Source organism: Pseudotabrizicola sp. 4114 (genome assembly GCF_031457365.1).
GTDB lineage: Bacteria > Pseudomonadota > Alphaproteobacteria > Rhodobacterales > Rhodobacteraceae > Pseudotabrizicola.
This window is the reverse complement of sequence record NZ_JAVDWP010000008.1, coordinates 1-56,338: the sequence shown is the minus strand read 5'-3', so window position 1 is coordinate 56,338 and position 56,338 is coordinate 1. Positions and strand designations below refer to the sequence as shown.

Annotated in this window: 50 protein-coding genes; 32 read left to right on the top strand and 18 right to left on the bottom strand. The window is 64.4% G+C overall.

Annotation, left to right across the window (positions count from 1 at the left end; genetic code table 11):
* The first annotated feature begins 290 nt into the window (after positions 1 to 290).
* Positions 291 to 551 (top strand): hypothetical protein, encoded by a 261-nt coding sequence (locus J2X53_RS16760; protein ID WP_349038640.1) that lies wholly within the window; start codon positions 291 to 293, stop codon positions 549 to 551.
* Between the two features lie 72 nt (positions 552 to 623).
* Here the strand turns inward: J2X53_RS16760 and J2X53_RS16755 are convergent, their stop codons facing one another.
* Positions 624 to 836: a DUF1127 domain-containing protein gene (locus J2X53_RS16755; protein ID WP_349038639.1), complete on the bottom strand. Its 213-nt coding sequence runs from the start codon at positions 834 to 836 to the stop codon at positions 624 to 626.
* A 101-nt stretch (positions 837 to 937) separates the two neighbouring features.
* On the opposite strand from J2X53_RS16755, the gene J2X53_RS16750 reads away from it, so the two are divergent.
* The 8 genes from J2X53_RS16750 to J2X53_RS16715 all read left to right on the top strand — a co-directional run bounded on the left by J2X53_RS16750 (position 938) and on the right by J2X53_RS16715 (position 9,104).
* Complete coding sequence (locus tag J2X53_RS16750; protein WP_349038638.1) at positions 938 to 2,341, top strand: PLP-dependent aminotransferase family protein; 1,404 nt, start codon at positions 938 to 940, stop codon at positions 2,339 to 2,341.
* A 218-nt stretch (positions 2,342 to 2,559) separates the two neighbouring features.
* Positions 2,560 to 2,814 (top strand): hypothetical protein, encoded by a 255-nt coding sequence (locus tag J2X53_RS16745; protein WP_349038637.1) that lies wholly within the window; start codon positions 2,560 to 2,562, stop codon positions 2,812 to 2,814.
* 162 nt (positions 2,815 to 2,976) lie between these two features.
* A complete protein-coding gene (locus tag J2X53_RS16740; RefSeq protein ID WP_349038636.1) occupies positions 2,977 to 3,858 on the top strand; it encodes an ABC transporter permease in 882 nt (293 codons plus the stop codon).
* A 10-nt stretch (positions 3,859 to 3,868) separates the two neighbouring features.
* Positions 3,869 to 4,675 carry an ABC transporter permease gene (locus tag J2X53_RS16735; protein WP_349038733.1) on the top strand — a complete coding sequence of 269 codons (807 nt, stop codon included), beginning with the start codon at positions 3,869 to 3,871 and terminating at the stop codon, positions 4,673 to 4,675.
* Between the two features lie 14 nt (positions 4,676 to 4,689).
* Positions 4,690 to 5,763: an ABC transporter ATP-binding protein gene (locus J2X53_RS16730; protein ID WP_349038732.1), complete on the top strand. Its 1,074-nt coding sequence runs from the start codon at positions 4,690 to 4,692 to the stop codon at positions 5,761 to 5,763.
* Positions 5,764 to 5,792: 29 nt separating this feature from the next.
* Entirely contained in the window at positions 5,793 to 6,344 is a 552-nt protein-coding gene (locus J2X53_RS16725; RefSeq protein WP_349038635.1) for a uracil-DNA glycosylase family protein, read from the top strand.
* A 1-nt stretch (position 6,345) separates the two neighbouring features.
* The gene (locus J2X53_RS16720) at positions 6,346 to 7,134 is read left to right on the top strand and encodes an SseB family protein (RefSeq protein ID WP_349038634.1); all 789 of its coding nucleotides are present in this window, start codon (positions 6,346 to 6,348) and stop codon (positions 7,132 to 7,134) included.
* 167 nt (positions 7,135 to 7,301) lie between these two features.
* Entirely contained in the window at positions 7,302 to 9,104 is a 1,803-nt protein-coding gene (locus tag J2X53_RS16715) for an ATP-binding cassette domain-containing protein (RefSeq protein WP_349038633.1), read from the top strand.
* Between the two features lie 16 nt (positions 9,105 to 9,120).
* Here J2X53_RS16715 and J2X53_RS16710 read toward each other — a convergent pair whose 3' ends face one another.
* Positions 9,121 to 9,972 (bottom strand): TPM domain-containing protein, encoded by an 852-nt coding sequence (locus tag J2X53_RS16710; RefSeq protein WP_349038632.1) that lies wholly within the window; start codon positions 9,970 to 9,972, stop codon positions 9,121 to 9,123.
* 261 nt (positions 9,973 to 10,233) lie between these two features.
* Here J2X53_RS16710 and cysS point away from each other — a divergent pair, with 261 nt between their 5' ends.
* From cysS to J2X53_RS16690, 4 genes are all read left to right on the top strand, one after another.
* On the top strand, positions 10,234 to 11,748 hold the full coding sequence (cysS, locus tag J2X53_RS16705) for a cysteine--tRNA ligase (protein WP_349038631.1): 1,515 nt from the start codon (positions 10,234 to 10,236) through the stop codon (positions 11,746 to 11,748).
* A gap of 111 nt (positions 11,749 to 11,859) precedes the next feature.
* A complete protein-coding gene (gene cimA / locus J2X53_RS16700) occupies positions 11,860 to 13,494 on the top strand; it encodes a citramalate synthase (RefSeq protein WP_349038630.1) in 1,635 nt (544 codons plus the stop codon).
* The gene (locus J2X53_RS16695; RefSeq protein WP_349038629.1) at positions 13,491 to 14,195 is read left to right on the top strand and encodes a class I SAM-dependent methyltransferase; all 705 of its coding nucleotides are present in this window, start codon (positions 13,491 to 13,493) and stop codon (positions 14,193 to 14,195) included. Before cimA ends, J2X53_RS16695 begins: the two co-directional genes overlap by 4 nt.
* A complete protein-coding gene (locus J2X53_RS16690) occupies positions 14,192 to 14,956 on the top strand; it encodes a squalene/phytoene synthase family protein (RefSeq protein ID WP_349038628.1) in 765 nt (254 codons plus the stop codon). Before J2X53_RS16695 ends, J2X53_RS16690 begins: the two co-directional genes overlap by 4 nt.
* A gap of 70 nt (positions 14,957 to 15,026) precedes the next feature.
* Here the strand turns inward: J2X53_RS16690 and J2X53_RS16685 are convergent, their stop codons facing one another.
* The gene (locus J2X53_RS16685) at positions 15,027 to 16,232 is read right to left on the bottom strand and encodes an MFS transporter (protein WP_349038731.1); all 1,206 of its coding nucleotides are present in this window, start codon (positions 16,230 to 16,232) and stop codon (positions 15,027 to 15,029) included.
* A gap of 100 nt (positions 16,233 to 16,332) precedes the next feature.
* Here J2X53_RS16685 and J2X53_RS16680 point away from each other — a divergent pair, with 100 nt between their 5' ends.
* Positions 16,333 to 16,962 (top strand): DNA-3-methyladenine glycosylase 2 family protein, encoded by a 630-nt coding sequence (locus J2X53_RS16680; RefSeq protein ID WP_349038627.1) that lies wholly within the window; start codon positions 16,333 to 16,335, stop codon positions 16,960 to 16,962.
* On the top strand, positions 16,962 to 17,621 hold the full coding sequence (locus J2X53_RS16675; protein ID WP_349038626.1) for an alpha/beta fold hydrolase: 660 nt from the start codon (positions 16,962 to 16,964) through the stop codon (positions 17,619 to 17,621). The genes J2X53_RS16680 and J2X53_RS16675 overlap by 1 nt, the downstream gene beginning before the upstream one ends.
* Positions 17,622 to 17,739: 118 nt before the next feature.
* On the opposite strand, the gene J2X53_RS16670 is transcribed toward J2X53_RS16675, so the two are convergent.
* The 3 genes from J2X53_RS16670 to J2X53_RS16660 are packed head-to-tail and all read right to left on the bottom strand — an operon-like array spanning position 17,740 to position 21,121.
* A complete protein-coding gene (locus tag J2X53_RS16670; protein WP_349038625.1) occupies positions 17,740 to 18,714 on the bottom strand; it encodes an ROK family protein in 975 nt (324 codons plus the stop codon).
* An 18-nt stretch (positions 18,715 to 18,732) separates the two neighbouring features.
* Positions 18,733 to 20,061 carry a GH1 family beta-glucosidase gene (locus tag J2X53_RS16665; RefSeq protein ID WP_349038624.1) on the bottom strand — a complete coding sequence of 443 codons (1,329 nt, stop codon included), beginning with the start codon at positions 20,059 to 20,061 and terminating at the stop codon, positions 18,733 to 18,735.
* A gap of 31 nt (positions 20,062 to 20,092) precedes the next feature.
* Entirely contained in the window at positions 20,093 to 21,121 is a 1,029-nt protein-coding gene (locus J2X53_RS16660; protein ID WP_349038730.1) for a substrate-binding domain-containing protein, read from the bottom strand.
* A gap of 297 nt (positions 21,122 to 21,418) precedes the next feature.
* On the opposite strand from J2X53_RS16660, the gene J2X53_RS16655 reads away from it, so the two are divergent.
* From J2X53_RS16655 to ugpC, 5 genes are all read left to right on the top strand, one after another.
* On the top strand, positions 21,419 to 22,771 hold the full coding sequence (locus J2X53_RS16655) for an ABC transporter substrate-binding protein (protein WP_349038623.1): 1,353 nt from the start codon (positions 21,419 to 21,421) through the stop codon (positions 22,769 to 22,771).
* Positions 22,772 to 22,898: 127 nt separating this feature from the next.
* The gene (locus J2X53_RS16650; protein WP_349038622.1) at positions 22,899 to 24,137 is read left to right on the top strand and encodes a sugar ABC transporter permease; all 1,239 of its coding nucleotides are present in this window, start codon (positions 22,899 to 22,901) and stop codon (positions 24,135 to 24,137) included.
* Between the two features lie 42 nt (positions 24,138 to 24,179).
* A complete protein-coding gene (locus J2X53_RS16645; protein ID WP_349038621.1) occupies positions 24,180 to 25,322 on the top strand; it encodes a carbohydrate ABC transporter permease in 1,143 nt (380 codons plus the stop codon).
* A 7-nt stretch (positions 25,323 to 25,329) separates the two neighbouring features.
* On the top strand, positions 25,330 to 26,964 hold the full coding sequence (locus J2X53_RS16640; RefSeq protein ID WP_349038620.1) for an alpha-amylase family glycosyl hydrolase: 1,635 nt from the start codon (positions 25,330 to 25,332) through the stop codon (positions 26,962 to 26,964).
* A gap of 16 nt (positions 26,965 to 26,980) precedes the next feature.
* Entirely contained in the window at positions 26,981 to 28,066 is a 1,086-nt protein-coding gene (gene ugpC, locus J2X53_RS16635; RefSeq protein WP_349038619.1) for a sn-glycerol-3-phosphate ABC transporter ATP-binding protein UgpC, read from the top strand.
* A gap of 71 nt (positions 28,067 to 28,137) precedes the next feature.
* Here the strand turns inward: ugpC and J2X53_RS16630 are convergent, their stop codons facing one another.
* Positions 28,138 to 28,260 carry a hypothetical protein gene (locus J2X53_RS16630; protein WP_349038618.1) on the bottom strand — a complete coding sequence of 41 codons (123 nt, stop codon included), beginning with the start codon at positions 28,258 to 28,260 and terminating at the stop codon, positions 28,138 to 28,140.
* A gap of 45 nt (positions 28,261 to 28,305) precedes the next feature.
* Here J2X53_RS16630 and J2X53_RS16625 point away from each other — a divergent pair, with 45 nt between their 5' ends.
* On the top strand, positions 28,306 to 29,157 hold the full coding sequence (locus J2X53_RS16625; protein WP_349038617.1) for a GNAT family N-acetyltransferase: 852 nt from the start codon (positions 28,306 to 28,308) through the stop codon (positions 29,155 to 29,157).
* 71 nt (positions 29,158 to 29,228) lie between these two features.
* The gene (locus J2X53_RS16620) at positions 29,229 to 30,218 is read left to right on the top strand and encodes a tellurium resistance protein (protein ID WP_349038616.1); all 990 of its coding nucleotides are present in this window, start codon (positions 29,229 to 29,231) and stop codon (positions 30,216 to 30,218) included.
* Here J2X53_RS16620 and J2X53_RS16615 read toward each other — a convergent pair.
* The gene (locus J2X53_RS16615; protein ID WP_349038615.1) at positions 30,215 to 32,677 is read right to left on the bottom strand and encodes a penicillin acylase family protein; all 2,463 of its coding nucleotides are present in this window, start codon (positions 32,675 to 32,677) and stop codon (positions 30,215 to 30,217) included. The genes J2X53_RS16620 and J2X53_RS16615 overlap by 4 nt on opposite strands.
* Positions 32,678 to 32,759: 82 nt before the next feature.
* On the opposite strand from J2X53_RS16615, the gene J2X53_RS16610 reads away from it, so the two are divergent.
* Positions 32,760 to 33,623: an NAD(P)-dependent oxidoreductase gene (locus tag J2X53_RS16610; RefSeq protein WP_349038614.1), complete on the top strand. Its 864-nt coding sequence runs from the start codon at positions 32,760 to 32,762 to the stop codon at positions 33,621 to 33,623.
* Positions 33,624 to 33,747: 124 nt separating this feature from the next.
* Here J2X53_RS16610 and J2X53_RS16605 read toward each other — a convergent pair whose 3' ends face one another.
* Together J2X53_RS16605 and hemB are read right to left on the bottom strand one after the other, a co-directional pair.
* Positions 33,748 to 34,311 carry a YSC84-related protein gene (locus tag J2X53_RS16605; protein ID WP_349038613.1) on the bottom strand — a complete coding sequence of 188 codons (564 nt, stop codon included), beginning with the start codon at positions 34,309 to 34,311 and terminating at the stop codon, positions 33,748 to 33,750.
* A gap of 143 nt (positions 34,312 to 34,454) precedes the next feature.
* Positions 34,455 to 35,462, bottom strand: a complete 1,008-nt coding sequence (gene hemB / locus J2X53_RS16600) for a porphobilinogen synthase (protein ID WP_349038612.1) — start codon at positions 35,460 to 35,462, stop codon at positions 34,455 to 34,457.
* 109 nt (positions 35,463 to 35,571) lie between these two features.
* On the opposite strand from hemB, the gene J2X53_RS16595 reads away from it, so the two are divergent.
* Positions 35,572 to 36,081 (top strand): component of SufBCD complex, encoded by a 510-nt coding sequence (locus tag J2X53_RS16595; RefSeq protein ID WP_349038611.1) that lies wholly within the window; start codon positions 35,572 to 35,574, stop codon positions 36,079 to 36,081.
* A 54-nt stretch (positions 36,082 to 36,135) separates the two neighbouring features.
* Positions 36,136 to 39,591: a transcription-repair coupling factor gene (mfd, locus tag J2X53_RS16590; RefSeq protein WP_349038610.1), complete on the top strand. Its 3,456-nt coding sequence runs from the start codon at positions 36,136 to 36,138 to the stop codon at positions 39,589 to 39,591.
* Between the two features lie 78 nt (positions 39,592 to 39,669).
* On the opposite strand, the gene J2X53_RS16585 is transcribed toward mfd, so the two are convergent.
* The 5 genes from J2X53_RS16585 to J2X53_RS16565 all read right to left on the bottom strand — a co-directional run bounded on the left by J2X53_RS16585 (position 39,670) and on the right by J2X53_RS16565 (position 45,281).
* Positions 39,670 to 40,884 carry a multidrug effflux MFS transporter gene (locus tag J2X53_RS16585; RefSeq protein WP_349038609.1) on the bottom strand — a complete coding sequence of 405 codons (1,215 nt, stop codon included), beginning with the start codon at positions 40,882 to 40,884 and terminating at the stop codon, positions 39,670 to 39,672.
* 55 nt (positions 40,885 to 40,939) lie between these two features.
* Positions 40,940 to 41,587, bottom strand: coding sequence for a DsbA family oxidoreductase (locus J2X53_RS16580; protein WP_349038608.1), 648 nt, complete (start codon positions 41,585 to 41,587; stop codon positions 40,940 to 40,942).
* Positions 41,584 to 43,101, bottom strand: a complete 1,518-nt coding sequence (locus J2X53_RS16575; RefSeq protein WP_349038607.1) for a class I adenylate-forming enzyme family protein — start codon at positions 43,099 to 43,101, stop codon at positions 41,584 to 41,586. The genes J2X53_RS16580 and J2X53_RS16575 overlap by 4 nt, the downstream gene beginning before the upstream one ends.
* A 206-nt stretch (positions 43,102 to 43,307) precedes the next feature.
* A complete protein-coding gene (locus J2X53_RS16570) occupies positions 43,308 to 43,433 on the bottom strand; it encodes an entericidin (protein ID WP_349038606.1) in 126 nt (41 codons plus the stop codon).
* Positions 43,434 to 43,454: 21 nt separating this feature from the next.
* The gene (locus J2X53_RS16565) at positions 43,455 to 45,281 is read right to left on the bottom strand and encodes an extracellular solute-binding protein (RefSeq protein ID WP_349038605.1); all 1,827 of its coding nucleotides are present in this window, start codon (positions 45,279 to 45,281) and stop codon (positions 43,455 to 43,457) included.
* A 267-nt stretch (positions 45,282 to 45,548) separates the two neighbouring features.
* On the opposite strand from J2X53_RS16565, the gene J2X53_RS16560 reads away from it, so the two are divergent.
* From J2X53_RS16560 to J2X53_RS16545, 4 genes are all read left to right on the top strand, one after another.
* The gene (locus J2X53_RS16560; protein ID WP_349038604.1) at positions 45,549 to 46,322 is read left to right on the top strand and encodes a 3-hydroxybutyrate dehydrogenase; all 774 of its coding nucleotides are present in this window, start codon (positions 45,549 to 45,551) and stop codon (positions 46,320 to 46,322) included.
* Positions 46,323 to 46,356: 34 nt separating this feature from the next.
* Positions 46,357 to 47,244: a PfkB family carbohydrate kinase gene (locus J2X53_RS16555; protein ID WP_349038603.1), complete on the top strand. Its 888-nt coding sequence runs from the start codon at positions 46,357 to 46,359 to the stop codon at positions 47,242 to 47,244.
* Complete coding sequence (locus tag J2X53_RS16550; protein ID WP_349038602.1) at positions 47,241 to 48,167, top strand: pseudouridine-5'-phosphate glycosidase; 927 nt, start codon at positions 47,241 to 47,243, stop codon at positions 48,165 to 48,167. The genes J2X53_RS16555 and J2X53_RS16550 overlap by 4 nt, the downstream gene beginning before the upstream one ends.
* Positions 48,168 to 48,255: 88 nt before the next feature.
* A complete protein-coding gene (locus tag J2X53_RS16545) occupies positions 48,256 to 48,975 on the top strand; it encodes a DUF502 domain-containing protein (RefSeq protein WP_349038601.1) in 720 nt (239 codons plus the stop codon).
* Here the strand turns inward: J2X53_RS16545 and J2X53_RS16540 are convergent.
* Positions 48,964 to 49,992 (bottom strand): patatin-like phospholipase family protein, encoded by a 1,029-nt coding sequence (locus tag J2X53_RS16540; protein WP_349038600.1) that lies wholly within the window; start codon positions 49,990 to 49,992, stop codon positions 48,964 to 48,966. The two genes, J2X53_RS16545 and J2X53_RS16540, sit on opposite strands and share 12 nt — an antisense overlap.
* 200 nt (positions 49,993 to 50,192) lie before the next feature.
* On the opposite strand from J2X53_RS16540, the gene rpsB reads away from it, so the two are divergent.
* Together rpsB and tsf are read left to right on the top strand one after the other, a co-directional pair.
* Positions 50,193 to 50,969: a 30S ribosomal protein S2 gene (gene rpsB / locus J2X53_RS16535; RefSeq protein WP_349038599.1), complete on the top strand. Its 777-nt coding sequence runs from the start codon at positions 50,193 to 50,195 to the stop codon at positions 50,967 to 50,969.
* 77 nt (positions 50,970 to 51,046) lie between these two features.
* Positions 51,047 to 51,955 (top strand): translation elongation factor Ts, encoded by a 909-nt coding sequence (tsf, locus tag J2X53_RS16530; protein ID WP_349038598.1) that lies wholly within the window; start codon positions 51,047 to 51,049, stop codon positions 51,953 to 51,955.
* A 359-nt stretch (positions 51,956 to 52,314) separates the two neighbouring features.
* On the opposite strand, the gene J2X53_RS16525 is transcribed toward tsf, so the two are convergent.
* Positions 52,315 to 53,097, bottom strand: a complete 783-nt coding sequence (locus J2X53_RS16525; RefSeq protein ID WP_349038597.1) for an autoinducer binding domain-containing protein — start codon at positions 53,095 to 53,097, stop codon at positions 52,315 to 52,317.
* Between the two features lie 110 nt (positions 53,098 to 53,207).
* Here J2X53_RS16525 and J2X53_RS16520 point away from each other — a divergent pair, with 110 nt between their 5' ends.
* A complete protein-coding gene (locus tag J2X53_RS16520) occupies positions 53,208 to 54,365 on the top strand; it encodes an FAD-binding oxidoreductase (RefSeq protein WP_349038596.1) in 1,158 nt (385 codons plus the stop codon).
* Here J2X53_RS16520 and sulP read toward each other — a convergent pair.
* Positions 54,362 to 56,113, bottom strand: a complete 1,752-nt coding sequence (gene sulP, locus J2X53_RS16515) for a sulfate permease (RefSeq protein ID WP_349038595.1) — start codon at positions 56,111 to 56,113, stop codon at positions 54,362 to 54,364. The two genes, J2X53_RS16520 and sulP, sit on opposite strands and share 4 nt — an antisense overlap.
* Between the last annotated feature and the right edge of the window lie 225 nt (positions 56,114 to 56,338).

The following is a 56,338-nucleotide window of genomic DNA, read 5'->3' as shown; positions in this document are numbered from 1 at the left end:
GTATGGTGTTGTTTATCAATGCCTTGGGCTGCTTCCTTTAACCTTTTGGTCATTGTTTCAGCCTGACGGGCCATGGAATTCTCTTGGTTTTCCGGCGCTGTTCAGGCTTAATTCCGGCGCAGCCTGTTGGTCCCGGGCCCGGATATGAGAGTCGTCCTGATCACTCTGTTCGCGCTTTTGTCAGCCTGTACCGCCACGCCACCATCGACTTCTGATGGCGAAGCGCAAACCCATACCTGCACTACCGCGCCAAACGGCCTGGTCGAGTGCTTTGAGGAAGCTTGAAAGCGATGACTCAGCAGAGACGGCGATCAGCCTTCATCATCGGGTTGCGCGCCTTTAGTGCAGGGCTTGTCGCCGGAACCGTCCTGCCACTTGGCATCACCTTCGGCGCTTTATGGATGGCGCAACGCTCCGGCGGCTGTGGCGCGGGCAGTTCGGGGGGATGCGAGATGGGGGCGGGGGCGCTGGGGCTGGCCGCCATCCTGCCGTGTTTTGTGATTGCGGTTGTCGTGTCGCTGTGTGTGGACCTGACGCGCGGCAGCGGTTGAGCCGGCGCATAAAAAAACGGGCCGGAATAATCCGGCCCAGTCAGGGGAAACTTCGGGAGCAAATGGCGGGGTTTAGCCCTGCCAGAACGGGCGGTTCGCCTCGGCCTGCGCCGTCATCTGGTCGATGCCGATGTCGCGGAGCAAATGGGCGTCAAGCCGCCGCAGATCCTTTCGGGTGCGCTGACGGGTTTCCCACGCAAGAACGCGGACCGCAGCGGCCAACACCAGCCGCGACAGCGGAGGGAGGGAGGCAGGGCGGAAGACCAGCGTTTCAGCGGGAGACATGACAGGTTCCTTTTCAAGGTCAAAATTTGTATTGATACAATGGCACAATTGGCCATATGATAAAGGTACAAAGATTGAGTCTCTAATTCCAGAGGAACATTGTGGCTGATACAATATGGCTTCCCAAGCTGTCCGATGCGGATGGCCCCAAGTATCTGGCCCTGACCCGGGCATTGCGCGAGTCAATCCGGTCGGGAGAGCTTGAAACCGGCGCACAATTGCCGACCGTGCGGGAGCTGGCATGGCAGCTGAAGGTGACTCCGGGCACAGTGGCGCGGGCCTATAGTCTGGCCACGCAAGAGGGGATGCTGGCGGCGACGGTGGGCCGGGGCACCTTTGTTGCCGCGAGCGCGCCGCGTCTGGGACCGACCCAAGCCCTGTTTGTCGACCGTGATCCGGCGCGTCTGCAGGGAAAAGTCGATCTGCGCGCGCCGATCCTGCCCGATGTCGGGCAGAATGCGGCAATTGGGGCTGCGCTGCGCGCCATTGGCGATGATCCCGATACCAATTGGGTGGATTACCCCAGCCAGCAGGCCGAACTGCCGCTGCGCGAGGCGATCTGCGACTGGATCTCGGAGCGGGTGCTGGGAACCATGACCGCGGATGACATTGTTCTGACACATGGCGGGCAGAACGCCATCAACCTGATTTTCATGTGCTGTCTGCGCGGCGATCGCCCGGTGGTGTTGACCGAAGAGCTGGCCTATCCCGGTTTCCGCCATGCGGCGCGTCTGAGCCGGGCCGAAGTGGTGGCGGTGGAAATGGACGCCGAAGGTATCTTGCCCGAGGCACTGGAACAGGCCTGTCGGCGTTACGGGGCACAGGTGTTGTGCCTGACGGGTGAGGCGCAGAACCCGACCACCGGCTGCATGGGGTTGGCGCGACGGCAAGCGATTGTCGACATTGCCCGGCGCTATGATCTGCAGATCATCGACGATGACTGCTATTCGGTGGCATCGGGCAGCGTGCCTGCGCTGCGCGCCCTTGCGCCCGAGCGGGTGTGGCATGTCGGCAGCCTGTCCAAGAGCATTTCGGCGGGCCTGCGCTTTGGCTATATCGTGGCCCCGACCGGAATGGGGCCGACCGGACGGCTGACGGCGCAGCATTCGTTCTTTGCCCTGTCGCGGCCGGTCGAGGCGGTTGTGCTGCATCTGCTGCAGTCGGGTGAGGCGCGCCGCTTGCGCGGTCTGGTGCAGGCAGAGCTGGAGGAACGGCTGCAGTTTACGGTGAATGCGCTGGGGGCGTTCGATCTGGGCTGGCAACCGGGGTTGCAGTTCATTTTCCTGCGGCTGCCGTCAGGCTGGCGGGCGAGCAGCTTTTGTTCCCATGCCGAGGCGGCGGGGGTGATTGTGCGGTCTGCCGACGAATATGCGCTGATCCATGGCCGCGCGCCCAATGCGGTGCGGGTGGCACTGGCGGGCAATGTGCCGATGGCACGGTTCGAGGAGGGAATCATGCGGCTGGCGCGCCTGCTGGCGCAGCCACCGGCCGAGCTGATGGTCTGACCGGTGAATTGTGGCGCGATTGTGGCGGGCCTGTGGCGCAGGCGTGGCCGGATTGCGGTGGTGTTGCACGGATGACTCCCTTGGCCGGGAATCTGCGCCCCGGTCTGCATCGCGCGCGCGGGGCGCTTGACGGGTGCCGGGGCGTGCCACATCTTTGAGCGATAACGAGCAGACGCATGCAACGACATGCACAGATAAATGACAGGATGATCCTTATTATGGGACAGCAAACCACTTTCCATGCCCCGCATGGCGGGGCTGATTTTCTGGGCTATCGCAAACGTGCCGGGGCCACCGAGATTGTCTATGATGATGGCGTGGCCCGGCGCATGGTATGGCGCGTCTCCGGCACAGCCACCGAGGCCCGGTTGTCAGATGCGCTGCGCGCAGCAGTCGGGTCGGTGCGGGTGGTGCCGTCGCTGTATGACGAGCTGAAAAAGCGCGCGATTGCGATTGAACGTATCGCCGGCTAGGCACTTTGCCTTGATGTTGTGCAAAGCCGGGCCGGTGGTCCGGCTTTTTGCGTGGGCGGCATATGGGTACTTGCCAGCCTTATACGCTTGTGACTAAGTTTTGATCAAAGTCGCGGCACAGCGACAATCCGCCCGGCAGCAACCGGCACAACAGGGGGTGACATGGCGAAATCGAATTCCGTCCTTGGCCGGTCCGAGGCCCGGTCTGGCCTGCTGATGATCAGCCCCACGGCGGTGTATGCGGTGCTTCTGCTGGCGGCGCCGCTGGGGACGGTGGTGCTGTATTCGCTGCTGACCGGCGGGCGCGGGGTGATCACCTGGGATTTCACGCTGGCCAATTATATCGAGGTCTGGACCGGCCCGGTCTACCGCGCCATCATGCTGCGGTCCCTGATCGTGGCGCTGTCGGTGACCGTGGTGACGGTGGTGATCGCCTATCCGATTGCCTATTTCGTCAGCTTTCATGTGCATCCGTCGAAAAAGTCGCTGTGGCTGTTTCTGATCACCATTCCGTTCTGGACCAGCTATCTGATCCGGGTGTTTCTGTGGAAGGTGATCCTTGGCTATAACGGGGTGATCAATTCGGGGCTGATGGGGATCGGCATCACCGATGAGCCGCTGACCTGGATCAACTATAACGTCGGCGCGCTGGTGGTGACGCTGGCGCATGCCTATGCGCCGTTTGCCATTCTGCCGATTTTCGTGGCGCTGGAGAAAATCGACCGCAGCCTGCTGGAGGCGGGGCAGGATCTTGGCGAGTCGCGCCTTCGCACCTTCTGGCGGGTGACGTTGCCGCTGTCGATGGGCGGGGTGATTGCGGCGACGCTGATCGTGTTCATCCCCACCATCGGCGATTATGTGACGCCCGATCTGATCGGCGGAGGCAAATTGCCGATGATTGCCAATATGATGGAAGTGCAGATGCTCAAGATCAACAACAAGCCGCTGGGGTCAGCGATTGCGGTGTCGGCGATGGTGATCGTGGCGATTATCTCGGTGGCGTTCGTGATGGTGAACCGCCGCTTCCTTGGCCCGGCGAAATAGAGGGATGACCATGAAAGCTCCCGGCCTGCGCGCCTATGCCATCGGCTATCTGATTTTCCTGTACGCGCCGATTGCGCTCTTGCCGCTGTTTGCGTTCAACGACAGCCGCATCATTGCCTTTCCGTTGGGCGGGTTCACCACCAACTGGTTTTCCGAGATGTGGGCTGATGCGCAGTTGTGGCAGGCCCTGCGCAATTCGCTGGTCATTTCCAGCTCGACCGCGATCATTGCCACCATTCTCGGCGTGTTCGGGGCACGGGCCAGCACCCGCTACAGTTTTCCGGGCAAGGGGGGCTTGGTCGGGCTGATCATGCTGCCGCTGGTGCTGCCGGAAATGATCGTAGCGATGTCGCTGCTGGTCGTGCTGCTGGCGATTGCGGTGCCGTTGTCGCTGTACACCGTTATTCTTGGCCATGTGCTGATCACCACGCCGTTTGCGGTGGCGATCCTGTCTTCGGCGTTTCAGAGCCTTGATCAGTCGCTGGAAGAGGCGGCCTATGATCTGGGTGAGGGGCCGGTGTCAACCTTCCGGCTGATCATCCTGCCGCTGGTGGCGCCCGGCATCGTCTCATCCCTGCTGATCTGTTTCACCATCAGCCTGGATGAATTCATCATCGCCTATTTTCTGGCAGGCCGCGATACGGTGCTGTCGGCCTATATCTACGGCCAGTTCCGCTTTCCGGCCAAGGTTCCCGCCATGCTGGCGCTTGGCACCATTCTGGTGCTGGTGTCGGTTGTCCTTCTTTCCATCGCAGAATTTTTCCGCCGTCGCGGCATCGCGAAGACCGGCGGCAAGGATACCGGAGGCTTTTTGTGAGCGACACATCCACCATGATCGAATTCCGCGATGTCCATAAATATTATGGCGACTACCATGCGCTGCGCGGGATCAGCGGCTCGATCCGCGCGGGAGAGTTTTTCTCGCTGCTGGGGCCGTCGGGCTGTGGCAAGACCACGCTGTTGCGCACGATAGCCGGGTTTGAGGGGATCGACTCCGGTGCGGTTCTGATTGACGCCAAGGATATGGCCAAAGTGCCCGCGAACGAGCGACCCACCAATATGGTGTTCCAGTCCTACGCGATTTTCCCGCATATGAGTGTGGGCGAAAACGTGGGCTTTGGCTTGCGGCGCGACCCGCGGTCAAAGGCCGAGAAGGCGAAAGCCGTCGAGGAAGCGTTGGAGATGGTCGGGCTGAAAGGCTATGGCGCGCGGGCGGCCCATGCGCTGTCGGGCGGGCAGCGGCAACGCGTGGCTCTGGCGCGGGCGCTGATCCTGAAGCCGAAAGTTCTGTTGCTGGACGAGCCTTTGTCGGCGCTTGATAAGAAAATGCGCGAACATATGCAGGTGGAGCTGATCAAGCTGCAACGGCAGGTCGGCATCACCTTTGTGCTGGTGACGCATGATCAGGAAGAAGCGCTGGTGATGTCGGACCGCATTGCGGTGATGTTCGAGGGCGAGATCGCGCAGCTGGCCGACCCCGAGACGTTGTACCGGCGGCCCAATTCCAAGAAAGTGGCGGATTTCATCGGCACGATGAACTTTATCCCGGCCGAAGTGATCGGTGAGCAGAGCGGCCGGATCGAGGTGGAGGCCAAGGGCCTTGGCCGCGCGCTGCTGGAGGCCGACCAATGCCCGAGCGGGCGCGGTGATGCGCCGATGGTCGGCCTGCGGCCGGAAACGCTGACATTGATGTATCCGGGCCAGACCACGACCGAACGCACGGTGGACGGGATCATCGACGAGGTGATCTATTTCGGCGACATGACCTATTACGATGTCTACCTGGGCGGTACGGATGTCGAGGTGCGCCTGTCGATGCGCAACACGCCGGGGCGGCCCATTCTGGATGTGGGCACCAAGGTTGATGTGGCCTGGAGTCCGAGTGCTTTGGTGCTGTTCCGCTGAGCCTTGGCGACGAGATTGCGGGCTGTCGTTTGTGCGCAGACCGCTTTGCCGCGACCGCAACGGCGCATGCCCCGCGCCCGGTGGTATGGTTCCGGCCCAATGCGCGGCTCTTGATCGCGGGGCAGGCGCCGGGCGCGCGGGTGCATGCCTCGGGCCAGCCGTTTACCGACCCCTCGGGCGACCGGTTGCGCGATTGGTGCGGGCTGTCTTCGGAAGATTTTTACGATCTGGACCGGGTTGCGATTGTACCGATGGGGTTCTGCTTTCCGGGCTATGATGCGCGGGGATCGGACCTGCCTCCGCCTGCCATCTGTGCCGCAACATGGCGGGCGCGGGTGATGGCAGAGCTGCCAAAGGTGCGGCTGACGCTGCTGGTCGGCGGGGCGGCGATGCGCTGGCATCTGGGCACGCGTGACGTGACCGGCACGGTGGCGGATTGGCGCAGATATGCCGCGTGTGGCATCTTTCCCTTGCCCCACCCGTCCTGGCGCAATACCGGGTGGCTGAAACGCAACCCCTGGTTTGCGGCTGAGCTGCTGCCGGAATTGCAGCGCGCGGTGGCCGGGGTGATGGAGAATTGAGATGTCCGAGATCATAAGCCTGCTGGATGCCGCCCATGCCGCCGTGCATGCCGACCCCGAGAACGAGGCGCTGCGGCTGCGGTTCTTTGAGCGGCTGGCGGATGGCGAGATGTTTCTGCTGCTCGCGCGCGAGGCGCAGGGCGATACGCTGGACCCCAAGGTGTTCGATCTGGAAGACGGGCGTTTTGTGCTGGTGTTCGACCGTGAGGAGCGGCTGGCCGGGTTTACCGGCGGCATAGCACCCTATGCCGCGCTGCCGGGGCGGGTGATCGCCGGGCTGCTGAAAGGGCAGGGCATTGGCCTTGGGGTCAATCTGGGTGTCGGGCGGTCGGAAATGCTGTTGCCGCCAGAGGCGATGGACTGGCTGGCCGAGACCCTCGATGAGGGGCCGGAAGCGGTGGAGGCCCTGCCCGAGCAGTTTCATGCGCCTTCGGTGCCCGAGGCGCTGGTCACCGGGCTGGATGCCAAGCTGGCACGGGCGGCCGGTCTGGCCTCGGGCGCGCTGCTGGCCGGGGTGACCTATCGCGGCGGCCGGCGCGGGCATATGCTGGCGTTTCTCGATGTGGCGCCGGGGGCGGAACCGGCGCTGGCGCGGGCAGCGTCGGAGGCGCTGGTGTTCTCGGGGATTGAGGCCGGGGAGCTGGACGTGGCCTTTCTGCACAGCGCCGATCCGGCGGCGGTGGCGATGGCCCGGGTGGCGCTGCGCTTTGATCTGCCGGAGGTGGAAGAGCAAAAGGTGCCGGGGTCAGCGCCCGGTATGGACCCGAAGCGCCCGCCCCGGCTGGTATAGGCGCGGCATGGTGCGGGCAGCGCCCGACACCCACCCGCGAGCGGGGGCCAGCCCCCGCACCCCCGGAGTATTTTCGCCAAGATGAATGGCAAAGCAAGGCAGAGCCTATGCGGCGGCGGGCAAGTGGTGGCTTGACGCCGCGCAGCCGCGCGCATACCTGACGGCGCATGGCACGCGCACCCCTTCTCCAGATTTCCGATATCTCGCTGACCTTTGGCGGGAACCCTGTATTTGACACCCTGTCGCTGGTGATCCAGCCCGGTGACCGAGTGGCCCTTGTGGGCCGCAATGGCTCGGGCAAGTCCACCCTGATGAAGGTGATGGCCGGGCTGGTCGAGGTGGACCGTGGCACCCGTGTGGTGTCGCCGGGCGTCAGCGTGGGCTATATGGAGCAGGACCCGGATCTGTCGGGGTTCGAGACGCTGGGCGATTTTGCGGCCAGCCAGCTGGACGAGGGCGAGGAATACCGGGTGGCGATGGTGGCCGAAGGGTTGAAGTTCAACCCCGAGACGCCGGTGGCGACCGCGAGCGGTGGTGAGCGGCGGCGCGCGGCGCTGGCCAAGCTCTTGGCCGAAGCGCCGGAGCTGATGCTGCTGGACGAGCCGACCAACCATCTGGACATTCAGGCGATCGAATGGCTGGAAGCGGAGCTGACCAGCACGCGCACCGCCTTTGTGCTGATCTCGCACGACCGCACGTTTTTGCGCGCGCTGACCAAGGCCACGTTGTGGATCGACCGGGGCGAGGTGCGCAGGCGCGAGAGCGGGTTTGACGGGTTCGAGGAATGGCGCGAAACCGTCTGGGCCGAGGAAGACGAGGCGCGCCACAAGCTGGACCGCAAGATCAAGGCCGAGGCCAAATGGGCGGTCGAGGGCATCTCGGCGCGGCGCAAGCGCAATCAGGGCCGGGTGCGGGCGCTCGCCGCCTTGCGCGAAGAGCGCGGCAGCCAGATCCGCCGTCAGGGCACGGCGGCGCTGGAGATGGAAGCCGGGACCACCAGCGGCAAGCGGGTGATCGAGGCCAAGGGTATCGGCAAGTGGTTTGGCGACAAGACCATCCTGGAGGGGTTTGACCTGCGGGTGTTGCGCGGTGACCGGGTGGCGTTTGTCGGGCCGAACGGCGTGGGCAAGACCACGCTTTTGAAGATGCTGACCGGGGAAGTGGCGCCGGATGAAGGCTCGGTCATTCTGGGCACCAATCTGGAGATTGCGGTGTTTGACCAGACCCGCGCCCAGCTGGACCCGAATGCGACGCTGTGGGAAAACCTGACCGGCGATCCGCTGATGGCGGTGTCGGGGGCGTCGGATCAGGTGATGGTGCGCGGCAACCCAAAGCATGTGGTCGCTTACCTGAAGGATTTCCTGTTTGACGAGCGGCAGGTGCGGGCCCCGGTGCGCAGTCTGTCGGGGGGGGAGAAGGCGCGGCTCTTGTTGGCCAAGCTGATGGCGCGGCCGTCGAACCTGTTGATTTTGGACGAACCAACCAACGATCTGGATGTGGAAACCCTTGATCTGTTGCAGGATGTGCTGGGCGAGTATGACGGCACCGTGCTGTTGGTCAGCCACGACCGGGATTTCATCGACCGGATTGCCACCGCCACCGTGGCGATGGAGGGCAATGGCCGGGCCACCGCCTATCCCGGCGGCTGGTCGGATTACGCCGCCCAGCGCCCCGAGGCGATGGCGGCAGCCGCGAAAGCGGCAAGCAAGGCGGCTCCGGCGCGCGACCCTGTCAAACCGTCAAAGAACACCGGGCTGTCGTTTACCGAGCGCAAGCGGCTGGATGAGCTGCCCGCCATCATCGCGCGGCTGGAGGCCGAGATCGTGAAGCTGGAGGAGTTTCTGGCGGTGCCGGATCTTTACAGCAAAGACCCGGTGAAGTTCAAAAAGGGCACCGAGGCGCTGACCGAGCGGCAGATTGCCTTGCAAACCGCCGAGACCGAATGGCTGGCGCTGGAAGAGCGCGCCTGACGTTAACAGGCCTGAGTTACCAGCGGCCCGTGGCCCCGCCGCCGGAAGATGAGCCACCGCCGAAGCCGCCGGAGGAGCCTTTGCCGCTCGATCGTTGCGCGATGCTGTAAGGCTCTGACCTGTCCCAGCCGCACGCGCTGCACCGGGTGTGCATCATGCCATGGCCCGCGTGGGCGGTGGTGGCGCGGCTGAGGATGTCGCGGCGGCGGCTCAGACTGCGGCTGCCGCAGGTCGGGCATCTGCGCATCCGCACCAGCGCGTCGCCCAGCACGGTGCGGGCGGCGATGCCGACGATCATCGTGGCGAAAAGGCCGAAGATCGCGAAAGGCAAGATGTCCAGCCAGCTGGGGCCCGGATCGGGTGGTGGCGAATTCCCAGCCGCAAAAGGGGCGGCGATCAGATCAAAGGTGGCGGCGACCCCGGCCTCGATCCCGCCGGCATAATCATCGGTGCGGAAGGCGGGCAGGAAGGCGCGGTCGATCACGCGCTGTGCGGCATTGTCCCAGATCACCTCATACCCCGCGCCAAGGGCGATGCGCATTTCGCGGTCGTCGCGGGCAATCAGGATCAGGATGCCATCATCGCGGGTGGCGTCGCCGATGCCCCATTGATTGAACAGCCGCTTGGCGTAATCCTCGATCCGCTGACCGTCTCCTCCGTGATCGGCGATACGGTCCATGGTGACGAGCACGACATGGACACCGGTGTCTTCGCGACCCTTGATCAGGGCGTCTGTGACGCGGGCGGCGGTCTCGGGCGGCAGGAGGTTTGCGTAATCGCTGATGGTGTCGCTGAGCGGCTCGGGCAGGGGTTGTGCCGCGAGCGACAGTGGGGCGAGGAAGAGGAAGACGGCGAGGAGAAAGCGCATGCGGTATCCTGTGGCAGGGTCGGCGGAGTATGGCAGGCTTGCGCCGGGGTGTCTTGGGGGTTGTCTTGGAGCGGCGCGCGCAAAAAGGACTTGGCGCGCTCTGCGCGGGGCGCTACACGGGGTCCATGACACTGATGGGCATCATCTGCTGCTGCATTACCGGCTGACCTTTGGTCGCGCGGTGCTTGTCAACATTCCCGAACCGGAAGAACGTTGCCAGACCCCGCGCCGGGATGGTGTTGCGCATAGGGGATCTGCGACATGGCGACGATCAGGCTGACCAACTCCAAAACCCACCGCAAGGAGGATTTTGTGCCTCTGGATGCGGGCCATGTGCGGATGTATGTCTGCGGGCCGACGGTCTATGACCGGGCACACTTGGGCAATGCGCGGCCTGTGCTGGTGTTTGACGTGCTGTACCGGCTGCTGCGGCATGTCTACGGCGCGGATCATGTGACCTATGTGCGCAACTTCACCGATGTTGATGACAAGATCAACGCCGAGGCGTTGCGGCGGCAACAGGCCGGGGCCACCGGCACGCTGGAAGCGTTGATCCGCGAGCGGACCGAAGAAACGATCGCCTGGTATCACGCCGATATGGATGCGCTGGGGGCGCTGCGCCCGACGCATGAGCCGCGCGCGACCGAGTATATCGGCGAGATGATCACGATGATCGCGGGGCTGGTGGCCAAGGGCCATGCGTATGCCGCCAATGGCCATGTGCTGTTCCGGGTGCGGTCTTATGCGGCCTATGGCGCGCTGTCGGGGCGATCGGTCGATGACATGATCGCGGGCGCACGGGTTGAGGTGGCGCCGTTCAAGGAAGACCCGATGGATTTCGTGCTGTGGAAGCCATCCGACGCGGGCGTGCCGGGCTGGGACAGCCCCTGGGGCTTTGGGCGGCCGGGCTGGCATATCGAATGCTCGGCGATGGCGGACAAGCTGCTGTGGCAGGATGTGAGATCGGGGTTGTCGGCGGAGGCGCTGGCGCAGCCGCATACGTTTGACATCCATGGCGGCGGGCTGGACCTGCAGTTTCCGCACCATGAGAACGAGATCGCGCAAAGCTGCTGCGCCCATGATTGCGCGGAGCGAGGCGACGGCTTTGCCCGCTACTGGCTGCACAACGAGATGCTGCAGGTCGAGGGCAAGAAGATGTCCAAATCGCTTGGCAACTTCTTTACGGTGCGGGATCTGCTGGAACAGGGTTATCCGGGGGAAGTGATCCGGTTCGTGATGCTGAGCACGCATTACAGGAAGCCAATGGACTGGACGGCGGAGAAGGCGCGGGAGGCGGAGGCGACACTGAGGAAGTGGCGTAATCTGGTCAATTCTGCCCGCATTGGCGGAACACCCGTTGTGCGCGTGGTTGAAAGCCTGTCTGACGATCTGAACACTGCGGGCGCATTGGCCGAATTGCATTCCCTTGCAAAGTCTATCGGGAGCCGCCAGCGCGCAGAAGTTGATCAAACCGAGATTGATGATTTTGCCGCTTCTGCGCAGCTTTTGGGTCTGTTGGAAGACACTGCAGTCATGGGATCTTGGGTTTTTAACGGCGCGGTCGAAAGCACTGCTGCCCCGATGCTTTTGGATGATTTTGCTCGGAAGCTTTCTGTCTGCCGCGTGGAGGCCATGGCATCGAAGGATTTCGCAGGTCTTGATGCGCTCAAATCTGCGCTGATTGCTGCGGGCGTCGAGGTGCGGATGTCCAAGGACTCGGTGGAACTTGTGCCGGGCCCAGAGTTTGACCTCATAAAACTGGAGGCGCTGAAGTGAACGAATTTTCTGCGAAAATTCGGCAGGGGCGGATGCGGCGGTGCTGTCTGGTCGGCGGTGGCTCTGGCGGCCCTGCAGATGAGTATTTGGGCCAAGATGAAAGGCACAAGCATGCGTGAGCGGTTGTATCTCTATGACACCACCCTTCGCGACGGGCAGCAGACGCAAGGGGTGCAGTTCTCGGTCGCCGAGAAGCGGCAGATTGCGCAGGCGCTGGATGCGTTGGGGGTGGATTATATCGAGGGCGGCTGGCCCGGGGCCAATCCGACCGATTCCGAGTTTTTCGCTCATGCGCCTGCGACGCGGGCGGTGATGACTGCCTTTGGCATGACCAAGCGGGTCGGGCGCTCGGCTGAGAATGATGATGTGCTGGCCTTGGTGCTGGATGCGGGGACCAAGGCGGTGTGCCTTGTGGGCAAGACCCATGAGTTTCATGTGACCACGGCGCTTGGCTGCACGTTGGCCGAGAACCGGGCGGCCATTGGCGAATCTGTCGCGCATGTCGTGGCACGCGGGCGTGAGGCGCTGTTTGACGCCGAGCATTTCTTTGACGGCTACCGTGCGAACCCCGTCTATGCGCTGGACTGTCTGCGCGCGGCATATGAGGCGGGCGCGCGTTGGCTGGTGCTCTGTGACACCAACGGCGGCACCCTGCCGGCCGAGGTGGGCCGGGTGGTGGCGGAGGTGATTGCGTCCGGCATTCCGGGCGACCGGCTGGGCATTCACTGCCATGACGATTGCGGCACGGCGGTGGCCTGTTCGCTGGCGGCGATTGATGCGGGCGTGCGGCAGGTGCAGGGCACGCTCAACGGCTTGGGCGAGCGCTGTGGCAATGCCAATCTGGTCAGCCTGATCCCGACGCTGCTGCTGAAAGAGCCCTATGTCAGCCGCTATGAGACCGGGGTAAGCCGCGAGGCAGTGGCGGGGATCCTGAAGACCAGCCGGGTGCTGGATGACATTCTGAACCGGGTGCCGCTGCGGGCCGCACCTTATGTGGGGGCGAGCGCCTTTGCCCATAAGGCAGGGCTGCATGCGTCGGCCATTCTGAAAGACCCCGCCACCTATGAACACGTGCCACCGGAAACGGTCGGCAATGAGCGGGTGATCCCGATGAGCAATCAGGCCGGGCAGTCGAACCTGCGGGCGCGGCTGGCGCAGGCGGGGCTGGTGGTGGACCCCAGGGATGCGCGGCTGGGGCGGATTCTGGAGGTGGTGAAAGAGCGTGAGGATCAGGGCTATGCCTATGACGGCGCGCAGGCCAGCTTTGAGCTGTTGGCGCGGCGCGCGCTGGGGCAATGCCCGGAGTTCTTTGAGGTCAAGCGCTACCGGGTGACGGTAGAGCGCAGGAAGAACAAGTATGACCGGATGGTGAGCCTGTCCGAGGCGGTGGTCGTGGTCAAGATCGGCGACCGCAAGATGCTGTCGGTCAGCGAGTCGATGGATGAGACCGGAACCGATCGCGGGCCGGTCAATGCGCTGGCCAAAGCCCTCGCGAAAGATCTGGGGCCGTATCAGGCCTGTATCGACAGCATGAAGCTGGTCGATTTCAAGGTGCGGATCACCCAGGGCGGCACCGAGGCGGTGACGCGGGTGATCATCGACTCCGAGGATCTGGAGGGGCGGCGCTGGTCCACCGTGGGGGTCAGCGCAAACCTTGTCGACGCGTCCTTCGAGGCGCTGCTGGATGCGATCCAGTGGAAGCTGATCCGCGATCTGGGCCAGCCGGTGCGGGAGGCCGCCGAATGAAGGACGCGTTTTTCACGGTGCATTCCGGCCTGCCGCGCGAGGCTCCGGGCGATGCCGACTCGCTGGCCTGGGCGCTTGATGTCGCGCAAACTCCGGTGCGGGCGCGGATTCTGGATGCAGGCTGCGGACCGGGGGCGGATCTCGCGCTGTTGCGCGCCAAGCGCCCGGCGGCGCGGCTGGAGGGCCTTGATCTGCATGCGCCGTTCATCGACCGGATCCGGGCCGAGCAGCCGGAGGTAAAGGCGGAGGTCGGCGATATGCTGGTGCTGGACGGGGCCTATGATCTGATCTGGTCGGCCGGCGCGGCTTACGGCCCCGGTGTCACGGCAGCTTTGGCCGCGTGGCGGCCGCATCTGGCCCCCGGCGGCGTGGTCGCGTTTTCCGATTGCCTGTGGCGCACCGGCCGCCCGGCCCCGGCGGCCCGCGCGTTCTGGGACCGCGATTATCCCGGCATGATGGATCTGCCCGGCCATATCGCCCGGATCGAAGGCGCAGGCTACCGCATTCTGGGCGCGCGCTGGCTGGGGGCTGCGGCGTGGGAGGCCTATTACGGGCCACTGTCGGACCGGGTCGCCGCCCTGCGCCCCGGTGCCGATGCCGAGCTGACCGAGGTGCTGGATGCGACCCAGGCCGAGATCGAGCTGTGGCGCGCCCATGGCGGCGATTACGGCTATTACCTCAGCCTGGTGCGCCCGGAATGAGCCTGGATGCCTGTGCCGCGCTGGTGCAGCGCGGTGATCCTGACCGGTTCCTCGCGGTGATGGCAGCGCCGCTGGCCGCGCGGGCGCGGCTGTTGCCGCTCTATGCACTCAATCTGGAGGTGGCGCGCGCGCCTTGGGTCAGCAAAGAGCCGATGATTGCCGAGATGCGGCTGCAATGGTGGCGCGATGTGGTGGCGGAACCCCACCCTCGCGCGCATGAGGTGGCACGGCCCCTGCATGATCTGATCCGGACGGCGGACCTGCCGCTCCCGGTGCTTGATCAAATGATCGAAGCCCGGCGCTGGGATATTTACCGTGATCCGTTCGAGGATCAGGCGGCGATGGATGCCTATCTGGAGGATACTGGCGCAGGGCTGATGTGGCTGTCGGCCTGCGCTTTGGGGGCGACCGCCGCGGCAGAGCCTGCGGTGCGCGCTTATGGCTGGGCGGCGGCGCTGGCGCAGTATCTGCACGCGATCCCCGAACTTGCGGCGCGGGGCCGGGTGCCTTTGCTGGATGGGCGTCCGCAGGCGGTGGCGCAGCTGGCGGTGCGTGGGCTGATCCGGCTCAACACGGCCCGCAAGGCGACAGCATCGGTGCCGCGCGCCATCCGTCCGGCGCTGCTGGCGGGCTGGCAGGCGGAGGGGTGGCTGAAACAGGCATCGCGTGATCCTGCGGCGGTGGGCGAGGGCCGCTTGCAGCTGTCAGATTTCGCGCGCCGGGGCCGGTTGTTGTGGCAGGCGACGACAGGGCTTTTCTGACCCTCTGCCGCTTGCACCTTTCTGAAATACTCCCGCGCGGCGCGCGTCCCCAAACCGGCCACAAGCGCCGTCAGCTGCGCATCTCGCGCGGTCGCAGCGCGAGCCAGATCAGCGCACCGCCTGCCGCCACCAGAAACGGCAGCATCGCCATGTTGACCATCTGCCAGCCGGCCTGAACCGAGCCGCCCGAGCAGTTCATCAGCCCGCCGGAGGAGAAACTGGCGACAGAGACGCCGCCAAAGATGATCAGGTCGTTCAGCCCCTGCAACCGCCCGCGCTCTTCGGGGCGCTGTGCGCTGGTCAGCATGGTGGTGGCACCGATGAAGCCGAAATTCCAGCCCACGCCCAGCAGGATCAGGGCCACGAAGAAATTCTCCAGCTCCACCCCTGCCATTGCCACCGCACCGGCGCCGGCGAGGATGATCAGGCCAAGCGCGATCACCCGCTCAACGCCGAAGCGGGCGATGATGTGGCCGGTGATGAAGCTGGGGGCATACATCGCCAGCACATGCGCGGTGACCACGTCGGCGGCATCATTGGTCTCGAACCCGCAGCCGACCACGGCAAGGGGCGACGAGGTCATCACCAGATTCATCAGCGCATAGGACACGGTGGCGCAGATCATCGCGACGGCAATGGTGGGGTTGCGGATCAATTCCCCTCGCGTGCGGCCGATGGGGGCACCGGCGGCGGGGGGCTTGGGTTTCGGGATCTTCAGGCCAAGGAACAGGAACATGCCGGTCAGGTTCAGTCCGATCACCGCGAGATAGGTCGCAAGGAACGGCACCACCATGGCCTCGGCCGTGGCTTTGACCAGTTGCGGGCCAAGGACGGCGGACAACAGACCCCCGGCCATCACCCAGGAAATCGCCTTTGGCCGGAACGCCTCAGAGGCGGTGTCGGCGGCGGCGAAGCGGTAAAACCCTTGGGCGCTCATGTAGATGCCGGTGAACAGGCCACCGATGCAGAACAACAGGAAACTGCCGGTCATCAGGCCGTAGGCACCAATCGCCGCGCCGATGGCACCGCCAATGGCACCCGCGACAAAGCCTGCGCGGCGGCCATAGCGCTGCATGAAGGCCGAGATCGGCGTCGCGGTGAGCATCGAGCCGATCACCGTCAGGGTGATCGGCAGCGTGGCCCAGCAGGCGTTGGGGGCAAGGCTTTGCCCCGCCAATCCGGCGATGGTGAAGATCATCGGCATCTGCGCGCCCAGCACGGCCTGCGCCGCGACAAGGACAAACACGTTGCGTCTGGCGAGGGCATCCTGAGTCATGATGGGCATAGCGGTAGGCGGTTTGGCTGGGGCGGGCAAGAGGCGTTTTTGGCGCAAGGACCGGGTTGCCTGTGCGCGGACGGCGGGGCAGGGTGCGGGCATGGTGGGACGGATCATTCAGACTGACGCTTGCGTGTCGGAAGGCGCGCGATGGCTGGCGGCGCGCGATGCGCGGATGGCGCAGGCGGTCACCCTGTGCGGGCCGCTGCCGCTGCGGCGGCAGGCAGATGGCTTTGCCGCGCTGTTGTCGGCAATTGTGTCGCAACAGGTCTCGGTCGCCTCGGCCAATGCGATCTGGGCGCGGCTGCAGGCGGCGGGGCTGACGGACCCGGCGGTGATGGCGCAGGCCAGCGATGAGTCGTTGCGCGCGGTGGGGCTGTCGCGGCAAAAGGCGCGCTACGGGTTGGCGCTTGCGCGCGCGGGGATTGATTTTGAAGGCTTGCGCCGCCTGCCAGATGATCAGGTGATTGCCACGCTGGTCGCGGTGCCGGGCATCGGGGCCTGGACGGCCGAGATTTATGCAATGTTCGCACTTGGGCGGGCAGATGTGTTTGCCCCCGGCGATCTGGCCCTGCAAGAGGCGGCGCGGCTGCTCTATGGGCTGGAGGCGCGGCCCACGGAAAAGGCGTTTCGCGCGATGGCTCAGGTGTGGAGCCCGTGGCGGTCGGTTGCGGCACGGGTGCTTTGGGCCTATTACCGGGTCGCACGGCAACGCGAGGGGATACGGTAATGCGGGAATTGCAATCGGCACGGCGCGGGGTGGCAAATGGCCGGGCGAAAAGCGTGGTGGTCTTTGTGCATGGCTATGGGGCTGACGGCGCCGATCTCCTGGGGCTGGCCGATCCGCTGGCACCGCATCTGCCGGATACCGCGTTTTATGCCCCCGACGCGCCGGAGCCTAGTGCGGGCAATGGCTTTGGCCGGCAGTGGTTTTCGATCCCCTGGCTGGACGGGTCGGATGAGGCCGCCAGCCGCGCCGGGCTGTTGCGGGCGGCCGAGGATCTGAACGGGTTCCTCGATGGCGTGCTGAGTGCCGAGGGCCTGGGGCCGGAGGCGCTGGTGCTGGTCGGGTTTTCGCAAGGCGCGATGATCTGCCTGCACATCGCCCCGCGCCGCCCGTTGCCGGTGGCGGGGGTGATTGCAATCTCGGGCCGGTTGCTGGCACCGGAGTTGCTGGCGGCAGAGGCGATGGTGCAGCCGCCGGTGCTGCTGATCCATGGCGATCAGGACCCTGTGGTGCCCTTTGCCGATATGTCTCTGGCCGGGAATGCGCTGATGGCTGCGGGGTTTGAGGTGTTTGGCCATGTGATGCAGGGCACCGGACACGGAATCGCGCCGGACGGGCTGCGCGTCGCCTTGCAGTTTCTGCGCGAGCGGCTGCCGGGTTAGAACGATTTTTCTGCGAAAAATCGGGGGGCTGCCTGCCCCCCGTCGCCTGCGGCGACTCCCCCCGGGAGTATTTATGCCAAGATGAAACCGGCAGGTTTGGTCAGGCGGTCTGCTTTCTTCAGGCGGTCTGGGCCGCGAGATAGGCGGCGCAGCCGGTGAGGGCGGCGAAATCATCTTCGACCACGGTGATCGAGAAGTCGTGTTCCAGCAGATCAACCCGGCGGGGTTCGCGGAAGTGGCGGCTCAGGCCAAGACGGGCGAAATGCGGCGTCATGGCGCGGGCCATGCCGCCGATCAGGTAGATGCCGCCATAAGGCAGGTGGACCAGCGCGAGATCGGCCAGCGTTTGCGCCAGAATCCGGGTGTAAAGGCTGGCCGCGTGGGTGGCGACCGGATCGCCGTTGTCGAGAGCGGCGAAGACCTGTGCCGAGGTGGTCGCGGCGGGCTGCTGTGCCTGCGCGGCGGCGAAGGCGTGCAGGTTGATCAGGCCGCGGCCCGAGAGCACCTCTTCGACGCCGCAATGGGCGACCTCGTTGCGGGTGGCGAGCAGGGATTCGACAAAGCGCATCAGCGCCAGATCTTCCTCGGAGCGGATCGGCATGTTGACATGGCCACATTCCGAGGGGGGCACGATGCGCGCGGCACCGCTGCCATGCACCGGGGCTGCGTTGACGCCGGTGCCGAGGCCGACCACCAGCATGGTGCCGGGGGTTTGGGGGCCGTCGGTGACCGGGCGCAGGTTGGCGGCGGCAATATGGCCAAGGGCGTGGCCCTGCGCCTGCAGATCATTGAGGATGGCGGTGCGCGTGGCACCAGTGGCGGCACGCAGTTTATCCGCGTCGATCACCCAGTCGAGGTTGGTCATGTTGGCCACGCCCTCCTGCACCGGCCCGGCAGCGGCGACACAGGTGCCGGAGACGGTCTGGCCGCAGCCTTTCAGGTAATCACCGAGAATATCGGCGATGTCCTGCCCGCGCGCCTTGTACTCGGCATTGGCGAAGCGGGCGACGCTGTCAGGCAAAACGCGGGTGCCATCCGCCAGTGCAACGCGGGTGTTGGTGCCGCCGATGTCGGCGAGGAGGGCGAGAATCATGGGCGGCATCCTTGAGCTTCAGTCGTTGCGGGCCAAGGCCCGGGCGAGCGCGTGATACGAAGATTTTGGGGTCCTTGCCAAGCTGTCGAAATCGACATGCACGAGGCCAAAGCGCTTTTCGTACCCCTCAGCCCATTCGTAATTGTCCAGAATCGACCAATAGAAAAAGCCCTGCACATTGGCGCCATCGGCAATGGCGCGCTTGGTGGCGGCGAGGTGGGCGAACAGGAACTCTTCCCGGATCTGGTCGGTGACCGCGCCGTTTTGCACCAGATCGGCATTGGCCATGCCGTTTTCGGTGACATAAAGCGGCAGATCGCCGACGTCGTCGCGGGCCAGCCGGGTGAGGAAATGGTGCAGACCGTCGGGATAGATCTCCCACCCCATCTGGGTTTTCGGCAACGGCCCTTGCGCGTCGCGCAGGTGCGGCCAGGGCGCGGCGGGGTCATGTGCGTTGAGATGGCGGGTGTAGTAGTTGACGCCCAGCCAGTCGAGCTTTTGCCCGATCAGCGGCATGTCATCGTGCCAGTTCTGCGGCATGTGGGGGGCGAGGCCGTCGAGCACGATCTGCGGATAGCTCTGCTTTGTGATGCCCTCGATGAACCAGCGGTTGAAGATGCCGTCCCAGCGGGCGGCGGCGGTCTGGTCCTCGGGCGAGTCGCTCGCGGGTTGGGCGTAGTCGAAGTTCAGCACGATGCCAAGGTTGTGCTGGCCCATGTCGCGCAGACGCTCTACCGCCATGCCATGCGCCAGAAGGATGTGGTGCATGGCGCGGGCGGTGGCGCGGATGTCGCGCAGGCCGGGGGCGTGGGCGCCGATGAAATGCGACAGCCAGGCGACGCACCATGGCTCGTTGATGGTCGCGATGCTGGCCACGCGGTCGCCGAGGCGTTCGGTGATCGTTTCAGCAAAATCGGCAAAGCGGACACAGGTGTCGCGGTTGGTCCAGCCGCCCTGATCGGCGAGGGCCGAGGGCATTTCCCAGTGGTAAAGCGTCTGGAACGGTTTGAGGCCGCGCGCCAGCATGCCATCGACGAGGCGGTCGTAGAAATCGAGGCCTTCCGGGTTCACCGTCACACCATCGGGCATCACCCGCGCCCAGGAGGTGGAGAAGCGGTAGGCATCCATGTTCGCGGCCCGGAGCAGGTCGAGGTCGGCGGGCCACTGGTGGTAATGGTCGCAGGCTTTTGAGCCGTCTTCGGCCCGGATCACATTGCCGGGGGTGGCGGCGAAGCTGTCCCAGTGGCAGGGACCGCAGCCGCCAAAGCCTGCGCCTTCGATCTGATAGGCGGCGGTGGCGGCACCGAACAGGAATCCGGGCGGAAAATCATAGCGGGACAAGGACATGCGAGAGGTCTTTCAGGTAAGATCTGAGGGATCAGGGTCGCAGGCAGGGGCCGGTGGACTGGCCGATGATCAGCTCGGCCTCCAGCAGGCGTTGCTGTGGAACCGGGCCGGGATTGGCGATGAGATCGAGCAGCATTTCCGCCGCCAGCCGCCCGGCATCGCGGACCGACGAGCGGGTGGCGGTAAAGATCGGCACATCCTCGCCGTTCTTCATGTAGCTCAGGTCGTCGTCATGGATGATCACCGAGATGTCGCGGCCCATCTGCAACCCCGCCTCTTCGAGCGCGCGGCGCACCCCCATGCCAGAGATCATCGACGCCACCAGAAAGGCGGTGGGGCGACCCGGCAGGGCCAGCATGCGGCGCGCGGCGCGGTGGCCGGCGATTTCGGTCATCTCGTCCGACGCCATCAGGGCCGGGTCGGGGGCGATGCCGCGCGCCGACAGCGCCCCCTCATAGCCGGTGCGGCGGCGGATCGCAAAATCCATGAACTCCAGCCCGTTGACCAGCGCGATACGGGTGTGGCCCAGATCGAGCAGGAATTCGGCGGCGCGCTGAAAGGCGCGGCGGTTGTTCACATCGAGCCAGCTATAGGGCAGCGTGGTGCCGGTGGCGCGGCCATGCACCACAAACGGCAGGCCGATGTCGTGCAACAGCGCGATGCGCGGGTCGTTCATCTTGGGCGCGTGGACGATGACGCCATCGACATTGCCCTTGGATTTCAGGCTGCGATAGGCGGTTTCTTCCTGATCATCCGGCACCACCGACAGCACCATGTCGTAATCGTTGCGGCTGTAGGTTTCGCCCGCGCCGGCGATGAAGTCGGCAAACACCGGGTTGACGATTTCGTGCCGGGTGGCAATGGGGATCACGTGACCGATGGCCATGGCGCGTCCGGTCGCGAGGCGGATGGCGCGGGTGTTGGGGTGGTAATTGTGGCGTTTGGCGGCGGCCATGACCCGTTCGCGGGTGGCCTCGTTCACCTCGGGGTAGCCGTTCAGCGCGCGGCTGACGGTTGTGGGCGACAGGCCCAGACGTGAGGCGAGTTCCTTGAGGTTCATGGCGGGGGATTCATCGCGCGGCTGCGCCCAAAACGGTTTCAATCGGGGCCGACCTTAGCCATCCCGCGCCAAGAGGTCAAAGATAAAGCGCGCAGGGCGTAATCGTTACAGATCAATGCTGCGCCTGCAAAAACGGCGGTTTGCCAGTGTTGCAGGCGCTTTGGATTGACACATGCCGGGGCATCGGCAAAAGTGCGCCATCCAAAGCGGTTTGAAGGCGATTCTCATTTTGCGCCGGATAGCAGCTGTTGGCACAACGCCTCGCGCAGATGGCGGGGTCATCCGGGAGGACTGCACATGACATTGAAACTGACAGCCAGCGTTGCTGCGCTGGCGCTTATGGCAGGCGGCGCTGTGGCGCAGGACCTGAAATTTCCAGTCGGCGAGGGCGCTTTCAACTGGGCGTCGTATGAGGAATTCAAAGCCGCACATGGCGATCTGGCCGGGCAGGAACTGACCATCGCCGGGCCCTGGCTTGGCCCCGATCAGGAACTGGTCGAAGCGATGCTGGCCTATTTCGAAGCCGCAACCGGCGTGGATGTGAAATACGTCGGCTCTGACAGCTTTGAGACCCAGGTACGGATTGACGCCGAAGCCGGCTCTGCCGCCAATATCTCGGTGTTTCCGCAGCCCGGTCTGACCGCCGATCTGGCGCGTCTGGGGCAGGTGGCCCCGCTGACCGATGCCGATGCCGCCTGGTTGCAGGAAAATTATGCGGCCGGTCAGTCCTGGGTGGATCTGGCCTCGTTCCCCGGCCCGGATGGCAATGATGCGCTGTATGGCTTTTTCTACAAGGTCGATCTGAAATCTCTGGTCTGGTTTAGCCCTGAGAACTTCGAGGATGCCGGGTACGAAGTGCCCGAGACCATGGAAGATCTGAAAACACTGACCGAACAGATGGTTGCCGATGGCGTGACGCCGTGGTGCGTCGGTCTGGGCTCGGGCGGTGCGACCGGCTGGCCCGCGACCGACTGGGTGGAAGACATGATGCTGCGGGTCAACACCCCGGCCGATTATGACGCCTGGGTCAGCAACGAGCTGAAGTTCAACGATCCCAAAGTCGTGGCCGCGATCGAGGAATTCGGCTGGTTCATCGAAGAGGGCCGGGTTGCCGGGGGCCGGGGTGCTGTTGCCACCACCGATTTCCGCGACAGCCCCAAGGGTCTGTTCTCGTCGCCGCCGCAGTGCATGATGCACCGTCAGGCCTCGTTCATCCCGTCGTTCTTCCCGGATGGCACGCAGATGGGTGTGGATGCCGACTTCTTCTACTTCCCGGCCTATGCCGAAAAGGATCTGGGCAAGCCGGTATTGGGCGCAGGCACGCTGTTTGGCATCACCAAGGACAGCCTGGCCGCGCGCGCCTTTATCGACTGGCTGAAAGTGCCGGCCGCACATGAGGTGTGGATGGCGCAATCGGGCTTCCTCACGCCGTTCAAGGGTGTGAACATCGATCTTTATGGCGATGATACGCTGAAGAAAATGGGAGAAATCCTGCTGAGCGCCGACACCTTCCGCTTTGACGGGTCGGACCTGATGCCGGGTGGCATTGGTGCCGGGGCGTTCTGGACCGGCATGGTCGATTACGCTGGCGGCAAACCGGCGCAAGAGGTGGCAGACGCCATTCAGTCATCCTGGGATGGCCTGAAGTAAGCCTTGAAATTCCCCGGCGGCAGCAGATGCCGCCGGGGTTTTCTGTTCCGCAGATGCGGGCAAGCCAAAGAGAGCCGGGGTCGCTGGCCACAGACCGGGGAACCACTAAGGGGGAGGTTGAGGCGCCATGTCACCGGCACTTCAGGGATTGATCACCATCATCATCGGGGTCGGCGGTTGCGTCGCCTATTTCTATTTTTCCAACCTGTTTCTGGACAAGGTGCTGTATCCGCCTTCGGGTCCGAATGCAGGGCGCAACATCAACCGCGCCAACATGATCCGGCCCTGGCTGTTCCTTGCCCCCGCGCTGATCGCGCTGTCGGTGTATCTGGCCTATCCGGTGGTCGAGACCTTGCGGCTGTCGCTGACGCAGCGCACGCCGGGCGGCGGCTATGCATGGGTCGGGTTTGACAACTACATCAAGATGTCGGGCGAGCCGAAGTTCTGGGAAGCCTTGCGCAACAACATGCTGTGGCTGATCGTGGTGCCGGCGATGTCGACCGCATTCGGCCTGCTGGCGGCACAACTGTCGGACCGGATCCGCTGGGGCAATCTGGCCAAGTCGTTGATTTTCATGCCAATGGCGATCTCGTTTGTTGGCGCTGCGGTGATCTGGAAGCTGGTCTATGACACCCGCCCCGCCGATCAGGAGCAGATCGGCATCATGAATGCGGTCTGGCTGGCGTTTGAGGGCGGGCCAGCATCGGTGCTGTTTCTGAAGATCCTGCCGGCGCTGGGGCTGGTGGGGTTTGCGGTTGCGGTCGGCATGGTGGCCTGGGTGTTTGTGCGGCCGATGATCCGCCCCTCGGGGCCGGTCGGGGCGGGCACGGTTCCGCTGCGGCTGCTGGTCGGGGTGGCGGCGGTCTGGCTGATCTACATGTCGGTCCGCGCGGCCATCGGGCTGATCGGGGCGGATCTGCCCTATGGCGTGCCGCAGACCTGGCTGACGATTCCGTTCTGGAACAGCTTTTTCCTGATGATCGTGCTGGTCTGGATCCAGACCGGCTTTGCCATGGTGATCCTGTCGGCGGCGCTGCGCGGGGTGCCGGAAGACACCATCGAGGCGGCGATTGTCGATGGCGCGAACCCGTTCCAGATCTTCTTCAAGATCAAGTTGCCGCAGATCATGGGCACCATCGTCGTGGTCTGGACCACCATCACCATCGTCGTGCTCAAGGTGTTCGACATCGTGTTTGCGATGTCGAACGGCCAATGGGAGACGCAGGTGCTGGCCAATTACATGTATGACAAGCTGTTCCGCGCCAATGACTGGGGTGTGGGGTCGGCCGCGGCGATGGTGATCATGCTGCTGGTGACGCCGATCCTGATCTGGAACGTCTACAACGCCCGCAAGGAGATGCGCTGATGGCTGGCAACGTCTGTGTGATCCGCGACGGAGGAGTAAATCATGAATAACGTTGTGGGCACAAAATCCAGCCTGACCTGGGCGGTGCATATCTCGATGGCGGTGCTGGTGGCGCTGTGGCTGTTCCCGACGCTGGGGCTGTTTGTGTCGTCGTTCCGCACGGCGGATCAGATCGCCACCTCTGGCTGGTGGTCGGCGCTGTCAACCCAAGAGCGGCAGGCGCCGGCCATCCGGGTCGGCGGTGATGAGGTCGAGGTGGACGGGCGCTTTGTGATCGAGGGGCGGCTGTTCCGGGCCACCGATGCCAGGGTTTCGGCCTGGGGCACCACATCCACCCAGCCAGAGGCGAATGAGCCCGGCGCTGTGGCGGAACTGGCCGATGGCGTGACGCTGACCGTGGCCGAAGACGGCGCCTATGTGCTGTCGAGCCCGGTCAGCACCGAAGGCACCCGGCTGCCCCGGATTTTCAGCACGGCGGCGACCCCGCCGGAGTTTACCTTTGACAATTACCGCGCGATCCTGTTCGAGCCGAGCAACACCGATGGCATGTCGCGGGCGTTTTTCAACACGCTGACGGTGACAATTCCGGCGACGATCATTCCGATCGTGATCGCCGCTTTCGCGGCCTATGCCTTGGCCTGGATGGATTTTCCCGGACGGGCGCTGCTGATTGCCGCTGTGGTCGGGCTGTTGGTGGTGCCGCTGCAACTGGCGCTGATCCCGCTGCTGAAATTGCACAACGAGATCGGCATCGGCAAAGGCTATCTGGGCACCTGGCTGGCGCATACCGGGTTCGGCTTGCCGCTGGCGATCTATCTGTTGCGAAATTACATGGTCGGCCTGCCGCGTGACATCATCGAATGCGCCAAGGTCGATGGCGCGTCGGATTTTCAGATCTTTACCAAAATCATCCTGCCGCTGTCGTTTCCGGCGCTGGCCTCGTTTGCGATCTTTCAGTTCCTGTGGACCTGGAACGATCTGCTGGTGTCGCTGGTGTTCCTGATCGACTCGACCGGGCAGACCACGGTGATGACCAAGCAGATCGTGGAGTTGCTGGGCACGCGCGGCGGCAACTGGGAGATTTTGGCGACGGCGGCGTTCATCAGCATTGCAGTGCCGCTGCTCGTCTTCTTTGCAATGCAGAAATATCTGGTGCGCGGCCTGCTGGCCGGCTCGGTGAAGTGAGAGACTTATGGCCAAACAAGAACAAATCGTGATGGGTGTCGACGCCAACTGGTGGCGCGGGGCGGTGATTTATCAGATCTATCCGCGCAGCTATCAGGACAGCAACGGCGACGGCATCGGCGATCTGAAGGGCATCACCCAGCGGCTGGACCATATCGCCAGCCTTGGGGCCGATGCGATCTGGATCAGCCCGTTTTTCACCAGTCCGATGAAGGACTTCGGCTACGACGTGTCGGATTACTGCGATGTCGATCCGATGTTCGGCACGCTGTCGGATTTCGACGCGCTGATGGCGCGGGCGAATGAGCTGGGGCTGAAGGTGATGATTGATCTGGTGCTGTCGCATACCAGCGACCAGCATCCGTGGTTCAAGGAGTCGCGGAAAGACCGGACCAACCCCCGCGCCGACTGGTATGTCTGGGCCGAGCCAAAGCCCGATGGCACGCCGCCGAACAACTGGCTGGCGATCTTTGGCGGCTCCAGCTGGCATTGGGATGCGCGGCGCGAGCAGTATTATCTGCACAACTTTCTGACCAGCCAGCCCGACCTGAACCTGCACCATGAACCGGTGCAGGAGGCGCTGTTGGATGTGGTGCGGTTCTGGCTGGAACGCGGGGTGCATGGCTTTCGCCTCGACACCATCAATTTCTACTTTGCCGACAAATACTTGCGCGACAATCCTTCGCTGCCGAAAGAGCTGCGCAATGACTCGATTGCGCCGGGGGTGAACCCCTATAACCATCAGCTGCATCTGTTTGACAAGAACCAGCCGGAAAACCTTGAATTCCTGAAGAAATTCCGCGCGGTGCTCGACCCGTTCGGCGCGGCGGCGGTGGGCGAGGTCGGCGATGCGCAGCGCGGGCTGGAGATCATGGCCGAGTATACCTCGGGCGGGGACAAGGTGCAGATGTGCTACCCGTTCGAGATGCTGCAACCCAAGCGGCTGACGGCGGAACTGCTGCAAGACACCTTTGCGCGGATGAATGCGGTCGCCCCCGATGCCTGGCCGTGCTGGGCCTATTCCAACCACGACACCGTGCGCCACATCACGCGGTGGGAGCTATCTGACGCTGCAGCAAGGACTTACACGGTGCTGTTGATGTGCCTGCGTGGGTCATTGTGCCTGTATCAGGGCGAAGAGTTGGGCCTGCCAGAGGCGGATATCGACTTTGAAGAGCTGCAAGACCCCTATGGCATCGAGTTCTGGCCCGAGTTCAAGGGCCGCGACGGCGCCCGCACGCCGATGGCCTGGGTGACCGACAATGCCAATGGCGGGTTTTCCGAGGGCAACCCCTGGCTGCCAGTCAAGGCGCCGCATCTGAACCGGGCGGTCGGCGCGCAGGATGCTGACCCCGCGTCGATGCTGAACCATTATCGCCGCGCGCTGGCGTTTCGCCGCGCGCATGAGGCATTGCGTTATGGCGATCTGACCGCTTTGGTGGCGACGGGCGATCTGGCCTCGTTCCGCCGCATGGGTGAGGAGGAGATTTTCTGTGCCTTCAATCTGGGAACAGAGCAGGCACGGATCGGGCTGCCCGAGGGACCTTGGGAAGCCATAGGCGGGGAGCTTGGCGCGACGGCGGCCATCGGGAACGAGGTGACGCTCGGCCCTTGGGGCTTCTGTCTGATGCGCAAGGGATAAGGGAGGGGAACCCGGCATGGCCGAACTGAAACTGACAAATGTGGCTAAAGCTTATGGCGAGGTCACGGTTCTGTCGAACATCAACCTCGACATCAAGACCGGGGAGCTGATCGTTTTCGTCGGCCCGTCGGGCTGCGGGAAATCGACGCTGTTGCGGATGATCGCGGGTCTGGAAAAGATCTCGGGCGGTGAGTTCACCATCGACGGCGAGCGGATGAACGAGGTGCCGCCGGCGCAGCGCGGCATCGCGATGGTGTTCCAGTCCTACGCGCTCTATCCGCATATGACGGTGCGCGACAACATGAGCTTTGCGCTGAAGATCGCCAAGAAATCTCAGGCGGAAATTGACGCGGCAGTGGCCAAGGCGGCCAAGATCCTGCAGCTGGAACCTTATCTCGACCGTCTGCCAAAGGCGCTGTCGGGCGGGCAGCGGCAACGAGTGGCAATCGGGCGCAGCATTGTGCGCGACCCGAAGGTTTACCTGTTTGACGAGCCGCTGTCGAACCTCGACGCCGCCTTGCGGGTGGCGACGCGGCTGGAGATTGCCCAGCTCAAAGAGTCGATGCCGAATTCCACCATGATCTATGTGACCCATGATCAGGTCGAGGCGATGACCCTCGCAACCCGGATTGTGGTGCTGGCCGGTGGCGGGATTTCGCAGGTTGGCACGCCGCTGGAGCTGTATGAGCGGCCGCAGAACGAGTTCGTGGCGCAGTTCATCGGCAGCCCGGCGATGAACCTGATGGCGGGTGAAGTCATCGGAACCGGGGCGCAGACCCGGGTGCGGCTGGCCAATGGCAGTGAAGCGGTGTCATCAGTGCCGACGCTGGCTGCCGATATGGGGCTGAAGGTGAATATCGGGGTGCGCCCCGAAGATCTGCTGGCCACCACCGGCACCCCGATCTTCAAGGGCGAGGTCGAGATCACCGAGGCTTTGGGTGAGGTGACGCTGCTGTATTTCAAGCGTGCCGCAGGCGATGCACAGGTGGTGGCAAAGCTGCCCGGCATCCACACCGAGGTGCGCCGGACCACGGTGGCGTTGGGGGCAGACCCGGCCAAGGTGCATCTGTTCAGCAATGGGATCAGCCTGCTGTATCGCTGAGCGATCAGCCTGCTGTATTGCTGAGCGACCGGACCCGTCCAAGAAGGCCCCTGCGAAAGCGGGGGCCTTTGTCATGGCATCAGGGCCAGCACCGCCAGAAAGACCAGCCCCAGGGCCGAGGCGAGCAGGCTGGGCACCCAGAGCGTAAGGCGCGGGGTGGGGGCGAGGCGGGGGGTGATCTTTGGCTGTGTCATCCCGGTGTTAAACGATGATTCAGTTTCATATGCGTTAACGGTGCCATGAAATGGCATTGGGATTGCGTGGAGAACCCTGACACTGCCCGCCATGGCGCGCTGCAGCAAAGCGCGGCCTATGCGCAGGCGGTGCGGGCCTGTGGGGGCCGGATTGCGGTGGCAGAGTTGCGCGATAGCGAGCAGGTTCTGGCCCGGGTGCAGGTGATGCGCCGCACCGGGCTTGCCGTGGCACTGCGCGGCCCGGTCTGGGGCGTGGAGCTGGAGCCCGCGGCGCAACGGGCCGCGCTGCGCCGGTTGGCACGGATCGGGGCGGCGCTGGTGGTGATGCCGGAGCAGGCGGTACAGGGGTTGGGGATCATCCCCCTGATGACGCCGCGCCATGTGGCGCTGTGGGATCTGGCCGCTGACCCTGCCGATCTGCGTCGGGCGATGGCGGGCAAATGGCGCAATGCTCTGGCAGCGGCGGAGCGGCGTGGGGTGCGGGCGGGGCATGCCCCGTTGAGCGCCTTGCCCGCCCTGATCGCAGCCGAGGCCGCGCAGCGGCAGGCGCGCGGCTACCGGGCCTTGCCCGGCGCGTTCACCCATGCCCTGCCGGAACAGGCGCTGCGGCTGTGGCAGTGGCGGCAGGGCGGGCGCGCGCGGGCGATGATGTGCTTTGTGCGGCATGGCGACTGGGCGACCTATCATCTAGGCCATGCTGACGCGGCGGCGCGGGCGGCTGGCGCGCACCGGGTGCTGTTGTGGCAAGCAGCACTCGCGCTGCGGGCCGAGGGGGTGCGGGTGCTGGATCTGGGCGACATCAACACCGAAGCGGCTGCGGGCCTTGCGCGGTTCAAGCTGGGCACGGGCGCGGCCCTGCACCGGCTGGGGCCGACCGCGCTGGTGCTGCCGGGCTAGGGCTGCGGCACCGGGGCGCTTGCATCGGGGGGGCGGATGCGGTCTGTCTTTGCGCAAAGAGGATCCTTGCCATGACCAAAGCCCCCGCCCGCCCGAAGATGTTTCCGCCGCCAGAGTTTCCGCCGCGCAGGCTGCCGCTGTTTGCCCGGATGCCACCTGCGGTGTTTGCGGTGGCGCTGGGGCTGCTGGGCCTGTCGCTGGCGCTGAAACGGGCGCTGGCCGAGGCGCAACTGCCGCAGGGACTGGCCGATCTGGTGATGGGACTGGCGGTGGGGCTGTGGCTGTTCTGCGCGGTGGCTTACGGCATCAAGATCGCCCGCCGTCCGGCTGTGGTGATGGATGAGCTGCGGGTGCTGCCCGGACGGGCGGGGCTGGCGGCGGCCACGGTCGGGGCCTTTGCCTGCGCGGCGGTGCTGGGGTTTTTCCTGCCGGGGGTGGCGCGCGGGGTGCTGGCCTTTGGTCTTGGGTTGCAGACCGTGCTGGCGGGGCTGATGATCCGCACACTGCTGACGGCCCCGGCTGAGGGGCGGGTGGTGACGCCGGTCTGGCATCTGAGCTTTGTCGGCTTCATCGTCGGCGCATTGGCGGCGGTGCCGCTGGGCTGGGTCACGCTGGCGAGTGTGATCCTGTGGGCGACGATCCCGGTCGCGGTTGGCATCTGGGTGGTCAGCCTGTGGCAGCTGGTGCAGCGCGTGCCGCCCGCACCGCTGCGGCCGCTGCTGGCGATCCATCTGGCCCCGGCCAGCCTGTTTGCGAGCGTGGCGGGGCTGTTGGGGATGACGCTGCTGGCGCAGGGAATGGTGCTGCTGGGCTGCGGAATCGCGCTTGCCCTGTTGGTCACCGGGCGCTGGATCACCCAAGGCGGGTTTTCGCCGCTCTGGGGCGCGTTCACCTTTCCGCTGGCGGCCTTTGCCTCGGCGCTGTTGATCAACGGCTGGGGCGTGGCCGGGGTGCTGGTCACGGTGCTGGCGCTGGGGGCGGTGCCGGTGATCGCATGGCGGGTGCTGCGGATGTGGCCTGCGGGCACGCTGGCCACGAAGACCAACGCCGCAACGGCCTAGGGCGGCGTCAGCATCGTGCTGCCGACCGCCGCCGCGCGGGCGAGTTCGGGGTCAAGGCTCATCGGTACATAATCCCCGCGCCGCCAGCGTTCGCCCAGATCGTCGTAATGGCGTGACAGCGGGTGGCCGGACTGGCCGGTGGAGATCACGAAAACCGAGGAATCCGGGTCAGCAAAATCATAGACTCCGCGATAGCCCGCGCCATGCACGTTGAGGTAAGGGTTCGGCCCGGTGCCTTTGGTGCGGCCGCGCATCAGGGTGTGGTCGCCGCCGCTGGTCGATTGGCGGATGTTGACGAACCATTTCAGGAACGGCACCTCGCCCATCACCGGGTGATCATGCGTCGCCTCATGCGCCTGACCCCAGCGCCAGCTTTCGGGATTGGGGCCATAGGTCGCGGTGAGCGTGATCAGCGCCTCATCGAGCGCGATGCGGGCGAGGTCGGCACAGGTTTCCACCGCCGCCGACTGGATCACATCACACCACACCCCGGCGCCGCCCGTGTCGCGGAACACCCGGTCAAGAAACACCGGATCGGGATGGGTGATGCTGTCGGCCAGCGGCCCCAGCTCGTCGCGGATCAGCCGGTCATTGAGCGCGCGCAGCCAGGCCATGTAGATCAGCGGCTCGGGCAAATGCTCGTTCATCTCGCCGTTCCATTCGGCCAGCAGCGTCAGCGCCCGCTGGCGCAGGCGTTCGGGCGTGTTGTCGGCAGCAGCCTCGCCGGTGAACCACAGATCGGCCCCGATCAGCGGCAAGATCGCGCGGGCGGTCGGCGAGACGGTATCGAGCTGCGCCTCGATAAAGCTTTCGCGGGTGTGCACCTCGCGCGTTTGCATCAGCGCCAGCCAGCGCTGGATGCGCTGGGTATCGCCCCAGAGAAAGGACAGATGGTCGGGGAAGGGGCGGTCAACGGTCTTGTTGTTGGTGTTGCCCAGGATGCCGCTGGTCGGGTTGACCACGCGCGGGTTGGACTCGTAGGGCAGGGTGCCCTGCCAGCGCGCGGCGGGATTGGTGCCCAGCGCGGGCATGCGGCCTTGGGTCGGATGGGCGGGATCACGCATCGGCAGCTGGCCGATCACCTGCAGTGCGATGCCGGAGTTGTCTGCCAGCATCAGGTTTTGTGCCGGGGCGACAAACAGCCGGCCCGCCTCGATGGCGTCGTCAACCGAGCGGGCCTGCATCACCCGCAGGGCTGCGGTCATCGTCGTATCGGCGCCCGAAAGCGCTGTCCAGGACAGGGCTGCCACATGGCCGGGCGGGGTGACCGAGGCCAGATCGTAATGCGAGCCGGGCAGCACCGGCCCGGCCTCGGACCAGCGCAGGGTGATGGTGACCGGAGCCTCATCCTTGACCTGAATGATCGAACGGCGGGTGGCGAAGGGTTTCATCCCCTCGGCGGTTTCATATTCTTCGGTATTGGCGGGGTTCAGCTTTTCCATGATCAGATCCTGATCATCGGCGTAAGATGAGGTCAGCCCCCAGCCCACCGCTGCCGAGCGCCCGATCAGGATGCTGGGCACACCGGGGATGGTCGCCCCGATCACGCCGCCCGATTGCAGCTCCAGCCGGGCCAGATACCAGATCGTCGGCGCGGTGAAGCCCAGATGCGGGTCATTGGCCAGAAGCGTGCCGCCGGCAGCCGACCGCTCCGGCACTGCGGCCCAGGCATTGGACGCGCCCGCCAGATCAAGCCGGGGAAACGGCGACAGCGGGTCATTGGTGGCCACGCGCAAGGGCGCGGTGGAGGGTGTGATCCCCGGCATCAGCTGCGCGTAATCGGGCAGGGCGGTGACAGCCTGCCCCGGATCATCGGGCAGAATGTCGCGCAGCCGGTCGGCGGGCAGCAGCATCGACATGCGGGCGCGCAGCACCTCTGCCTCAAGATGGCCGGAAAGCTGCAGCGCCATCAGCTTGAGGATGGCGATGGAATCGGCGGGGGCCCAGGCGGCGATTTCGTTGGAGAAAAAGAAGAACTCCGGCGCGCCGCGCCCCCGGGCACCGGAATTGATCTCGCCGATCCACGCATTGACGCCTGCGGCATAAGCCTCCAGCGCGGCGCGGGTGGGGTCATCCTGCGCTTCGACCGATTGCAGCGACAGGGTGTAAAGATCGTAGCGGCGCAGCAGCTCGTCCACCTTGAGCGTGCGGCGGCCAAACACCTCGGACAAGCGCCCCTGAGCCGTGCGGCGCAGCATGGTCATCTGCCACAGCCGGTCCTGCGCATGGGCAAACCCCAGCGCGAAATACACATCCGGGTCGGTCGCGCCAAAGATATGCGGCACGTTGTCATTGTTGCGCAAGATCTCGACCGGGGCCGAAACCCCCGGCATTGCAAAGGATTCGGTATAGTCGGGGATCGAGCGTTCCAGAAAGTAATAGACGCCGATCAGACACAGCAGACCCAGGGCCACAAGCCCGGTCAACAGTCGCAAGAGCCAACGGAAAACATTGAGCATAGGGGGCCTGTTCTTGACGGCAGGAGTGGGCCTGTTACCTAAGACATTGCAGACAAAAGAGCAATGCGAAGGGAGGATCGGTATGGCAAAGGTGGCATTCCTGGGGTTGGGCGTGATGGGATTTCCCATGGCGGGCCATCTGGCGGCCAAAGGGCATGAGGTGACGGTCTACAACCGCAGCCCGGCCAAGGCAGAGGCCTGGGTCGCAAAACACGGCGGCCGGGCAGCGGCGACCCCGCGCGAGGCAGCCTCGGGTCAGGATTTCGTGATGGCCTGTGTCGGCAATGACAGCGACCTGCGGGGCATCTGTACCGGGTCGGACGGGGCCTTTGCCGGGATGCAGGCCGGGGCGGTGTTTGTCGATCACACCACGGTATCGGCACAAGTGACGCGCGAGATGGCGCTGCAGGCCGAAAACATGGGCCTGGGCTTTGTCGATGCGCCGGTGTCGGGCGGGCAGGCGGGCGCAGAAAACGGCGCGCTGTCGGTGATGTGCGGCGGCGCCGAGGCGCAATATGCCCGCGCCGAGCCGGTGATCGCGGCCTATGCCCGGATCTGTCGCCGTCTGGGCGATTCCGGTGCCGGGCAGATCGCCAAGATGATGAACCAGATCTGCATTGCCGGGCTGGTTCAGGGTCTGGCCGAGGCACTCGCGTTTGGCGAAAAGGCGGGGCTTGACGGGGAGGCGGTGATCGAGGTGATCAGTCAGGGCGCGGCCGGATCGTGGCAAATGGCCAACCGGCACAAGACCATGCTGGAAGACCGCTTTGACCATGGTTTTGCGGTCGACTGGATGCGCAAGGATCTGGCGATCTGTCTGGCCACCGCGAATGACATCGGGGCCTCGCTGCCGGTGACGGCGCTGGTGGATCAGTTCTACAAGGACGTCCAGCGCATGGGCGGCGGGCGCAATGACACCAGCAGCCTGATCCGCCGGCTGCGCTGACGCGGCGCACGGATTTTCTGCGAAAATCCGGAAGGTCCGAATGTTCTGCGAACATTCGGGTTCTTTCTTCCGGAAGTTTCGCAGAAACTTCGTGCCGGCGATCTTTCGCAGAAAGATCGTGGGATCAGGGGATGATGCGGTTGTATTTCACCCCGGCCAGAGTCGCCCCGGCGATGAACCCCTGCTGACCGAATACCAGCGCGATCACCGGCTCCATCTCGGTCGTTTCCTTGCCCAAGGAGGCGCCCTGCGCCGGTGTGGCATAGCGCACATCGGCCCCGACCGCCCAGCCGGGGCTGCGCCGGAACTGGCCCAACGCGCCTTCGGTCATGAAGAACAGGGCATGGGCATATTGCTGTGCGCCGATCTGCAGACCAAAGGTGGCGCGGGTGGCGGAATAGTAATCCACCGTCACCCCGCCCACCCGCAGGGCCCCGCGGCCATATCCACCGCCATAGATCAGCCCGGCCTCGGTGATCAGCGGCATGATCAGCACGCCCGAGGCGCGGTTGGCCAGATCACGGGTTCCGGGGAAATTGTTGAAAAGATACTCTTCGGTCGAGTTCACCCGCGCGTCGATCTGGGCCGAGCCGGGGCTGCCGACGCCGTTGCCACAGGCCGCCAGAAATGCGGTGGCCCCGGTTGCGCCAAGAAATGCTCGTCTGGAAAGTCCGCTGAATACGGTCATCTGCTGTCGCCTCTCGCCTCATTTGGCCGCCCGGGGGCGGAACAGGGCTCTGCTGGCCCGTTGCTACCAGATATAGCGGCTTTGTGTGCCGTTGTCATGCGCAGATAGGGGGTCCGGCGGCAGATTGCCGAGACCGGGACGGGTCAGGCTTGCCCGGCGCGGATCGCGCGGGCGGCTTGCGGGGCGAAATAGGTCAGCACCCCGTCACATCCGGCCCGGCGAAACGCCATCAGGCTTTCCAGCATCACCCGGTCGCCGTCGATCCAGCCATTCAGCGCAGCGGCCCGGATCATCGCGTATTCGCCCGAGACCTGATAGGCATAGGTCGGCGCGCCAAAGGTGGTTTTCACCCGGTGGATGATGTCGAGATAGGGCATGCCCGGCTTGACCATCACCATGTCCGCGCCTTCGGTCAGATCGCGTTCGATCAGGCGCAGCGCCTCATCACTGTTGGCCGGGTTCATCTGATAGGTCTTCTTGTCGCCCTTCAGCGCACTGGAGGCCCCCACCGCATCGCGGAACGGGCCGTAATAGGCGCTCGCGTATTTCGCGGCATAGGACATGATCGCCACATCCTTGTACCCCGCACCCTCCAGCGCCGCGCGCATCGCGCCGATGCGGCCATCCATCATGTCGGACGGCCCCAGAATATCGGCCCCGGCCTCGGCCTGTGCCAGCGACATTTTCACCAGCGCCTCTACCGTCTCGTCGTTCAGGATGATGCCATCCTGCACCAGCCCGTCATGGCCATGCGCGTTATAGGGATCAAGCGCCACATCGGTCATCACCGCGATTTCCGGCACCGCCGCCTTGATCGCGCGGATGGCCCGGTTGGCAAGGTTGTCGGGGTTCCACGCCTCTTCGCAGCCGGCGGATTTTTTCGCGGGATCGGTATAGGGGAACAGGCAGAGCGCCGGAATGCCCAGACCCGCCGCCTCTTCCGCTGCTTTCACCACCTGATCGACGCTCAGCCGCTCAACCCCCGGCATCGAGGCGATGGGTTCGCGCAGGTTGGTGCCGTCGCGCACGAACACCGGCCAGATCAGGTCGTTCACCGACAGCGTATGTTCCTGCGCCAGTGCGCGCAGGGCAGCAGACTTGCGCAACCGGCGAAAGCGCGAAGTGGGTGTGGGGGCAACGGTCAGGCGCATGGCAGGGCTCGCATCTGGTCAGGGGCTTGCAGCTTTGCCTCTTGCCTGCCATGGAAAGGCGCGGCGCTGCAAGCCTTGCGCGCAACAACCGGCAAAAGGTGCGACCGTCTTGGAATGGTATTCGCTGATCTTCCTGTTGATCGACATGCGCTCGTTTTCCAGCCTGTGGTACTGGATTGCGCTGGCGGTGCTGTGGTCTTCGGTCAGCCATTGGGTGCTGGGCGTGCCGTTTGACCTGATCAACCGGGCCCGCAGGCAAGGCGAAGGCGTGGCCGAGGATCTGGCGGTGCTGGCGCGGATCAACGCCCGGCGGATGCTGTATATCTCCCGCAATGGCGGCTTGTGGCTGATTGGCATCGTGTTCTTTGTGCTGACCATTCTGACACTGTTATCAGTGCTGTATCAGGTAGAGTTCGCGCAGGCGGTGCTGTGCATGGTCGCGCCGATGGTGCTGGTCGGCTATCTGACCCTGCGGCTGGCCTTGCGGGTGGAGACGGATGCGCCCGAGGGGGCGGCGCTGGTGCGGCTGTTGATGCGGCACAGGTTCATGGTGCAACTGATCGGGATGATTGCGATTTTCGTGACCGCCCTGTTTGGCATGTATCACAACATCACGTGATGAGTCGCCGGGCCTGCCCTTGACGGGCGGGCTGCGGGGCGTAGGTAGGGCGCCATGAGCAAGACATCCTCTCCTGACCGTATCGTGCTGGGCGGCGCGCCCGAAGGCTATGACGCCCGTCTGCTGGCGCGGGAACTGGCGCGCGGTGCGCCGGTGATCCATGTCGCCCGCGATGACAAGCGGATGGAGGCGATGCGGGTGGCACTTACGGTGCTGGCGCCGCAGGCGGTGGTGCTGGATTTCCCGGCCTGGGATTGCCTGCCCTATGACCGGGTATCGCCCAATCCCGATATTGCCGCGCGGCGGATGGCGACGCTGGCGGCGCTTGCCGCCGGGGTTCCGGGGCCGTTTGTGCTGCTGACCACGGTGAATGCGGCAACCCAGCGGGTGCCAGCCCGCGCGACGGTGGCCGCCAGCAGCTTTACCGCCGTTGTCGGCAAGCGGGTGGATGAGGCACATCTGAAGGGGTTTTTGTCGCGCATGGGGTTTTCGCCGGTCTCGACCGTGGCGGAGGCTGGCGATTACGCGCTGCGTGGCGGGATCATCGATATTTATCCGCCGGGGCATCCCGGCCCGGTGCGGCTCGACTTCTTTGGCGATGTGCTGGATGGCTTGCGCCGCTTTGATCCGGTCACCCAGCGCACGGTGGAGAAATTGACCGCCGTTGATCTGTCGCCGGTGTCCGAGGTCATTCTGGACGAGGCCTCGATCACCCGGTTCCGGCAGGCGTACCGGATCGAATTCGGCGTCGGCGGCGCGGATGATCCGCTCTATGAGGCGGTGAGCGCGGGGCGCAAGCATCAGGGGATGGAGCATTGGCTGGGCCTGTTCCATGACCGGCTGGAGACGCTGTTCGACTACCTGCCGGATGCGGCGGTGATGCTGGATGATCAGGTCACGCCGATGCGGCTGTCGCGGTGGGAAGGCATTGATGATGCCTATGATTCCCGGCGCGAGGCGATGAGCGTGAAGGGGCGGTTGGACACGGTCTACAAGCCCGCCGCACCGGGCCTGTTGTATCTGGATGATGCGGCCTGGGAGGCGGCGGTTGCTGCGCATCGCGTGGTCCAGCTGTCGCCCTATCCGCAAAGCCCCGGTCCGGGTGTGCTGGATGCCGGTGGGCGGCAGGGGCGGAATTTTGCGCCAGAGCGGCAGATGGAATCTGTCAGCCTGTTCGGGGCCTTGGCCGATCATCTTCGGGTGTTGCGTCAAGACAATCAGGTGGTGATCGCCAGCTGGTCCGACGGCGCGCGCGAACGGCTGGAGGGGTTGCTGCAGGATCAGGGCGTGCGCGATGCCAAGCGCATAAAGGATTTCCGCGACCTGCCCGAGGGGCGTGGCGGGGTGTTCCTGCTGGTCTGGGCGCTCGAGTCGGGCTTTACCGCGCCCGGTCTGGCGGTGATTTCGGAACAGGATGTGCTGGGCGACCGGATGGTGGGCAAGCCGCGCCGCAAGCGCAAGGCCGACAATTTCCTGCGCGAGGTCGATACGCTGACGCCGGGCGATCTGGTGGTGCATGTCGAGCATGGTGTCGGCCGCTATCTGGGGCTGGAGACGATCACGGCGCTGGGGGCACCGCATGCCTGTGTGGCGCTGGAATATGCCGACAGCGCAAAGCTCTACCTTCCGGTCGAGAATATCGAACTGCTGTCGCGCTATGGCCATGAAGAAGGCTTGCTTGACCGTCTGGGCGGCGGGGCGTGGCAGGCGAAAAAGGCCAAGCTGAAAGAGCGGATCAAAGAGATCGCCGACCGGCTGATGCGGATCGCGGCAGAGCGCGCGCTGCGCCATGCGCCGATCCTGGAGGCCCCGCATTCGATCTGGGAGGCGTTTGCCGCGCGGTTCCCCTATACGGAGACCGATGACCAGCTGGCGGCGATTGCCGATGTGGTGGCCGACCTTGAGAAGGGCAGCCCGATGGACCGGCTGGTGGTCGGCGATGTCGGTTTCGGCAAGACCGAGGTGGCGATGCGCGCGGCCTTTGTCGCCGCCATGGCGGGGATGCAGGTCGCGGTGATCTGTCCGACCACCTTACTCGCGCGCCAGCATTACCGCAGCTTTGTCGAGCGGTTTCGCGGATTTCCGATCAACATCAAACCCTTGTCGCGCTTTGTTTCCACAAAGGATGCGAATGCCACCCGAACTGCCATGACCGATGGCACGGTGGATATCGTGGTCGGCACCCATGCGCTGTTGGCCAAGGGCGTGAAGTTCAAGAACCTCGGCCTGCTTGTCATTGATGAAGAACAACATTTCGGCGTGGGCCACAAGGAACGGCTGAAAGAGATGCGGTCCGAAATCCATGTGCTGACCCTGACCGCCACGCCGATTCCGCGCACCTTGCAGCTGTCGCTGACCGGCGTGCGTGACCTCTCGATCATTGCCACGCCGCCGGTGGACCGGCTGGCGATCCGCACCTATGTGTCCGAGTTTGACTCGGTCACCATCCGCGAGGCGCTGTTGCGGGAGCGGTTCCGGGGCGGGCAGTCATTCTATGTCGTGCCGCGCATTTCCGACCTGCCGGAGATTGAAGATTTCCTGAAAACCCATGTGCCGGAGGTGAGTTACGTGATCGCCCATGGCCAACTGGCGGCGGGCGATCTGGATGACCGGATGAACCAGTTCTACGACGGCAAATATGACGTGCTGCTGGCGACGACGATTGTGGAATCGGGCTTGGATATTCCGACCGCGAACACGATGATCATCCATCGCGGCGACATGTTCGGCCTGAGCCAGCTCTATCAGATCCGGGGCCGTGTCGGGCGCAGCAAAACGCGGGCCTATTGCTACCTGACCACCAAACCGCGCAGCCCGCTGACGCCGCAGGCACAAAAGCGGCTGAAGCTGTTGGGAAGTCTGGACAATCTGGGGGCAGGGTTCAACCTGGCCAGCCATGACCTCGATTTGCGCGGCGCGGGCAATCTGCTGGGCGAAGAGCAGTCGGGTCATATCAAGGAAGTCGGCTACGAGCTGTACCAGCAGATGCTGGAAGAGACGATTGCCAAGATAAAATCCGGCGAGATCAACGGGTTGGCACCGATTGATGATGCGTGGTCACCGCAGCTGAACCTTGGCCTGCCGGTGATGATCCCTGAGGATTACGTGGTCGATCTGGATGTGCGGCTTGGCCTTTATCGCCGGCTGTCGGGTCTGGCCACCAAGGTGGAGCTGGAGGGCTTTGCCGCCGAGCTGATCGACCGGTTCGGGCCGCTGCCGAAAGAGGTCAACACGCTGATGCTGATCGTGCGGATCAAGGCGATGGCGAAACGCGCCGGGATTTCGCGCATTGATGCCGGGCCGAAGGGGGCCACGATCCAGTTTCACAACGACAAATTCGCCAACCCGGCGGGGCTGGTCGATTTCATCAAGGCCGAAGGCGTGGGGGCAAAGGTGCAGGGCACCAAGATTGTGCTCTTGCGCGACTGGAAGTCAGAGGCTGACCGGATCAAGGGGGCTTTTGCCATCGCCCGCGATCTGGCCGAAAAACTTGTGCGGCCAAAGGGGTAGGGCGCGGCTGGCGACAGCGCCCCCCCACCCCAACCCTCCCCCACGAGGGGGGAGGGAGGCGCGTCTGGCTGGCGTTTGTCAGAGCCTGCGCACCACGGCGTAGGCCAACCCGGTGAACACCATCACGCCGATCATCAGCGGCAGCGGGGTGCCGTTGAAGGCCAGCCCCACAGGGGCAGCCAGAATCACTGAGAACACCGTTGAAAGCGCCCCGGTGACCGATGCCGCCATGCCTGCGATATGACCCACAGGCTCCAGCGCGATCGCGTTCAGGTTGCCGATGGTCATGCCGGTCATGAAAAACACACCGATGGTCCAGACCAGATAGGCGAAGAATTCCACCGGCAGCACCTCGGGCGCGGGCCAGAGGTCGAGCGTGAAGGCGATGACAAAGGCGGCGGAGACCAGCATCTGCGTGGCAAAAGACACCCGCACCAGTTTGCGCATGCCAAGCCGCATCACCAGCGAGGCGTTGAGCAGCGATGATGAGCCGGAGACAATTGCGATCATTGCGAAGTACAGCGGAAAGCTTTCGGCGCGGCCATAGGTCTGGTCAAACAGCTGCTGGGTGGATGACAGAGTGCCGAACAGCGCTGCAAACCCAAGGGTTTGTGCGACAATCGACAGACGGATGCTGCGCAACGCCATCACCTCTTTCAACGCGGCCCAGATCGGGGCGGCGCGGAACGGGCGGCGGTCGGCGGGCAGCAGGGTTTCCGGCTGACGGATCGTCAGCCACAGGACAGAAGCCACGGAAAACAACAGGAAGGCCAGAAAAATGCTGCGCCAGCCAAAGCCTGCCATGATGTATTGGCCAAACAACGGGGCCGCAGCCGGCACCAGCGTGAAGATCATCATCGCAAAGCTGACGATCCGCGCCATGCGCGGCCCGGAATGCACATCGCGCACCAGAGCGAGCGACACCACCCGCGGGCCCGCCGCGCCCAGCCCTTGCAGCACCCGTGCCAGCAGCATGGTTTCAAGCGTGGGCGCGATATAGGCGAGCAGTGCGCCGCCACAATACAACAGCGCTCCGCCAACAATCACCGTCTTGCGGCCAAAGCTGTCAGACAGCGGCCCGGCAAACAGCGTGCCGACCCCCATACCAAACACAAAGCTGGTCAGGATCAGTTGCGCGTTGTTCGGCGCATCAGGGGAAAGCTCGGCGGCGATTTCGGGCAGGGCTGGCAGCATCGCGTCGATGGAAAACGCGATGGTGGCAAACATCATCGCGATCAGCGCGATGAACTCGGTCTGGCCAAGCGCGCGCGGGTGGGGTTGGGCGTGAGACATCGGGGGTCTCCTTTCCGCGCTTCGCTAGCATGCGCGCAAAGGCGGGACCATGGCGCTAACGGCCTGTGGTCTGTGCGCTGCCGCGCAGTTCCGCCAGCACATCCGCCCAGACCTGCGGCGGCTGTGCGCCCGACACCACGTATTGATTGCCGATGATAAAGCAGGGCACCCCGGTGACACCCCGCTGGCGGGCGTGAATGTCGCGGGCTTTCAGCGCTTCGGTATCCTCATCGGTGGCAAGCAGACGCTCGGTCAGGGCGCGGTCCATCCCGGCAGCCTCGGCGATGTCGGTCAGGGTGGCGGCATCGCCGATGTCGCGCCCTTCGCGCCAATAGCCGCGGAACAGCGCCGAGACGATGGCGGTCTGCCGCCCCTCCAGCCCCGCCCAATGGATCAGGCGATGCGCGTTCAGGGTGTTAGGCATGCGGGGGATGGTGGAAAAGTCGATCTCCAGCCCGGCGTCGCGGGCGGCCTGTTCGACACGGGCGTAGATTTCCACCGCCTTTGCCTTGCCGCCGAATTTCGCCTCCAGATACTCGGCCCGGTCAACGCCCTCGGCAGGCATGCCGGGGTTGAGCTGGAACGGGTGCCATTCGATGTCAAAAGGGTGGTCGGGGGCGGATTCTAGCGCGCGGTCAAGGTTGGCCTTGCCGATATAGCACCACGGGCAGACCGGGTCGGAGAAGATGTCGAGCTTGATCATTCGGGCCTCAGAGCGCGCAGCGCGCGGCGGTTGAGTTTGGCATTGGCGCCGCGCGGCAGGGCGGGCAGGTGGCGAAACAGGCGCGGCTGTTTGTAGCGCGCCAGATGGGTTTCAGCATGGGATGCAAGCGCTGCATCATCCAGTGGCATGGCGGCGGTGTAGAAGCAGGCGATGACGGTGACGCCGGGTTTGACCTCGACCTCGATCACGGCGGCCTCGCCCAAGCCGGGGAAGCGCGCCATCGCCGCCTCGACCTCGACCGGGCTGACGCGGTAGCCGCCCGCGTTCATCTGGTCATCGTCGCGGCCCAGATAGGTGACGGCGCCCTGATCGTTGATCACAATGGAATCGCCGGTCAGGAACCACTCTGCGGTCATGCGGGCGGCGGTGGCCTCGGGCGCATCCAGATAGCCCAGCATCAGCCCGGGATCGCGGCGGTCGATGGCCAGCTGGCCTGGGATGCCGCATGGCACGGGCGCGAGGTCGGGGCCAAGCGCCGCAATCCGCCGCCCGGTCTGGGCAAAGCCGGTGGCCCCTTCCGGGGCGGGCCGGGACGGGGATTCGGAGATGAAGGTCGAGATTTCCGACATCCCCAACGCCTCGCACAGCGGCGTGCCGGTGGCTTCGGTCCAGCCCGCGCGCACCTCATGGCTCAGCTTTTCGCCCGCCGACAGGCCATGGCGCAGATGCGGCAGAGCGGGCAGGGGCGCGCGCAACATCTGGCGGAAGACACCGGGAGCGGCGGCGAAGATGGTGGCCCGATACTGCTGCAACAGGCTGGCTAGCTGCCCCGCCTGCACGCCCGCACCGGGGATCAGCGCAGTCGCGCCCACCGTCCACGGGTCCATCAACCCGGTGCCCAGCGTGTAGGTCCAGTTGAACGCGCCTGCATGCAGCAGGCGGTCGGCTGCGGTCAGCCCCTCCCACCCGCCATGCATCATGCCGCGCGCGATGATGGCGCGGTGCGCATGCATCACCGCCATCGGTGTGCCAGAGGTGCCGGAGGTAAAGATGATATAGCCGGGGCGGTCGGGGTCGCCCCTGTGGAACGGCGCGGGCGGCAGGTCTTCCATCGCGCGGATGTCGGCGGCATCCAGCACCGGACAGGACTGCCCTTCGGGCAGGGCCACGCCGGGGCTGGCGACGATCAGCCGGGGGGCGATGCGCGCGGCCATCGGGGTGATCTCGGCAGTGGTCAGCTGCGATGAGGTCGCGACCGGCACCATGCCTGCGGCCAGCGCCCCCAGAAACAGGATCGGAAACTCGACCTGACTGCCCAGCCGCATCAGGATGCGGTCGCCGGGGTGCAGCCCGCGCGCCTGCAGGCCGCTGGCACAGCCCAGCACCGCCGCCAGAAGCTGATCATAGCGCCAGGTCTCTGCCCCCGAGGGCGTGACGATCTGCAGGGCGGTCTTGTCAGACCAGCGCGCGGCAGAGCGCGCCAGCACATGCTGCGCCATGTTGAATGGCGCAGGCGCAATCGGGGCAGGGCCGGTTTCAAGAAGCGACAGCATGGGTCTTGCCTAATCCGCCGGACGCGCCGGTGCAATCTGAAACCCCGGGTCAGACCGGAACGGCGGCGCGGGAGACAGTGGCAGATGCCTCCGGCGGGAGTATTTTTGCCAAGATGAAACCATTTCGCGCAACGCCCTGGCTTTCATCTTGGAAAAATACTCATCTTGCGCCGGTGCAGCCCGCGCCCGGGTCGCAGGCCCTTGCGTCAGCCGACCCAGCCCGCGACACGGTTGGCCCCGCCGGAGATGTCGCGGCCGATGCCATCCACCGTGGCGCAGCCCGTCAGGGCGATCAGGGCGGCGGCGGCCGCCATCAGGGAAAGTTTACGCATGTGTCTGCCCGTTTTTTGTTTTTACTGCTCATACCACCAGAGCTCTGGTTGATAGCCGATCCAGTCGCCATAGAGCGGCGGGCGCGTGGGGAACTTGAGTTCCTTTCTGTGCGCCAGCCGCGAAACGTCAGAATACCACATCGGCACGACATATCTACCTGTGGTCAGCACGCGGTCAAGCGCCTGTGTTGCTGCGACAAGGGTTTCCTGGTCGGGGGCGTTCACCATGGTGTCGATCATCGCTTCGGCGGCGGGGCTGTCCATGCCCATCCAGTTGCGGGTGCCAGGTTCCGTCACGCCTGCCGATCCCCAGTACAGCGTCTGTTCGTTGCCGGGCGACAGTGTCAGGCTGCGGATGTAATGGGTCATGTCAAAGGCGTAGGCGTTGGTGCGCTCGATATATTGCGCGTTGTCCACCGTTGTCACCCGGGCGGTGATGCCAAGGCGTTTAAGGCTTTCGATGTAGATTTCGGCGGCCGAGATCATGTCGCGGGCGCCGTTGACCAGCAGGATCTCGAAGCTGACCGGCTGACCGCTGGGCGTTTTGAGCACACCAGCGTCAATCGTGTAGCCCGCTTCTTCCAGCAGGGCGGTCGCCGCGCGGATGTTGCGGCGGTTGGCGACGGTGCCGTCGCCGGTGGGGACGGCGTAGCCGTCGAGCGCGCCGGGGGGCAGGTCGGCGCGGAACGGCTCCAGCAGCTCCAGCACGCGGCCCGTCGCCGGAGTGCCGGGGGGGAAGCCGAGGGGAGAGTTGCCGAAATAGGACTGGATGCGCGGGGTGACCCCGCCGTTCAGGGTCTGGTTCACCAGCTCGAAGTTGAACGCGAGGATCATCGCCTCTCGCACGCGCCAGTCGGCAAACAGCTCACGGCGGGTGTTCATCACAAAGCCCTCGATCCCCGAGGGGCGCTGGTGCGGGATTTCGGATTTCACGATGGTGCCGGAGGCCACCTCGGGCCAGTCATAGCTGTTGGCCCATTTCGCCGGGTTGGTTTCGCGAAACGAGGTGATCAGCCCGCCCTTGAACGCCTCGAACACCACGCCGCCATCGCCGAAGTAGTCAAAGCGTACCTCGTCAAAGTTGTGCTGGCCCTTGTTGAAGGGCAGATCCTTGCCCCACCAGTCGGGGTTCTTCTTGAAGCTGACATAGCGCCCGGTATCGAACCCGCCCACGATATAGGGGCCGGAGCCGATCGGGGCGGTGAGTGTGCTTTCGTCAAACGCCTTCCCCTCCCATTGCGCCTTTTGCAGGATCGGGCGCAGGCCGAGGATCAGCGGCAATTCGCGGTCTTCGGTGTTGAAGGTGAAGCGGACCGTGCGCGGGCCGGTGATCTCGGATGTCGCGATCTTGTTCCAGGCGGTGTGATAGCGCGGGTTGCCCAGGGTGCCGAGGGTTTCGAACGACCAGAGCACGTCTTCGACGGTGACCGGGTTGCCGTCAGAGAATCGGGCCTCTTCACGCAGGGTAAATTCTGCGTAGGTCCGGGCGGCATCGGTGGTGATCGATTCGGCCAGAAGACCGTACATCGAGAAGGGTTCATCGTATGAGCGGCCCATCAATGTCTCGACCGTGAGGCTGGCCACAGCGGCCGGGGCGCGGCCCTTGAGGATGAACGGATTGAGCGAGTCAAAGCTGCCCGACTCGCCAAACACGATCCGTCCGCCCTTTGGCGCATCAGGGTTGGCATGGGGCAGAGACACAAAATCCGGGGGGAGGGCGGGGTCGCCATACATAGCTATGCCATGCGCCGGAGAATCACTGACTTGTGAAAGCGCGGGAGCAGCGGTGAGTGCAAGGAAAACGGCAACCGCAAATCCCTGTCTGATGTGGAAAAAATCACGTCCCATTCCGGCAACAATCCCCCGTGGCCTTGGTTTCTTGAGCCGCAGGCTACGGCGGCTTGTGAGCCTTTTCAAACTTTTAACTTGGCCATCGGCACAAGGCGGCGTATATAAGTCTTACTGCTCGATAGGTTTCTTGCCTGTATGAAACCTGCCTCAATAACTTAACGCCGGCTTCGTGCCGGCGTTTTTTTTGGCGTTTCGGGAACAGGCGCCCCTGTCATTCGCGCTTGCAGCATGTAACCTGTCGCAAATGCAGCAAAGGAGAAAACCATGATCCTGAAGGGCAAGACCGCCATCGTGACCGGCTCGAATTCCGGGATCGGGCTGGGTGTGGCCGAGGAACTGGCGCGGGCCGGTGCCGATGTCGTGATCAACAGTTTCACCGACCGCGACGAAGATCATGCGCTGGCCGCCGATCTGGCGGCGCGGCATGGCGTAACGGTGCGCTATATTGCTGCCGATATGTCAAAGGGCGATGACTGCCGCCGGTTGATCACGGACGCGGGCGCCTGCGATATTCTGGTCAACAATGCCGGTATTCAGCATGTCGCGGCGATCGAGGAGTTTCCGACCGAAAAGTGGAATGCGATTCTGGCGATCAACCTGAGCTCGGCGTTTCACACCACGGCCGTCGCCTTGCCGATGATGCGGGAAAAGGGGTGGGGCCGGGTGATCAACGTGGCCTCTGCCCATGGGTTGACCGCCAGCCCGTACAAGTCTGCCTATGTGGCGGCCAAGCATGGGGTGGTGGGCTTTACCAAGGTGACGGCGCTGGAATGTGCCGGGCAGGGGATTACCGCCAATGCGATCTGCCCCGGCTATGTGCTGACCCCGCTGGTCGAGGCGCAGATTCCCGATCAGATGAAAAAGCACAACATGGACCGCGAGACGGTGATCAAACAGGTGATGCTGGAGCGTCAGCCGAGCCGGGAGTTTGCCACGGTCGAACAGATCGGCGGAACAGCGGTGTTTCTGGCCTCAGACGCGGCGGCGCAGATCACGGGCACGACGATTTCGGTCGACGGCGGCTGGACGGCGCTGTAACGCCTCGCGCCGGAACACCAGCACCGGAGGGGCCGTGAGCGATATTCTGTGCATCGGATCGGTCCTGTGGGACATCATCGGCCGCGCGCCCGCGTCATTGCGGCTGGGGTCGGATGTGCCGGGGCGGATCACCCGGCTGCCGGGGGGTGTCGCGATGAACATCGCGATGACGCTGACCCGGTTTGGCCTGCGCCCCGCGCTGCTGACGGCGGTGGGGCGCGATGCCGAGGGCGACGAGCTGATCGCGGCCTGTCTGCGGATGGGGCTGGATTGCACCCATGTGTATCGGTCTGATGATCTGCCAACCGACCGCTATATGGCGATCGAGGGCGCGAACGGGCTGATTGCGGCGATTGCCGATGCGCATTCGCTGGAAATGGCGGGCGACAAGATCTTGCGCGCACTTGGCGACGGGTCTTTGGGGTCTGCGGCCAAGCCCTATGCCGGGCTGATCGCGCTGGATGGCAATCTGACCGAAGCGCTGATTTCCGACATCGCGCGCTCACCCTTGTTTGCAAAGGCTGATCTGCGGGTGGCCCCGGCCAGCCCCGGCAAGGCAGAACGCTTGTTGCCGCTGTTGGGGCATCCGAGTGCAACGCTGTATGTGAACCTTGAAGAGGCCGGGCTGATCGCCAAAGGCCGCTATGAGAGCGCGGCCGAGGCGGCGGAGGGCTTGCTGGCACGGGGGGCGGCGCGGGTGCTGGTGACGGATGGCGGGCGCGATGCGGCGATGGGCACGGCGGGGCAGGGTGTGATCACCGGACAGCCGCCAAAAGTGCTGGTGACCCGGGTGACGGGCGCGGGCGACACCTTTATGGCTGCGCATATCGTGGCCGAAGCGCGCGGAGAGCCGCGCGCGCAAGCCTTGGAGGCGGCGCTGCGCGCTGCTGCTGACTATGTTTCTGGAGATATCGGATCATGATGCTACCGCTGACATTCTCGCCCGAAGTGGCACAGGCGCGCGCCACAGGGGCGGCCATCGTGGCGCTGGAATCGACCATCATCACCCACGGCATGCCATTTCCGCAGAATGTGGAAACCGCGCGGGCGGTCGAGGATGAGATCCGCAAGCACGGCGCGGTGCCTGCGACCATCGCCATCATGGACGGGCAGATTCACATCGGTCTGACGGCAGACGAGCTGGACCGGCTGGGGCAGGCGCAGGATGTGGCGAAACTGAGCCGCGCTGACCTCGCGGCCTGCCTTGCCACGGGGGGCATCGGCGCGACCACGGTGGCGGCGACGATGATCTGCGCGCATCTGGCGGGGATTTCGGTCTTTGCCACTGGTGGCATCGGCGGGGTGCATCGCGGGGCGGAAACCACCTTTGATATTTCGGCCGATCTGATGGAGCTGGCGGCGACCCCGGTGACGGTGGTGGCGGCGGGGGCCAAGGCGATTCTGGACCTGCCCAAGACGCTGGAAGTGCTGGAAACCCATGGCGTGCCGGTGATCGCTTACGGCCAGGATGATTTCCCGGCGTTCTGGTCACGCTCCTCCGGGCTGAAAGCGCCGTTGCGGATGGATGCGGCGGGCGACATTGCCGCAGCACAACTCCTGCGCACCGCACTTGGTCTGCCGGGCGGGCAACTGGTGGCCAACCCGATCCCGCTCGATTCCGAGATTGCCAGCGCCGAGATCACCCCGGTGATCGAACGCGCGTTGCAGCAGGCCGAGGCCGACGGGATCAGCGCCAAGGCGGTGACGCCCTATCTGCTGGACCGCATGTATGAGATGACCGAAGGCCGCTCGCTGACGGCCAATATCGCCCTTGTTTTGAACAATGCGCGGCTGGGGGCGGCAATTGCGCGCGAGATCGCGGCAAGGTCCGGGACTGTCGCATAAATTTCGTATGGTCAAAGGGCTTGGTCCTGCAATTCCCATTGTCCCCGAACACGTCGATCCTTACCTATGGCTCGACCAGTGAGGGACCATGATCGAACCAACGCCGCATCCTAAGCGCAAAGGCCTGTTCAGCGGCCTGCGCTCATCCTTTCTGACCGGGCTTGTGGTGGTCTTGCCCATTGGCCTTACGATCTATCTGATCTGGACCGTGGTGGGCTGGATCGACGGCTGGATCCTGCCGCTGATCCCCGGCCCCTGGAAACCGGATGCGCTGGTGCGGCAGGTGTTTGGCCCCGAAGCCACGATCCCGGTGCGGGGCGTGGGCGTGGTGGTGTTCCTGATCTTCACCATCTTTGTCGGCTGGCTGGGCAAAGGCTTTATCGGACGCAAGTTCCTGACCTGGGCCGAAGGTCTGGTCGACCGGATGCCGGTGGTCCGTTCGATCTACAACGGGTTGAAGCAGATTGCCGAAACCGTGTTTTCCCAGAACGAGTCCAGCTTTGAGCGCGCTTGTCTGGTGCAATATCCAAAGGAACATATCTGGGCCATCGGTTTTGTCTCGACCCGCGCCAAAGGCGAATTGCAGGCCAAGCTGAACCATGAAGGCTATCTGGATGTGATTTCGGTGTTTTTGCCGACCACGCCGAACCCGACCTCGGGGTTTCTGCTTTATGTGCCGGAAAAGGATGTGGTCTATCTGGACATGAAGGTCGAAGACGCGGCCAAGCTGATCATCTCCGCCGGGCTGGTTTACCCCAACGGCAAGGACGCCGCCGGGGTGCTGGTGCAGAACCCGTCAGCCAAATAGCGCGCCAAGGTCAAAGCTGGCCTCGTGCCCCAGTTTGGGGCGGTGCGCCGCCAGAAATCCATCTGCCGCCGCATGGCCCGCCGTCCGCAGCCGCGCGATCAGCGTGGGCGAGGGCGACATTTTGGTGGCCCCGGTCATTTCTGTCATCAGCGCATCATCGCTGACCAGATGGGTGCGGATCGCCTTCATCGTGCCGCTTTCCAGCCGCCCGTCGCGCAGCAGGCGGCGCACGAAATGGACGGCGCGCAACTCGCCCAGCAGCGCCGAATTGAAGCTGATTTCATTGACCCGGTTCTGAATGTCGATCGGCGTTCTCGGCACGCCTTCGCGCAGCATGGGGTTGATCGACACGATCAGCACATCATCGGGCAGATCGGGCTGATACAGCGGGAACATCGCCGGATTGCCGGCATAGCCGCCATCCCAATAGGCGTGGCCGTCGATTTCCACCGCCTGAAACACCGTCGGCAGACAGGCCGAGGCCATCAGCGCCTTTGGGGTGATTTCGTCGCCGGAAAAGATGCGGATGCGCCCGGTATCAACCCGTGTGGCCCCGATGAACAGGCGCGGGCCCTCATTGGCGCAGACCTGGCTGAAATCCAGCCGCCGCACGATCCGCTCCAGCGGGTTGCGCCACATCGGCCCCCAAGCATAGGGGGTATAGACCTGCGCGGCCATGCCCGCCGGTGAAAACGGCGACATCGACAGGGCAATCTGCCCCAGCGCCTGAAAGCCGGGGGCCATCGGCTGCATCCATTCGGGGATGCGCAGGTCGGACACCCGCGCCACATCGCGCCACAGCTTGGCCAGGGATGCCTTTGCGCCCTTGCGCCCGCCGCTGATCATGCCAGCCTTGAGGGCTGCCGCGTTCAGCGCCCCCGCCGAGGTGCCGGAAATCGCGGCAATCTCGATGCTGTCTTCCTCCAGCAAGCGGTCGAGCACGCCCCAGGTAAAGGCCCCATGCGCGCCGCCGCCTTGCAGGGCCAGGTTGATCCGGGTGGGCTGGGCTTTGGACACGTGCGCTCTCCTTGTTGCCGTCCAAACTAGTGTTTCTGCGGTGCAGCGCAAGGTTCACGCTTGCCATTCCCCGGGGATAGGCGTAACGACACGCCACTTCACAGGCAGGTGCGGGCCATGGCGGGGAGAAATCCTGTCTGGTCCACCGGTTGGGGGAAACCCTGAGAACACTTGCCGAGGCGCAAACCGGAAAAGGATATATGGACATGGCGCTCCCAGAATTTACCATGCGTCAGCTGCTTGAAGCTGGCGTTCACTACGGTCACCAGACGCAACGCTGGAACCCGAAGATGGGCGAATACATCTACGGCGACCGCAACGGGATTCACATTCTCGACCTGACGCAGACTGTTCCGATGCTGGATCAGGCGCTGAAAGTCGTGCGTGACACGGTTGCCAAAGGCGGCCGCATCCTGTTCGTCGGCACCAAGCGTCAGGCCCAAAAGCCGATCGCCGAAGCCGCAGAGCGTTGTGCGCAGTTCTACATGAACCACCGCTGGCTCGGTGGCACGCTGACCAACTGGAAAACCATTTCCATGTCGATCCAGCGTCTGAAGCAGATCGACGAGCAGCTGGCTGCCGGCGCCGAAGGTCTGACCAAGAAAGAACGTCTTGGCATGGAACGCGACCAGTCCAAGCTGCAGGCCAGCTTGGGCGGTATCCGCGAAATGGGCGGCACGCCCGACCTGATCTTCATCATCGACGTGGGCAAAGAAGACCTGGCGATTCTGGAAGCCAAAAAGCTGGGCATCCCGGTTGTGGCCGTGGTTGACACCAACTGCTCGCCACGCGGCGTGGATTATGTGATCCCCGGCAACGACGACGCGGCCCGTGCCATTGCGCTTTATTGTGAGCTGATCGCCCGTGCAGCCCTCGACGGTATGTCGGCTCAGATGGGTGCTGCCGGCGTTGACCTCGGCGCGCTGGAAGAAGCGCCTGCGGAAGAAGCCCTTGAAGAAGCAGCTGCCGAAGCCTGATTGGCTGTCGTCAATGTGTGACATGGCGGGGGGATAACCCCCGCCAACCCCATTTTATGGAATTCGGGAGACTGACCATGACAATCACCGCTGCAATGGTGAAAGAACTGCGCGAATCCACCGGCGCAGGCATGATGGACGTGAAAAAAGCCCTGACCGAAAGCAACGGCGACATGGACGCCGCTGTGGACTGGCTGCGCACCAAGGGCCTGGCGAAAGCCGCCAAAAAGGCCGACCGTGTGGCTGCCGAAGGTCTGGTCGGCGTGGCGGTGACCGATGGCCGCGGTGTGGCTGTCGAGATCAACTCGGAAACCGACTTTGTGGCCAAGAACGCCGATTTCCAGGCGCTGGTGCGTGATGTGGCCAATGTGGCCCTGACCACCGGCGACTCGGTCGAGGTGGTGAAAGCCGCGCATCTGAACGGCAAGACCGTGGATGAGGTGATTCAGGAATCGATCGCCCGGATCGGTGAGAACATGACCTTCCGCCGCATGCACCTGCTCGAAGGCAGCACGGTTGTGTCCTATGTCCATAACGCGGCTGCGGATGGCATGGGCAAGATCGGCGTGCTGGTTGCGCTGAATGGCCCGGCTGACAAGGCACAGGCCATCGGCAAGCAATTCGCGATGCACATCGCCGCGACCGCACCGCTGTCGCTGTCCGAAGCCACGATGGACCCGGCGCTGATCGAGCGGGAACTGACCGTGCAGACCGCCAAGGCACTCGAAGAAAACGCGACCTCGGCCAAGCCGAAGCCGGAACAGGTGATCACCAACAACATCATTCCGGGCCGGATGAAGAAGTACCTGGCAGAGAACACGCTGCTGGGTCAGGCCTTTGTCATCAACCCGGATCTGACGGTCGAACAGGCCGCCAAGGACGCTGGCGTTGAAATCACTGGCTATGCCCGTGTGGCGGTCGGCGAAGGCATCGAGAAGAAAGAAGAAGATTTCGCTGCCGAAGTGGCGAAAATGGTTCAGGGCTGATTTCAGCCGGAACTTGCGGAAACGGGGCGGCCTTTCGGGGCCGCCCTTTTTCGTGGCGCGGTGCCGGATCGAGCGGACATAAAAAAAACGGTGCATCCCCAAGGGACGCACCGTTCATTGCAAGCACCACACCTTCTGGGGATGAGGACAGGGCGCCAGCGTCACCAACTGCGGATCGGGCCCGAAATTTGCCCAGGCCGCAGACTTAAACACCGGAGGGCAGGGGATTCCCACCGGACGATACTGAAACAGGCATCAGGCCGATGAAAATACACCGTCTGCCGCCTGCCGTTCCATTGCCCGAAAGCGACCACTCATGGAACAAGGTGACAATGCACCTGAACATGACGCAGCGTAAGTCAGGATTTCCCTACCATCGGAGCTTTGGGAATACGCTGGAAAATCATGTTCAAAAGTGAAGCTTTTGCAACAGCTTGCGTGGTGGTCTCGACCTGCAGCGCCTCACGCGCCAGCCGCAGATGCTTTTCGACCATCGCGGCAGAGACTTCCATCAGCATGGCGACATCCTGAGTGGTCTTGCCATCGGCGACCCATTCCAGCGCCTGACGCTGACGATCGGTCAGGCTGCGCTTGGCTTTTGGCTGGGGCAGGGTGATGATCTTGAGGTGCATGAGGTGGGCAACGGCCAGAATCTCGTCGCGGTGCCTCTCCCAGATCGCCTCGACCTGATCCGGGCTGATACCGGGGTCGGCGATCAGCCCCAGCGCACCCTTTGACCGGGTGGTGGTCTCGGGAAAGCTGACCGAAACCCCGGCGACGACACCAATGGCAAAGTTCTGCCGCACGGCATCCATCTCTTCGGGGGTCAGTTGCCCGGCCTCGAACGCGTCTTTCACCCATTTCCACGTACAGGCCCCGACGTTTGACACCGCCCAGCGATAGACCGGGGTACGGGCGTAGAAGCCGTTCTGAAAATAGAACCGCGCGTAATCGGCATTGCCGGTGGTCAGAAAGATCGCATCATCGGGGTCACCGACGTTGCGCATGTACAAGAACCGGGTGAAGCCGTAATTGGCGCGGCCAAAGCCCAGACTGCCGAAAAACCCCGAAGCCAGATCCCAGACCTCTTCGACCGTACCAGCCTCGGCCATACGCGAAATCAGCGGCAGAACTGCCGTCATAATGTTCCCCATCGTTGTGCCATTGATGGCGTCTTGTCCTTATCCCTGACTGTGTTCTAACCCCGGATGGCCGTTTGGTCAAACTTCCGTGATTCTGAAAAGGGCAAGTGATGCGGGCAGATGTGGTGGTGATCGGCGGGGCGGTGATGGGGTCTTCGGTGGCCTATTGGCTGACCCTGATGCAGCCCGGTCTGGAGGTGCTGGTGGTGGAGCAGGACCCCAGCTTTGCCCGCGCCTCGACCGCGCTGTCGGTGGCCTCGATCCGGCAGCAATTCACCACGGCGGTCAATGTCGAAATCTCGCGCTTTGGCCTGCAGTTCATCCGCGAATTCAAGGCGCGGATGGGCCTCGATCTGGGGCTGAAGGAACAGGGCTATCTGTTTCTGGCGCAAAGCACCGAGGGTGCGGCCACGCTGTACGACGTGGCGCAGATGCAGCGCGCGCATGGGGCCGCGACCGAAGTCTGGACGCCCGGGCAGATCAAGGCGCGCTTTCCCTGGCTGGAGGTGGACGATCTGAGCGCGGGCAGCTTTGGCCCGAGCGGTGAAGGCTGGTTTGACAACATGGGCCTGATGTCGGGGTTTCGCGCGATGGCAAAGGCGCAAGGCGCGCGCTTTGTCACCGACCGGGTGACGGGGTTGCGGATGGCGGGCGGGCAGGTGGCCGGCGTGGTGCTGGAGCGTGGCGGAGAAGTGGCCTGCACGCATGCCGTGAACGCCGCCGGCACCCGCGCGGCTCAGGTATGCCGGATGGCGGGCCTTGATCTGGCGGTGGAGCCGCGCAAGCGCACGGTGTTTGTGATCGACGCGCCCAATGCGCGCCACCCGGATGCGCCCTTGCTGGTCGATGCCGGGTTCTATCTGCGGCCCGAGCAAAACCACTGGATCACCGCCACCGTGCCGCAGAATGACGGCCCCTGTGCCGCCGATGATTTCGAGCCGGATCTGCACCTGTTTGAAGAGGTGATCTGGGAACAGCTCTATGCCCGCGCGCCGGGGTTTGACGCGGTAAAGGTCGTGCGGCACTGGGTCGGGCATTACGCCTATAACACGCTGGATCAGAACGCCATTCTGGGCCCGCACCCCGAGGTGGCGAACCTGCACCTGTGCAACGGGTTTTCCGGCCACGGCTTGCAGCAATCGCCCGCCGTCGGGCGCGGCATCGCCGAACAGATCCTGACCGGCGGCTGGCAGACGCTGGATCTGAGCGATCTGTCGGTGGCCCGCATGGTCGAGGGCCGCGCGTTTCGAGAGCGTGCCGTGGTCTAGGGCTTGGCGGTCTCGCAGCGGGGCAGGGCCCGGCAATCTCGCGCGGCCTGCGGGGCCAGCGCGAGCATGGCGTCATACATCGTCAGATGCACCGCGCCAGTCAGGTCGTGCAGCAGATGGGTGCGCAACAGCCGGTCCATCACCGGCCCCTTGACCTCGGCCAGATGCAATTGCACCCCGGCGTCGTGCAGGCGGGCGTTGATCGCCTCCAGACTCTCGACCGCGCTGCTGTCGATGTCATTGACGGCGACACAGTTCAGCACGATGTGGCGGATCGCCTTGTCTTCGGCAACCGCGCCCAGCAGGGTATCTTCCAGAAAGCGGGCATTGGGGAAATACAGCGCCTCGTCGATCCGCAGGGCCAGCACATCGGGCACCGTGGTCACGGTGTGGCGGCGCACGTTGCGGAAATGCTCGGTGCCCTGCACCTGACCGATCACCGCCACATGCGGCTGCGACGTTCGGTACAGATGCAGCAGGATCGACAACGCCACACCAGCAGCGATGCCCGCCTCGACACCCACCAGCAGCGTCAGCAGGATCGTCGCCGCCATCGCGGCAAAATCGGCGCGGTTTGACGCCCAGACCCGCCGGATTGCGGCCAGATCGACCAGCCCCAGCACCGCGACGATGATGGTGGCCGCCAGCGTGGCCTTTGGCAGATGGCTGAGCAGGGGGGTCAGAAACAGCGTCGCCAGCGCCATGGCAAGGGCGGTAAACGCACCCGCCGCCGGAGTCTGCGCCCCGGCATCAAAATTCACCACCGACCGCGCAAATCCTCCCGTCACCGGAAAGCCGCCCGACAGCCCGGCACCGATATTGGCGGCACCGAGCGCCACCAGTTCCTGATCCGGATCAATCCTTTGCCGCCGTTTGGCGGCGAGGGTCTGCGCCACCGACACGGTTTCCACATAGCCCACCAAGGAGATCAGCGCGGCGGGCAGCAGGATCGCCTGCCACAGGGCCGGATCCAGCGGCGGCAGCGCGGGCATCGGCAGGCCGGTCGGAATGTCGCCCACCACCGCCACGCCATGCGCGGCCAGCCCGAAACCCCAGGTGGCCAGCGTGGTCAGCGCCACCGCCAGCACCGGCGCGGCACGCACGATCACCCCGGCCAGACCCGGCCTGACGCCCGCGCGCAGCAGCGCCGCTTTCAGCCGAGTGCGCGCCCACCACAGAAACCCCAGCGCAAAGCCGCCGATCAGCAGCGTCACCGGGTTCAGCCCGCTGATGCCGGTCAGGATACCGGTCGCCACCGCCACCAGCGTATGGCCCGGCGCGGCAATGCCAAGGATGCCCGGCAGCTGGCCAACGGCGATCAGCACCGCCGACGCGCTGATGAACCCCGAGATCACCGGATGGCTGAGGAAATTGGCGATGAAGCCCAACCGCAGCAGGCCCATGCAAAGCAGTATCAGTCCCGACAGCACCGCCATGGCAATGGCAGCGCCCAGATACTCCGCGGTGCCTTGCGCTGCGATCTGGCCGACCGCCGCCGCCGTCATCAGGCTGACCACCGCCACCGGCCCAACCGCCAGCGTGCGCGAGGTGCCAAAAACCGCGTAAACCAGCAGCGGCGCGATCGAGGCGTAAAGCCCGACCTCGGCCGGCAGACCAGCCAGCAGCGCATAGGCCAGCGATTGCGGGATCAGCATGATGGTCACGATCAGCGCCGCCATCAGATCAGCGCCAAAGGTCGGCTTGTCATAGACCGCCAGCCAGTCAAGGATCGGAAAATATCGTCTCATCACATACTCCGCGTTACCGCTTGCATAGGGAAGCCGTCAACATATGGCAAGTTGTGAATATGTATGGTGTCGCACCTGGAGTTCGAGAGGCTGCGCCTCTCTGCATTACATAATATGGATTATAGGATTCAGAAATGTAAGCGGGCACATTCTATCTTCAGTTGCGACAAATGAGTAACTTCAGAGGGTTAGATGGAGGTTTCCATGCCCTGCTCACATGTTGAA

Excerpts from the sequence above, each read along its gene's own strand:
- J2X53_RS16760 (WP_349038640.1), top strand. The coding sequence starts at position 291 with ATGACTCAGCAGAGACGGCGATCAGCCTTCATCATCGGGTTGCGCGCC.
- J2X53_RS16755 (WP_349038639.1), bottom strand. The coding sequence starts at position 836 with ATGTCTCCCGCTGAAACGCTGGTCTTCCGCCCTGCCTCCCTCCCTCCG.
- J2X53_RS16745 (WP_349038637.1), top strand. The coding sequence starts at position 2,560 with ATGGGACAGCAAACCACTTTCCATGCCCCGCATGGCGGGGCTGATTTT.
- J2X53_RS16740 (WP_349038636.1), top strand. The coding sequence starts at position 2,977 with ATGGCGAAATCGAATTCCGTCCTTGGCCGGTCCGAGGCCCGGTCTGGC.
- J2X53_RS16735 (WP_349038733.1), top strand. The coding sequence starts at position 3,869 with ATGAAAGCTCCCGGCCTGCGCGCCTATGCCATCGGCTATCTGATTTTC.
- J2X53_RS16730 (WP_349038732.1), top strand. The coding sequence starts at position 4,690 with ATGATCGAATTCCGCGATGTCCATAAATATTATGGCGACTACCATGCG.
- J2X53_RS16720 (WP_349038634.1), top strand. The coding sequence starts at position 6,346 with ATGTCCGAGATCATAAGCCTGCTGGATGCCGCCCATGCCGCCGTGCAT.
- J2X53_RS16715 (WP_349038633.1), top strand. The coding sequence starts at position 7,302 with ATGGCACGCGCACCCCTTCTCCAGATTTCCGATATCTCGCTGACCTTT.
- J2X53_RS16710 (WP_349038632.1), bottom strand. The coding sequence starts at position 9,972 with ATGCGCTTTCTCCTCGCCGTCTTCCTCTTCCTCGCCCCACTGTCGCTC.
- cysS (WP_349038631.1), top strand. The coding sequence starts at position 10,234 with ATGGCGACGATCAGGCTGACCAACTCCAAAACCCACCGCAAGGAGGAT.
- cimA (WP_349038630.1), top strand. The coding sequence starts at position 11,860 with ATGCGTGAGCGGTTGTATCTCTATGACACCACCCTTCGCGACGGGCAG.
- J2X53_RS16695 (WP_349038629.1), top strand. The coding sequence starts at position 13,491 with ATGAAGGACGCGTTTTTCACGGTGCATTCCGGCCTGCCGCGCGAGGCT.
- J2X53_RS16690 (WP_349038628.1), top strand. The coding sequence starts at position 14,192 with ATGAGCCTGGATGCCTGTGCCGCGCTGGTGCAGCGCGGTGATCCTGAC.
- J2X53_RS16685 (WP_349038731.1), bottom strand. The coding sequence starts at position 16,232 with ATGACTCAGGATGCCCTCGCCAGACGCAACGTGTTTGTCCTTGTCGCG.
- J2X53_RS16680 (WP_349038627.1), top strand. The coding sequence starts at position 16,333 with ATGGTGGGACGGATCATTCAGACTGACGCTTGCGTGTCGGAAGGCGCG.
- J2X53_RS16675 (WP_349038626.1), top strand. The coding sequence starts at position 16,962 with ATGCGGGAATTGCAATCGGCACGGCGCGGGGTGGCAAATGGCCGGGCG.
- J2X53_RS16670 (WP_349038625.1), bottom strand. The coding sequence starts at position 18,714 with ATGATTCTCGCCCTCCTCGCCGACATCGGCGGCACCAACACCCGCGTT.
- J2X53_RS16665 (WP_349038624.1), bottom strand. The coding sequence starts at position 20,061 with ATGTCCTTGTCCCGCTATGATTTTCCGCCCGGATTCCTGTTCGGTGCC.
- J2X53_RS16660 (WP_349038730.1), bottom strand. The coding sequence starts at position 21,121 with ATGAACCTCAAGGAACTCGCCTCACGTCTGGGCCTGTCGCCCACAACC.
- J2X53_RS16655 (WP_349038623.1), top strand. The coding sequence starts at position 21,419 with ATGACATTGAAACTGACAGCCAGCGTTGCTGCGCTGGCGCTTATGGCA.
- J2X53_RS16650 (WP_349038622.1), top strand. The coding sequence starts at position 22,899 with ATGTCACCGGCACTTCAGGGATTGATCACCATCATCATCGGGGTCGGC.
- J2X53_RS16645 (WP_349038621.1), top strand. The coding sequence starts at position 24,180 with ATGAATAACGTTGTGGGCACAAAATCCAGCCTGACCTGGGCGGTGCAT.
- J2X53_RS16640 (WP_349038620.1), top strand. The coding sequence starts at position 25,330 with ATGGCCAAACAAGAACAAATCGTGATGGGTGTCGACGCCAACTGGTGG.
- ugpC (WP_349038619.1), top strand. The coding sequence starts at position 26,981 with ATGGCCGAACTGAAACTGACAAATGTGGCTAAAGCTTATGGCGAGGTC.
- J2X53_RS16630 (WP_349038618.1), bottom strand. The coding sequence starts at position 28,260 with ATGACACAGCCAAAGATCACCCCCCGCCTCGCCCCCACCCCGCGCCTT.
- J2X53_RS16625 (WP_349038617.1), top strand. The coding sequence starts at position 28,306 with ATGAAATGGCATTGGGATTGCGTGGAGAACCCTGACACTGCCCGCCAT.
- J2X53_RS16620 (WP_349038616.1), top strand. The coding sequence starts at position 29,229 with ATGACCAAAGCCCCCGCCCGCCCGAAGATGTTTCCGCCGCCAGAGTTT.
- J2X53_RS16615 (WP_349038615.1), bottom strand. The coding sequence starts at position 32,677 with ATGCTCAATGTTTTCCGTTGGCTCTTGCGACTGTTGACCGGGCTTGTG.
- J2X53_RS16610 (WP_349038614.1), top strand. The coding sequence starts at position 32,760 with ATGGCAAAGGTGGCATTCCTGGGGTTGGGCGTGATGGGATTTCCCATG.
- J2X53_RS16605 (WP_349038613.1), bottom strand. The coding sequence starts at position 34,311 with ATGACCGTATTCAGCGGACTTTCCAGACGAGCATTTCTTGGCGCAACC.
- hemB (WP_349038612.1), bottom strand. The coding sequence starts at position 35,462 with ATGCGCCTGACCGTTGCCCCCACACCCACTTCGCGCTTTCGCCGGTTG.
- mfd (WP_349038610.1), top strand. The coding sequence starts at position 36,136 with ATGAGCAAGACATCCTCTCCTGACCGTATCGTGCTGGGCGGCGCGCCC.
- J2X53_RS16585 (WP_349038609.1), bottom strand. The coding sequence starts at position 40,884 with ATGTCTCACGCCCAACCCCACCCGCGCGCGCTTGGCCAGACCGAGTTC.
- J2X53_RS16580 (WP_349038608.1), bottom strand. The coding sequence starts at position 41,587 with ATGATCAAGCTCGACATCTTCTCCGACCCGGTCTGCCCGTGGTGCTAT.
- J2X53_RS16575 (WP_349038607.1), bottom strand. The coding sequence starts at position 43,101 with ATGCTGTCGCTTCTTGAAACCGGCCCTGCCCCGATTGCGCCTGCGCCA.
- J2X53_RS16570 (WP_349038606.1), bottom strand. The coding sequence starts at position 43,433 with ATGCGTAAACTTTCCCTGATGGCGGCCGCCGCCGCCCTGATCGCCCTG.
- J2X53_RS16565 (WP_349038605.1), bottom strand. The coding sequence starts at position 45,281 with ATGGGACGTGATTTTTTCCACATCAGACAGGGATTTGCGGTTGCCGTT.
- J2X53_RS16560 (WP_349038604.1), top strand. The coding sequence starts at position 45,549 with ATGATCCTGAAGGGCAAGACCGCCATCGTGACCGGCTCGAATTCCGGG.
- J2X53_RS16550 (WP_349038602.1), top strand. The coding sequence starts at position 47,241 with ATGATGCTACCGCTGACATTCTCGCCCGAAGTGGCACAGGCGCGCGCC.
- J2X53_RS16545 (WP_349038601.1), top strand. The coding sequence starts at position 48,256 with ATGATCGAACCAACGCCGCATCCTAAGCGCAAAGGCCTGTTCAGCGGC.
- rpsB (WP_349038599.1), top strand. The coding sequence starts at position 50,193 with ATGGACATGGCGCTCCCAGAATTTACCATGCGTCAGCTGCTTGAAGCT.
- tsf (WP_349038598.1), top strand. The coding sequence starts at position 51,047 with ATGACAATCACCGCTGCAATGGTGAAAGAACTGCGCGAATCCACCGGC.
- J2X53_RS16525 (WP_349038597.1), bottom strand. The coding sequence starts at position 53,097 with ATGACGGCAGTTCTGCCGCTGATTTCGCGTATGGCCGAGGCTGGTACG.
- J2X53_RS16520 (WP_349038596.1), top strand. The coding sequence starts at position 53,208 with ATGCGGGCAGATGTGGTGGTGATCGGCGGGGCGGTGATGGGGTCTTCG.
- sulP (WP_349038595.1), bottom strand. The coding sequence starts at position 56,113 with ATGAGACGATATTTTCCGATCCTTGACTGGCTGGCGGTCTATGACAAG.